Origin of the sequence: Sporosarcina sp. FSL K6-2383, assembly GCF_038618305.1 — a bacterium.
Classification (GTDB): domain Bacteria; phylum Bacillota; class Bacilli; order Bacillales_A; family Planococcaceae; genus Sporosarcina.
Genome location: NZ_CP152017.1, coordinates 3536668 through 3594338, shown reverse-complemented (window position 1 = coordinate 3594338; position 57671 = coordinate 3536668). Strand labels below are relative to the sequence as shown.

General features: G+C 42.3%; 48 protein-coding genes, 3 rRNA genes and 2 riboswitches (1 of these 53 running past the window's edge). Of the genes, 48 read left to right on the top strand and 3 right to left on the bottom strand.

What is annotated here, in order from left to right; all coding sequences use genetic code 11:
• Window positions 1–76, bottom strand: partial view of an AI-2E family transporter gene (locus tag MKZ10_RS18150; RefSeq protein ID WP_342506563.1) — the 5' portion only. The gene continues 953 nt to the left of window position 1, outside the view; only the first 76 of its 1029 coding nucleotides appear in the window; its start codon is at window positions 74–76; the stop codon falls past the left edge of the window.
• 304 nt (window positions 77–380) lie between these two features.
• Here MKZ10_RS18150 and MKZ10_RS18145 point away from each other — a divergent pair, with 304 nt between their 5' ends.
• The 12 genes from MKZ10_RS18145 (at window position 381) to rrf (ending at window position 17124) form a co-directional block, all read left to right on the top strand.
• Window positions 381–926 carry a DoxX family membrane protein gene (locus MKZ10_RS18145; protein ID WP_342506561.1) on the top strand — a complete coding sequence of 182 codons (546 nt, stop codon included), beginning with the start codon at window positions 381–383 and terminating at the stop codon, window positions 924–926.
• A 466-nt stretch (window positions 927–1392) separates the two neighbouring features.
• Window positions 1393–1683, top strand: a complete 291-nt coding sequence (locus MKZ10_RS18140; RefSeq protein ID WP_342506559.1) for a hypothetical protein — start codon at window positions 1393–1395, stop codon at window positions 1681–1683.
• A 105-nt stretch (window positions 1684–1788) separates the two neighbouring features.
• Window positions 1789–3264: a nicotinate phosphoribosyltransferase gene (locus MKZ10_RS18135; RefSeq protein WP_342506558.1), complete on the top strand. Its 1476-nt coding sequence runs from the start codon at window positions 1789–1791 to the stop codon at window positions 3262–3264.
• 51 nt (window positions 3265–3315) lie between these two features.
• Complete coding sequence (gene nadE, locus MKZ10_RS18130) at window positions 3316–4140, top strand: ammonia-dependent NAD(+) synthetase (RefSeq protein WP_342506556.1); 825 nt, start codon at window positions 3316–3318, stop codon at window positions 4138–4140.
• Window positions 4141–4470: 330 nt separating this feature from the next.
• Window positions 4471–5421 carry a MoxR family ATPase gene (locus MKZ10_RS18125; protein WP_342506554.1) on the top strand — a complete coding sequence of 317 codons (951 nt, stop codon included), beginning with the start codon at window positions 4471–4473 and terminating at the stop codon, window positions 5419–5421.
• Window positions 5418–6629: a DUF58 domain-containing protein gene (locus tag MKZ10_RS18120; protein WP_342506552.1), complete on the top strand. Its 1212-nt coding sequence runs from the start codon at window positions 5418–5420 to the stop codon at window positions 6627–6629. Before MKZ10_RS18125 ends, MKZ10_RS18120 begins: the two co-directional genes overlap by 4 nt.
• A complete protein-coding gene (locus tag MKZ10_RS18115; protein WP_342506550.1) occupies window positions 6629–8824 on the top strand; it encodes a transglutaminase domain-containing protein in 2196 nt (731 codons plus the stop codon). The genes MKZ10_RS18120 and MKZ10_RS18115 overlap by 1 nt, the downstream gene beginning before the upstream one ends.
• A 96-nt stretch (window positions 8825–8920) precedes the next feature.
• Window positions 8921–10255, top strand: coding sequence for a glutamine-hydrolyzing GMP synthase (guaA, locus tag MKZ10_RS18110; protein WP_342506548.1), 1335 nt, complete (start codon window positions 8921–8923; stop codon window positions 10253–10255).
• Window positions 10247–10348, top strand: a riboswitch (purine riboswitch). (Overlaps the previous gene by 9 nt.)
• Window positions 10349–10444: 96 nt before the next feature.
• The gene (locus MKZ10_RS18105) at window positions 10445–11779 is read left to right on the top strand and encodes an NCS2 family permease (protein ID WP_342506546.1); all 1335 of its coding nucleotides are present in this window, start codon (window positions 10445–10447) and stop codon (window positions 11777–11779) included.
• Between the two features lie 299 nt (window positions 11780–12078).
• Window positions 12079–13630, top strand: a 16S ribosomal RNA gene (locus tag MKZ10_RS18100).
• A 364-nt stretch (window positions 13631–13994) separates the two neighbouring features.
• Window positions 13995–16927, top strand: a 23S ribosomal RNA gene (locus MKZ10_RS18095).
• An 81-nt stretch (window positions 16928–17008) separates the two neighbouring features.
• Window positions 17009–17124: ribosomal RNA gene (rrf, locus tag MKZ10_RS18090) — 5S ribosomal RNA — on the top strand.
• The 16S, 23S and 5S rRNA genes sit together here, the layout of an rRNA operon.
• 786 nt (window positions 17125–17910) lie before the next feature.
• Here the strand turns inward: rrf and MKZ10_RS18085 are convergent.
• Window positions 17911–18474, bottom strand: a complete 564-nt coding sequence (locus tag MKZ10_RS18085) for a dihydrofolate reductase family protein (protein WP_342506545.1) — start codon at window positions 18472–18474, stop codon at window positions 17911–17913.
• A gap of 194 nt (window positions 18475–18668) precedes the next feature.
• On the opposite strand from MKZ10_RS18085, the gene MKZ10_RS18080 reads away from it, so the two are divergent.
• The 24 genes from MKZ10_RS18080 (at window position 18669) to MKZ10_RS17965 (ending at window position 41553) form a co-directional block, all read left to right on the top strand.
• Complete coding sequence (locus MKZ10_RS18080) at window positions 18669–19196, top strand: DUF5698 domain-containing protein (protein ID WP_342506543.1); 528 nt, start codon at window positions 18669–18671, stop codon at window positions 19194–19196.
• Window positions 19193–19384, top strand: coding sequence for an NETI motif-containing protein (locus MKZ10_RS18075; RefSeq protein WP_342506541.1), 192 nt, complete (start codon window positions 19193–19195; stop codon window positions 19382–19384). Before MKZ10_RS18080 ends, MKZ10_RS18075 begins: the two co-directional genes overlap by 4 nt.
• A gap of 86 nt (window positions 19385–19470) precedes the next feature.
• Window positions 19471–19570: riboswitch (purine riboswitch) on the top strand.
• Window positions 19571–19600: 30 nt separating this feature from the next.
• The gene (locus MKZ10_RS18070) at window positions 19601–19777 is read left to right on the top strand and encodes a hypothetical protein (protein ID WP_342506539.1); all 177 of its coding nucleotides are present in this window, start codon (window positions 19601–19603) and stop codon (window positions 19775–19777) included.
• Between the two features lie 21 nt (window positions 19778–19798).
• Window positions 19799–20287 (top strand): 5-(carboxyamino)imidazole ribonucleotide mutase, encoded by a 489-nt coding sequence (gene purE / locus MKZ10_RS18065; protein WP_342506538.1) that lies wholly within the window; start codon window positions 19799–19801, stop codon window positions 20285–20287.
• Window positions 20284–21402: a 5-(carboxyamino)imidazole ribonucleotide synthase gene (gene purK, locus MKZ10_RS18060; protein ID WP_342506536.1), complete on the top strand. Its 1119-nt coding sequence runs from the start codon at window positions 20284–20286 to the stop codon at window positions 21400–21402. Before purE ends, purK begins: the two co-directional genes overlap by 4 nt.
• A gap of 91 nt (window positions 21403–21493) precedes the next feature.
• Complete coding sequence (gene purS, locus MKZ10_RS18055; RefSeq protein ID WP_203248519.1) at window positions 21494–21748, top strand: phosphoribosylformylglycinamidine synthase subunit PurS; 255 nt, start codon at window positions 21494–21496, stop codon at window positions 21746–21748.
• A complete protein-coding gene (gene purQ, locus MKZ10_RS18050; RefSeq protein WP_342506533.1) occupies window positions 21745–22431 on the top strand; it encodes a phosphoribosylformylglycinamidine synthase subunit PurQ in 687 nt (228 codons plus the stop codon). Before purS ends, purQ begins: the two co-directional genes overlap by 4 nt.
• Window positions 22415–24643, top strand: a complete 2229-nt coding sequence (purL, locus tag MKZ10_RS18045) for a phosphoribosylformylglycinamidine synthase subunit PurL (RefSeq protein WP_342506531.1) — start codon at window positions 22415–22417, stop codon at window positions 24641–24643. The genes purQ and purL overlap by 17 nt, the downstream gene beginning before the upstream one ends.
• Window positions 24619–26043 (top strand): amidophosphoribosyltransferase, encoded by a 1425-nt coding sequence (gene purF / locus MKZ10_RS18040; protein WP_342506529.1) that lies wholly within the window; start codon window positions 24619–24621, stop codon window positions 26041–26043. Before purL ends, purF begins: the two co-directional genes overlap by 25 nt.
• A 15-nt stretch (window positions 26044–26058) precedes the next feature.
• Entirely contained in the window at window positions 26059–27114 is a 1056-nt protein-coding gene (gene purM / locus MKZ10_RS18035) for a phosphoribosylformylglycinamidine cyclo-ligase (RefSeq protein ID WP_342506527.1), read from the top strand.
• Window positions 27115–27690: a phosphoribosylglycinamide formyltransferase gene (purN, locus tag MKZ10_RS18030; protein WP_342506525.1), complete on the top strand. Its 576-nt coding sequence runs from the start codon at window positions 27115–27117 to the stop codon at window positions 27688–27690.
• Window positions 27691–27838: 148 nt separating this feature from the next.
• Window positions 27839–29374, top strand: a complete 1536-nt coding sequence (gene purH / locus MKZ10_RS18025; RefSeq protein ID WP_342506523.1) for a bifunctional phosphoribosylaminoimidazolecarboxamide formyltransferase/IMP cyclohydrolase — start codon at window positions 27839–27841, stop codon at window positions 29372–29374.
• A gap of 13 nt (window positions 29375–29387) precedes the next feature.
• Window positions 29388–30647, top strand: a complete 1260-nt coding sequence (gene purD, locus MKZ10_RS18020; RefSeq protein WP_342506521.1) for a phosphoribosylamine--glycine ligase — start codon at window positions 29388–29390, stop codon at window positions 30645–30647.
• A gap of 173 nt (window positions 30648–30820) precedes the next feature.
• A complete protein-coding gene (locus MKZ10_RS18015; RefSeq protein WP_342506519.1) occupies window positions 30821–31429 on the top strand; it encodes a hypothetical protein in 609 nt (202 codons plus the stop codon).
• 394 nt (window positions 31430–31823) lie between these two features.
• The gene (locus MKZ10_RS18010) at window positions 31824–32126 is read left to right on the top strand and encodes a hypothetical protein (RefSeq protein WP_342506517.1); all 303 of its coding nucleotides are present in this window, start codon (window positions 31824–31826) and stop codon (window positions 32124–32126) included.
• Window positions 32127–32514: 388 nt separating this feature from the next.
• Window positions 32515–33201, top strand: a complete 687-nt coding sequence (locus MKZ10_RS18005) for a response regulator transcription factor (RefSeq protein WP_342506515.1) — start codon at window positions 32515–32517, stop codon at window positions 33199–33201.
• The gene (locus MKZ10_RS18000) at window positions 33198–34982 is read left to right on the top strand and encodes a HAMP domain-containing sensor histidine kinase (RefSeq protein ID WP_342506513.1); all 1785 of its coding nucleotides are present in this window, start codon (window positions 33198–33200) and stop codon (window positions 34980–34982) included. The genes MKZ10_RS18005 and MKZ10_RS18000 overlap by 4 nt, the downstream gene beginning before the upstream one ends.
• Before the next feature lie 201 nt (window positions 34983–35183).
• A complete protein-coding gene (locus MKZ10_RS17995) occupies window positions 35184–35843 on the top strand; it encodes a GDSL-type esterase/lipase family protein (protein WP_342506511.1) in 660 nt (219 codons plus the stop codon).
• 2 nt (window positions 35844–35845) lie between these two features.
• A complete protein-coding gene (locus tag MKZ10_RS17990; RefSeq protein WP_342506509.1) occupies window positions 35846–37003 on the top strand; it encodes an acyltransferase in 1158 nt (385 codons plus the stop codon).
• 218 nt (window positions 37004–37221) lie between these two features.
• Complete coding sequence (locus tag MKZ10_RS17985; RefSeq protein ID WP_342506507.1) at window positions 37222–37845, top strand: N-acetylmuramoyl-L-alanine amidase; 624 nt, start codon at window positions 37222–37224, stop codon at window positions 37843–37845.
• A gap of 74 nt (window positions 37846–37919) precedes the next feature.
• The gene (locus tag MKZ10_RS17980) at window positions 37920–38216 is read left to right on the top strand and encodes a hypothetical protein (protein WP_342506505.1); all 297 of its coding nucleotides are present in this window, start codon (window positions 37920–37922) and stop codon (window positions 38214–38216) included.
• Between the two features lie 614 nt (window positions 38217–38830).
• Complete coding sequence (locus MKZ10_RS17975; RefSeq protein WP_342506504.1) at window positions 38831–39880, top strand: LytTR family transcriptional regulator DNA-binding domain-containing protein; 1050 nt, start codon at window positions 38831–38833, stop codon at window positions 39878–39880.
• Between the two features lie 120 nt (window positions 39881–40000).
• Entirely contained in the window at window positions 40001–40849 is an 849-nt protein-coding gene (locus MKZ10_RS17970; RefSeq protein WP_342506502.1) for an ABC transporter ATP-binding protein, read from the top strand.
• Window positions 40846–41553, top strand: coding sequence for an ABC transporter permease (locus tag MKZ10_RS17965; RefSeq protein WP_342506500.1), 708 nt, complete (start codon window positions 40846–40848; stop codon window positions 41551–41553). Before MKZ10_RS17970 ends, MKZ10_RS17965 begins: the two co-directional genes overlap by 4 nt.
• A gap of 54 nt (window positions 41554–41607) precedes the next feature.
• On the opposite strand, the gene MKZ10_RS17960 is transcribed toward MKZ10_RS17965, so the two are convergent.
• The gene (locus MKZ10_RS17960; RefSeq protein WP_342506498.1) at window positions 41608–42300 is read right to left on the bottom strand and encodes a class I SAM-dependent methyltransferase; all 693 of its coding nucleotides are present in this window, start codon (window positions 42298–42300) and stop codon (window positions 41608–41610) included.
• A gap of 152 nt (window positions 42301–42452) precedes the next feature.
• Between MKZ10_RS17960 and MKZ10_RS17955 the strand changes: the two genes are divergently transcribed.
• From MKZ10_RS17955 to MKZ10_RS17900, 12 genes are all read left to right on the top strand, one after another.
• Window positions 42453–44171, top strand: a complete 1719-nt coding sequence (locus tag MKZ10_RS17955; RefSeq protein WP_342506497.1) for an adenine deaminase C-terminal domain-containing protein — start codon at window positions 42453–42455, stop codon at window positions 44169–44171.
• Window positions 44172–44180: 9 nt separating this feature from the next.
• On the top strand, window positions 44181–45236 hold the full coding sequence (locus tag MKZ10_RS17950; protein WP_342506495.1) for a DUF3048 domain-containing protein: 1056 nt from the start codon (window positions 44181–44183) through the stop codon (window positions 45234–45236).
• 27 nt (window positions 45237–45263) lie between these two features.
• Window positions 45264–45578, top strand: a complete 315-nt coding sequence (locus MKZ10_RS17945) for a YerC/YecD family TrpR-related protein (protein WP_342506493.1) — start codon at window positions 45264–45266, stop codon at window positions 45576–45578.
• A gap of 277 nt (window positions 45579–45855) precedes the next feature.
• Window positions 45856–46548 carry a heptaprenylglyceryl phosphate synthase gene (locus tag MKZ10_RS17940; protein WP_342506491.1) on the top strand — a complete coding sequence of 231 codons (693 nt, stop codon included), beginning with the start codon at window positions 45856–45858 and terminating at the stop codon, window positions 46546–46548.
• A 52-nt stretch (window positions 46549–46600) separates the two neighbouring features.
• Window positions 46601–48838 carry a DNA helicase PcrA gene (pcrA, locus tag MKZ10_RS17935; RefSeq protein WP_342506488.1) on the top strand — a complete coding sequence of 746 codons (2238 nt, stop codon included), beginning with the start codon at window positions 46601–46603 and terminating at the stop codon, window positions 48836–48838.
• A gap of 20 nt (window positions 48839–48858) precedes the next feature.
• Window positions 48859–50871 carry an NAD-dependent DNA ligase LigA gene (gene ligA, locus MKZ10_RS17930; RefSeq protein WP_342506487.1) on the top strand — a complete coding sequence of 671 codons (2013 nt, stop codon included), beginning with the start codon at window positions 48859–48861 and terminating at the stop codon, window positions 50869–50871.
• 2 nt (window positions 50872–50873) lie between these two features.
• Complete coding sequence (locus MKZ10_RS17925; protein WP_342506485.1) at window positions 50874–51998, top strand: CamS family sex pheromone protein; 1125 nt, start codon at window positions 50874–50876, stop codon at window positions 51996–51998.
• 87 nt (window positions 51999–52085) lie between these two features.
• Window positions 52086–52373, top strand: coding sequence for an Asp-tRNA(Asn)/Glu-tRNA(Gln) amidotransferase subunit GatC (gene gatC, locus MKZ10_RS17920; protein WP_342506483.1), 288 nt, complete (start codon window positions 52086–52088; stop codon window positions 52371–52373).
• A gap of 25 nt (window positions 52374–52398) precedes the next feature.
• Window positions 52399–53862, top strand: a complete 1464-nt coding sequence (gatA, locus tag MKZ10_RS17915) for an Asp-tRNA(Asn)/Glu-tRNA(Gln) amidotransferase subunit GatA (protein WP_342506481.1) — start codon at window positions 52399–52401, stop codon at window positions 53860–53862.
• Entirely contained in the window at window positions 53862–55295 is a 1434-nt protein-coding gene (gatB, locus tag MKZ10_RS17910; RefSeq protein WP_342506479.1) for an Asp-tRNA(Asn)/Glu-tRNA(Gln) amidotransferase subunit GatB, read from the top strand. The genes gatA and gatB overlap by 1 nt, the downstream gene beginning before the upstream one ends.
• A 282-nt stretch (window positions 55296–55577) precedes the next feature.
• Complete coding sequence (locus MKZ10_RS17905) at window positions 55578–56147, top strand: thioredoxin family protein (protein ID WP_342506477.1); 570 nt, start codon at window positions 55578–55580, stop codon at window positions 56145–56147.
• 302 nt (window positions 56148–56449) lie between these two features.
• Window positions 56450–57361 (top strand): diacylglycerol kinase, encoded by a 912-nt coding sequence (locus MKZ10_RS17900; RefSeq protein ID WP_342506475.1) that lies wholly within the window; start codon window positions 56450–56452, stop codon window positions 57359–57361.
• Window positions 57362–57671: the final 310 nt, after the last annotated feature.

Here is a 57671-nt window from a genome sequence, read left to right as displayed (position 1 = left end):
AAATTAAAATGATTAAAGCAAAAATAATGACCCGTTTTACTCCTTTATTCTTAAAGAAATCAGTTATCACTTCCATATTTAGATAATACCCCTCATTAATTATTTTGAGTGAAGATTATGTCGTAATACGTCTACTAACAGTATCAGCCTAAAGAGTAGATTTTACAAGTGGGAACTCCAGTCGTTATCCATCTTTTTAGAGATATTCTACCCAATTATATGTGTAAATAACGATTAGAAAAGTATTTTCCTCCATTTTGCAAAAAAAATAGAGAGACACGTATTAATTGAGATTGGTTTATGTAATAAGACATTACTGTGAACATATGGAAAACCGACTAATATTATTATATAATGTAAGCAAGAGAAGGAGTGATACTATGTTGAAGAAAAGCACAATTATCATCCCGGAAAACCCGCTGTCTAGTTTTTTATTCAGCGATACGCGTTCGGCGGTTATTTGGTTATTTATAAGACTTTATGTCGGTTATGCATGGTTGACTGCTGGCTGGGGGAAAGTGCGAAGTGATGCTTGGACGGGTGAAAATGCCGGAGCAGCGATTAATGGATTTGTTTCAGGTGCCATTGCGAAGTCTCAGGAAGGTGGAGATGTGTCCGGTTGGTTTGCGACATTTTTGGAAAATGCCGTATTACCAAATGCTAAACTATTCGGATTCGTAGTTGCATATGGTGAATTATTAGTTGGTCTAGGGCTGGTCTTTGGATTATTAACAGGAATTGCAGCGTTTTTTGGTGCATTAATGAACGTCAGTTTTTTGCTAGCTGGAACATTAAGTACGAACCCAGTTCTGTTCATCTTAGCAACTTGGTTGGTACTCGCATGGAAAGTAGCTGGCTGGTATGGTCTTGACCGTTTCGCATTACCAAAGCTAGGAACACCGTGGCAGAAGACGAATAGGGGTTAGAGAAAATTTTGCCAGGAGTAATCTCGTAATTTGAGATTACTCCTGTTTTTATGGCTAGAAAGAATTATGAAATATCGTTATATGTTATCACTCTGTTGAATAACCATTTACTTGTAATTATAATTATCAAGCAAGAACTAGAAAACTTCCTGTTTACTGGACATTTCCGGTTTACTTTCGGCAACAGATGGACGACATAATAACCGCAGGAATAGTTTTGTTAGCAATGATTTCGTCATTACCAACAAAACCGTTCTCAATCATCTTGTTGTGCATCATTGCCTGTCGTAAACCTCCAATGCTCAAGTGAAAAATGGAGGTACTTGGAAAGAAAAGAATAGATGACACTGTTAAAGAGTGTAGGTTCCCGAAGATACAATTTCGGGAACTAGTGCACATTGAAGCAAGCATTTATTTCTTGATTTTGCATAACTACTCTAAGAAAGTGATAGGATTTAAAATAGTAATGGGGAACAGTATAGAAATAGCGGCAGCCGCCAAAATTGCATCTTTGGCGGCTTTTATAGAGTTAGAATTACTCTATTCTTTTATTCCCAAGAGCATTGGTACTTTGTGGAGTATTTCCTTTGGAGAGCGACGGGTGGACGGCTATCATACGATTACCGAAGGAAAAAATTGGGGATGTGACGTAGTCACATCCCCAATTTTAAAAATAGCCGGGTTATTGTATAGTAGCCGTTCATTCCCAAAGCGTTCCAAAGGGATAAAATACACTAAGTCTTTACTATCTAATTAAGATATTTTTTCGGCAATCAATAGACGTTTCATGTTATATAACATCGAAATTGGGGTAAATGGTGTATACTATTGGTACTTAAAGTAATCGGAAGAAGGAGATAACATGAGTTCAAAATATGCAGATGATAGCTTGGCATTACATACGGATCTTTATCAAATCAATATGGCGGAATCGTATTGGGCGGATGGAATTCATAATCGAAAATCAGTGTTTGAATTATTTTTTAGAAGCTTACCATTTGGTAATGGCTATGCAATATTCGCGGGACTTGAAAGGGTGCTTGATTATTTGCGCAATCTTCAATTCAGCGAAAGTGATTTAGCTTATTTAAAGGATGACCTTGGTTATGAGGATGACTTTATTAGTTATTTGAAGGATTTGCGTTTCACTGGCGATGTTTATTCAATGGTTGAGGGAGAGTTGGTTTTTGCCAATGAACCCATTATTCGAATTGAAGCGCCACTTATCCAAGCGCAGCTTATTGAAACGGCTGTTTTGAATATCGTTAATTATCAAACGCTAATTGCAACGAAAGCAAGTCGCATCAAACAGGTTGTGAAGGATGAAGTGGTCATGGAATTTGGGACACGCCGTGCGCATGAAATGGATGCGGCAATTTGGGGTGCCCGCGCGTCCATTATTGGGGGCATTGAAGCGACGAGTAATGTACGTGCTGGGAAAAGATTTGATATACCTGTTTCAGGGACACATGCTCATTCCATGGTGCAAGCTTATAAAAGTGAATATGAGGCATTTCATTCATACGCGAAACGCCATAAGGATTGTGTTTTCCTTGTAGACACTTATAATACGCTGAAGATTGGTATTCCAACCGCGATTCAAGTGGCGAAAGAATTAGGGGACACAATCAATTTCATCGGTGTGCGTCTCGATAGCGGCGATATTTCATTTTTATCGAAAGAAGCGCGCCGTATGTTGGATGATGCAGGATTCACAGAGGCGAAGGTGGTCGTTTCAAATGATTTGGATGAGTATACAATTTTGAACTTGAAAGCGCAGGGAGCAAAGGTAGACGTCTGGGGAATCGGAACGAAACTGATTACAGCCTATGATCAGCCAGCGCTTGGAGCGGTATATAAAATTGTTTCCATTGAAAATGCAGAAGGCGAAATGACTGATACGATTAAGATTTCCTCAACAACGGAAAAAGTGACAACACCAGGACGGAAAAAATTGTATCGCATTATTGACTTGGAGAATGGCAAGGCTGAAGGGGACTACATTACGATGTACGATGAAGACCCAGAGTCTGAACAACGCCTTAAAATGTTCCATCCAGTTCATACCTTTATCTCGAAGTTTGTAACGAATTTTGAAGCGAAAAATTTGCATCAGAAGGTTGTTGAAGATGGGAATGTCATCTATGCAAATCCACCGTTGTTGCAAATGCGTGACTATGCGAAAGAAAACTTGAATTTATTATGGGATGAATATAAACGCTCATTGAATCCAGAAGAATATCCAGTCGATTTAAGTCAAAAATGCTGGGATAACAAAATGCGTAATATCCAGGAAGTTCAGGAAATGGTTGAAGACTTTAACTTCAATCAGCAGTAGTTCCTCACTTTTATAAGTGGCAGGATGAATAAGTAAGGGGTAGATGAGATCATGACGCTACAGGAGAAAATCATTGCAGAGTTCAAGGTGCAGTCGGCTATTGATCCTCAGGATGAGATTCGTAAGTCTGTTGATTTTTTAAAAGCCTATGCAAGAAAAAATCCATTTTTAAATGGCTTTGTGCTGGGGATTTCAGGTGGACAGGATTCAACGTTGGTCGGCAAGCTAGCTCAGATAGCTGTCGATGAGTTGAACGATGAGGTGGGAGCGAATCACTATAAATTCATTGCGATTCGATTACCTTATGGTGTTCAGTTTGACGAAGAGGATTGCCAAGATGCTCTTGATTTTATCGGACCAACGTTGGTGTATACGGTAAATATAAAAGAGGCTGTTGATGCGAGTGAGCGTACATTGATGGTTGCGGGTGTGAAGCTGACGGATTACTCCAAGGGCAATGAAAAAGCGCGGGAACGGATGAAGGTCCAATACTCTGTTGCTGCAATGCATAATTGTGTGGTGCTTGGAACGGATCATGCGGCGGAAGGGATTACCGGATTTTATACGAAGTTTGGGGATGGTGGTGCTGATCTGATGCCGATCGCTAGATTAAACAAGCGGCAAGGGAAGCAGCTGCTAAATAAACTCGATTGTCCAGCCCATCTCTATTCGAAAGTGCCAACTGCGGATTTGGAAGAGGATAAGCCTGCATTGCCAGACGAAGTTGCCTTAGGAATTACGTATGACCAAATTGATGATTATCTTGAGGGGAAAGAAATTCCGACAGAACCCCGTGAAAAACTAGAGAATTATTTTTTGCGCTCACAACATAAACGGCATATGCCAATTACAATTTTCGATGATTTTTGGAAATGACAGTTGAAGGACTCCTATAAAAGGGGGTCCTTTTCATTTGCTTTGGCAAATGAATCCTCCGGAGGATGTCACGGATTTTGAAGTGAGTTGATTGAGGCAGTCTAAGTACGCGACGTTCCGTCGCAACGACTGCCCAATCCAAAATCCGGACGCAATCACGCCGAGGCGCGCTTGATTTTTTGCTTTAGCAAATGAATCCTCCGGAAGCAATCGCTCCGAGGCGTAATTGATGGGCTTAAGTTGTATGGAAAAGGGTTATCCTGTATTATTAAATTATATTTTGTTAATATTTAGATAAGGTGATTATTGTATCCAATTGGGGGATTTGAGATGACGTATAAAGGAATGATTGAAAAGGTTCTCACGAATATTGAACAAGTAATGATTGGAAAACGAGATATTGCGGAGTTGAGTGTGGTTGCGCTTCTTGCAGGGGGACATGTCTTACTTGAGGATGTACCGGGTGTCGGTAAAACGATGATGGTTAAGGCGTTGGCAAGGTCAATAGGTGCTGATTTTAAAAGGATTCAGTTTACGCCTGACTTACTCCCTTCAGATGTTCTTGGTGTATCAATTTACAATCCAAAAGAGATGGAGTTTGAATTTAGGCCGGGTCCGATTATGGGGAATATTGTTCTTGCGGATGAAATTAACCGAACATCACCGAAGACGCAATCAGCACTGTTGGAAGGAATGGAAGAATCCTCAGTGACGATCGATGGTGAAACGATGAGGCTTCCGCAACCATTTTTTGTTATGGCAACACAAAATCCAATTGAGTATGAGGGAACATATCCATTGCCAGAAGCGCAATTGGACCGATTCTTATTTAAGTTGAAAATGGGCTATCCGACGAAGCGAGAGGAGTCAGAAATCCTGAGCCGAGCTGAAAAATCAGTGCCGCTAGACAAGTTAGATACAGTTATTTCGCTGTATGATTTGAAGGAGTTGCAAAGGGCAGTCACAACGGTAACGGTCGATGAAACGATTAAATCGTATATTGTGGACTGCGCTTCAGAGACGCGTAATCATCCTTACGTCTATTTGGGCGTCAGCCCGCGAGGATCGTTGGCATTGATGAAGGCGTGTCAGGCTTTTGCATTAATGAACGGTCGGACTTATGTGACACCGGATGATGTGCAATACCTTTCACCGTTTGTTTTTGGTCATCGTATGATCTTGCGTCCCGAAGCAAAATATGAAGGGATTTCCACGAAGGAAATTGTGGATCGGATATTGACTAAGGTGCGTGTGCCGGTGAATAAGGTCGGACTCAAATGATAAAAATAAAAAAGATGCTTGATATTTCTGGGCAATTCCTTTTCATATTAGCTGTCTTAGTCGTGACTTATGTTTTCGCTATGTTTCAAGGGGGCCAAGTTAGTTGGGTAATTTTTTATAGTCTACTGCCTTTTGTTCTGTATTCGGCTATGTTATTTCTCTATCCGCTTTCAGGGGTTACAGTAAAACGTTCTATTCGCGCAATGAATATTCAAAACGGCGGTAAATTTCAAGTGTCATTAACGGTGAGGCGTAACAGTCGCTTTCCGTTATTATATACAGTTGTGACAGAAAAATGGGAAGAGGATGAAACGGCTTTATTGGCAGGTGAGCAACGAAAAAAAATGTTTCTTTTTGGATTTCGTAAAGAAATGGAATGGCATTATGAAATTGAACAACTGCCTAGAGGAGAGCATGTTCTACAAGGTGTAGTCATTGAAGTGTCGGACTTTTTTGGCTGGCTTCGTAAAACGAAAATGATTGAGGCGAGGGATACTATTTTAGTGTTCCCTAAAATGATAGATTTGCATTATGTTCCGTTCGACACACAATATGACCGGGGTACACTTGCTTCGTTATTGAATATTGTCAAGGATACAACGATGGCGACGGGGGTTCGTGGCTATCAGCCTGGAGATCGAGTAACATGGATTCATTGGAAATCATTTGCAAGGACACAGACGTTGATGACGAAAGAGTTTGAGGACAGGCGCTCGCAAGAAGTGTTGTTACTTTTGGATGGTAGAGTATCTACTGTGTTTGAGGAACAAGTAGAATTTACGGCTTCTATTTTGAAGGAAGCCTCCAGTCATCAGGCGGAGCTAGCGTTGGTGACGACAGGGCTTGATTCTTCTCTATTTCCTTTTATTCATTCTGAGGAGCAGCTCCATCAAGCACTTGTTCACCTTGCAAAAATAAAACCTACTGCGGAAGACAAGACAGCACCATTAGTAGATTTCAGCACGGAATTTCAGCATGGGGGCGGCATTGTACTGATTACCGCTAAGCCCGATTGGCTCTTAATGCAGTCAGTACTACGCAATGCTAAAAATGCACGATCAATCATATGTTTTGTTGTTGTGAAAGAGAACGAGCAGATTGATCGAGCGATGGAGAATGATATTCAATTAGCAAGGTCAAAGGGAGTTCTTGTACATATACTTGGGAAAGAACGTTTTAAAGAAGCTTTTCAAGAGGTGGCAGGCTAATGAAGGGACAGCGAATGGACAGGCGGTTTTTAGTTTTCCTTTATATTCTTAGCTTCGTTCTTTTAAGGGAATGGCTCATGCCGGTCATGGAATTGACGGACACGGATTACTTGGAAATATTTTTGCTTTTTGTTGCTCTATCATTTTTATTGGCGTTAGTGCGAGTGAAGTGGTGGATTGCTGTACCCATTAAAGCAGTTTATATCGTGTGGGTCATTCACTATGTGTATTTAGATAAGGTGTTATTTTCAAAGGACACAGTGTGGTACATACTCACAGATTTATTGTCGAATGTTCCGATTATCTTCAGTGCAGATTGGGATGTGATTACGAATCCGTTCAAAACAGCCCTGTTTTTCTTCTTATTATGGATGACGACCTATCTGATTCGACACTGGATTGAAGTGAGGAAAAGTATTCTACTTTTTTACATGATGACGGTTGTTTTTATTGCATCAATTGATACGTATAGTCCTTATTCTGCGGATGGGTCGATTATTAGAATTATGGTAGTGGGTTTATTATTACTCGGTCTTCTTTATGTTTCTAAAAAACTGGAAATGTATAAGGAGCCTATTACGCCGGGGGTCTTCATTGCCTTCTCGCTTCCGCTTCTTTTTATGGTAGCGGTGAGTGGAGCTTTGGCGACTATATTACCGAAGCAGGAACCAATTTGGCCAGATCCTATCCCTTATATTAAGTCAGTTGTTCAAGGAACAGGGGTAGGAGGAGGTTCGGTAGTTTCGAAAAGTGGTTATGATACGGATGATACTACGCTCGGTGGGTCATTCATTCAAGATGATACGGTCGTTTTTGAAGTGAAAGTAGCTAGTAAACAATATTGGAAAATTGAAACGAAAAATACGTATACATCAAAAGGGTGGGAGCAATTACCTGCAAATGGTGAGATGACTGTCTATACATCAGGGATGGAATTAGGGATGCCGACGACTTACGGTGAAATGTCGGATAAGCCGGAGCGATTGGCTGAGTTTCAAGTGACAGAGCCGTTCCCGTTCATCATTTATCCTTATGGAATCAATAAGGTGTTTGCAACGGCTGATGCGCTGTTTCTTCATTCTGAAATGTCGGGGAAGTATAGTACGACACTTGGAGGAAGTGAAGGTTCGCTCGAAGTATACGAAATTGAATTTAAAGAGCCGGAGTATAGTTTAGCGGCGTTAAGGGCTGCGGAAATTACGGATTATGCTGCTGAATCTGAAGATTTCACACAATACTTGCAGCTTCCAGAGCAGCTACCACAGCGAGTAAGGGATTTGGCTGAGGAAATCACTGCACCGATTGATAGTGTCTATGAAAAGACGAGATTAATTGAAGGTTACTTTAAGAAAAATGGCTTTGTGTATACACAGCAAAATGTAGCCATACCCAAAGCAGGAGAAGATTATGTAGATCAGTTCCTCTTCGATACGAAAAGTGGCTATTGTGATAACTTTTCCACATCTATGGTTGTCATGCTACGTAGTCTCGATATCCCTGCACGTTGGGTAAAAGGCTTCGCGCCAGGAGAATCTGTACTAAATGGAGCTGGCGAACGCGTTTATCAGATTACGAATAACGAGGCGCATTCGTGGGTGGAGGCGTATATGCCAGGAGTTGGTTGGATGCCATTTGAACCGACCATTGGTTTTGCCGGCTTGGCAGATGTTAATTATGACTTAGAGTTGGATTTAGCAAATCCAGAATTCCCTGAAGCAAAAGAGCCAGAGCAACCGAAGTCGGAGCAAGCGAAAAAGCCATTGAAAGAGAATACAAATGTGGCGTTTACTAAATATGTAGAATCCATCGGTACATGGTTGAAAAATAATAAATGGCTAGTGATGGTTGTTATAGCTGTACTAGCATTGACTGCTTGGCGAATATTTGTCGCAAGAGCAAAATGGCTGCCGCATGTGCTAATTTATGCAAGTCGTTCAGGCAAAGAAGACTGGGAAACGTTCGATAAACAGTATACAAGTTTGTTGAAGCAGCTAGATCGACTGGGACTAAAACGATCGAGCGGCATGACCTTATCCGATTATGCGACGACTGTCGACGACTATTTTGGTGGAAATGCAATGAGGAAGTTGACAAGCGCTTATGAAAAAGGGTTATATGGCGGGAATACAACCGATCATGAGTGGGCGGATTTGCAGAAAATATGGACAGATTTAATCAATAGGACTTCGAGTTAATTTTTGAAGTATAACCGTAGGGATAGAGTATTGGGAATATAATCCGGTTAATGGTGAAGCGAAAAGTATTTGTTGAAACAGCCGGAAAGGTGTAGAATGATAGGATTAAGAGGAGGTTGTTTCAACTTGAAGCAGGATAATATTTTAGTATTGGATCTAGGTAGTAGTGAGAATACAACAATTGCCCGTTGGATTCGTGAACTAGGCGTGTATAGCGAGATTCATCCTCATGACATTACAGCTCAACAGATTGAACAGTTAAAAATGGTAAAAGGAATTATTTTGAATGGTGGTAAAAATAATATCATTGATGGCGAAGCAATCGATGTATTAGATGAAATTTACTCTTTAAATATTCCGGTCATTAGCGTAGAGCACCCATCAACAAAAGCTTTGAAAACGCTAGAGCAATGGCCGAGTGAAGAGGAAACGAAAGCACTGTTAAATGATTTCGTTTTCGATACATGTAAAGCAGAAGCAAACTGGAATATGAAAAACTTTGTTGATGATCAAGTCGCTTTACTCCGTAAACAGATAGGCGATAAGAAAGTATTATTAGCTCTTTCAGGCGGCGTAGATTCGTCCGTTGTTGCAGCATTATTGATTAAGGCAATCGGCAAGCAATTAGTGTGTGTGCATGTAAACCACGGTTTAATGCGTAAAAACGAGTCTGAGGGCGTTATTCAAATGTTCGAAAAAGACTTGGGAGAAAACCTGGTTTACGTGGATGCAAGCGAACGTTTCTTAGGTAAACTAAAAGGGGTAGACGAGTCAGAAGAGAAGCGTAAAATTATCGGCAATGAATTCATTCGTGTATTTGAAGAAGAAGCGCGTAAATTTGAAGGAATTGACTTCTTGGCACAAGGAACAATCTATCCGGATATCGTAGAATCCGGTACAAAAACACATAAAGTTGTGAAGTCTCACCATAACGTTGGTGGCCTTCCAGAAGACCTGCAATTTGAATTAGTGGAGCCGTTATTCCAATTATTCAAAGATGAAGTACGTGCATGTGGTGTTGAGTTAGGTCTTCCGCATGATATGGTATATCGCCAGCCATTCCCAGGACCTGGTCTAGGTGTGCGCGTTTTAGGTGAAATTGAGCTTGATCGTCTGGAAGCAGTACGCGAATCAGATGCTATTTTACACGAAGAGTTTAAACTTGCAGGATTAGACCAAAAGGTTTGGCAGTACTTTACAGTTGTGCCCAACTTCAAATCTGTCGGTGTACGCAACAATGAACGGACCTATGAATATCCAGTCATTATTCGCGCGGTCAATACAGTCGATGCTCTTACAGCTACGATAGAACCAATCGACTGGCCAATCCTTCTGAAAATCACAGATCGGATTATGAATGAAGTGAAAAATATTAACCGCGTGTGCTACGACCTGTCTCCGAAACCGGGTGGCACGATTGAGTGGGAATAAAATAAAAGTTATCGTATAAAACCGGGAATATGGCCCGGAAGTTTCTACCGAGACACCTTAAATGTTTCGACTACGATTCTAGATAGAGGGAGAAATCCATTCTATTTGGTTTTGTTATGGGAAGTATACGGTGTAACTACGTATACTTCCTATTTTTATTTTCAAAAATTGATTTGAAGGATGGGTAAAATGAAGAAATATTTTGAGTTTGATAAGTTAGGTACAAATTACCGTCGTGAAATTATCGGTGGGCTGACTACATTTTTAGCAATGGCGTATATCCTTGTTGTCAATCCTTTAATGTTGTCCCTTGATGCGATTCCGGATTTACCGGATGCTAAGCGTATGGACAAAGGGGCAGTATTTGTAGCAACGGCACTTGCAGCAGCTGTAGGATCTCTATTTATGGGACTTATTGCAAGATATCCAATTGGGTTAGCACCAGGTATGGGGTTGAATGCATTTTTCGCTTTTTCCGTTGTATTGGGAATGGGTATTCCGTGGCAAACAGCATTAACAGGTGTGTTATTTTCTGGCCTTATTTTCATTGTCTTATCACTATCAGGTTTGCGTGAGATTATTATTAATGCAATTCCAATGCAGCTTAAGTTTGCAGTGGGAGCTGGGATTGGATTATTTATCACATTCCTTGGACTTCAAAATGCAAAAATCATTGTTGCTGATCCAAATACGCTTGTAACACTTGGAGATCTTTCACGCGGTCCGACTTTACTAGCTATTTTTGGTCTTGTTATTACAGTTATTATGATGGTACGTAAAATCAATGGTGCAATTTTTTACGGTATGATCACAACTACTATTGTAGGAATGGTTGTTGGTTTGATTAATCTACCTGAAAAAGTTGTCGACAAAGTACCGAGTGTAGCTCCTACATTTGGTGTTGCATTCGATGCGTTATTCCAAGATCCAGCTTCTTTGCTTACAACACAATTTCTTGTCATTGTCATTACATTCTTATTTGTAGATTTCTTTGATACCGCGGGTACACTTGTAGCGGTTGCGAATCAGGCAGGATTGATGAAAGATGATAAGTTGCCGCGGGCTGGCAAAGCACTACTTGCAGATTCATTGGCAACTGTGACCGGTTCGGTTTTTGGAACGTCAACAACGACCTCTTACATTGAATCATCAGCGGGGGTCGCTGCGGGTGCAAGAACAGGGTTTGCTTCTATTGTAACTGGATTATTATTCTTACTTGCTTTGTTCTTTTCACCGTTACTATTCGTTATCACTTCAGAAGTGACGGCTCCGGCTTTAATTATTGTCGGAGTACTAATGGTATCTACACTTGGTAATATTGAATGGACGAAATTTGAAATTGCAGTACCTGCTTTCTTTACGATTATTGCAATGCCTCTTACTTACAGTATCGCGACAGGAATCGCGATTGGTTTCATTTTCTATCCGATTACAATGATCCTAAGTGGGCGTAAGAAAGAAATTCATCCAATTATGTATGGCTTGTGGGTTATATTTGTTTTGTATTTTATCTTTATTAAGTAATTCTCTATATTATAGAAGGAACGGTTCCCTTGAATGATAAGGGGACCGTTTTATTATAAAGGCTTTACAATTATTAATAATAACTTTACAAAACTGTTGACTTTCATTTTTGAGGGTGGTATATTAATTAAGCAGTCGACGAGAACGACAGAAAACGACAGCGAGCGACATCAAATGAACCTTGAAAACTGAACAGCAAAACGTCAACGAAATACAGCGAAGGTGCTTAACGCACCCAAGCAAAACACATGACATTATTAATTTAATGCCAGCAAGAAATGAGCTATTCATTTTCTTCTATTATGGAGAGTTTGATCCTGGCTCAGGACGAACGCTGGCGGCATGCCTAATACATGCAAGTCGAGCGAATGGATGGGAGCTTGCTCCCAGAAGTTAGCGGCGGACGGGTGAGTAACACGTGGGCAACCTGCCCTACAGATGGGGATAACTCCGGGAAACCGGGGCTAATACCGAATAATCAGTTGGTTCGCATGAACCAACTCTGAAAGACGGTTTCGGCTGTCACTGTAGGATGGGCCCGCGGCGCATTAGCTAGTTGGTGGGGTAATGGCCTACCAAGGCGACGATGCGTAGCCGACCTGAGAGGGTGATCGGCCACACTGGGACTGAGACACGGCCCAGACTCCTACGGGAGGCAGCAGTAGGGAATCTTCCACAATGGACGAAAGTCTGATGGAGCAATGCCGCGTGAGCGAAGAAGGTTTTCGGATCGTAAAGCTCTGTTGTAAGGGAAGAACACGTACGGGAGTAACTGCCCGTACCTTGACGGTACCTTATTAGAAAGCCACGGCTAACTACGTGCCAGCAGCCGCGGTAATACGTAGGTGGCAAGCGTTGTCCGGAATTATTGGGCGTAAAGCGCGCGCAGGCGGTCCTTTAAGTCTGATGTGAAAGCCCACGGCTCAACCGTGGAGGGTCATTGGAAACTGGGGGACTTGAGTACAGAAGAGGAAAGCGGAATTCCACGTGTAGCGGTGAAATGCGTAGAGATGTGGAGGAACACCAGTGGCGAAGGCGGCTTTCTGGTCTGTAACTGACGCTGAGGCGCGAAAGCGTGGGGAGCAAACAGGATTAGATACCCTGGTAGTCCACGCCGTAAACGATGAGTGCTAAGTGTTAGGGGGTTTCCGCCCCTTAGTGCTGCAGCTAACGCATTAAGCACTCCGCCTGGGGAGTACGGCCGCAAGGCTGAAACTCAAAGGAATTGACGGGGACCCGCACAAGCGGTGGAGCATGTGGTTTAATTCGAAGCAACGCGAAGAACCTTACCAGGTCTTGACATCCCACTGCCCGGTGTAGAGATACGCCTTTCCCTTCGGGGACAGTGGTGACAGGTGGTGCATGGTTGTCGTCAGCTCGTGTCGTGAGATGTTGGGTTAAGTCCCGCAACGAGCGCAACCCTTGATCTTAGTTGCCAGCATTTAGTTGGGCACTCTAAGGTGACTGCCGGTGACAAACCGGAGGAAGGTGGGGATGACGTCAAATCATCATGCCCCTTATGACCTGGGCTACACACGTGCTACAATGGATGATACAGAGGGTTGCCAACCCGCGAGGGGGAGCCAATCCCATAAAATCATTCCCAGTTCGGATTGGAGGCTGCAACTCGCCTCCATGAAGCCGGAATCGCTAGTAATCGTGGATCAGCATGCCACGGTGAATACGTTCCCGGGTCTTGTACACACCGCCCGTCACACCACGAGAGTTTGTAACACCCGAAGTCGGTGGGGTAACCCTTACGGGAGCCAGCCGCCGAAGGTGGGACAGATGATTGGGGTGAAGTCGTAACAAGGTAGCCGTATCGGAAGGTGCGGCTGGATCACCTCCTTTCTAAGGAATTATTCGGAATGTAGACCCTTGGGGTCTGCAAGTTGACGTTTTGCGTTCAGTTTTGAAGGTTTATCTTTTATAATAAGAGATGCCTTTTTTAAACTTGTTCATTGAAAACTGGATAAAACGACATTGATAGTAACAAATCAAGAATCAACCACGTAAATAACTTGTTATTTACGATTGCAATACCTTTTTACGTGCATTTGTTTTACATCGCTGTAAGCAAATACACACTAATGAGGGTTTCGAGAAGCAAGTAGTGCTAGGAAGCGATGAAGAGAAAGAAGGAGCGTACTCAGGTACGTGACTGACTGATCGACTGAAGCTGACAACGCAATACGCAGCTTATCGGAAGCCGAATGGTTAAGTTAGAAAGGGCGCATGGCGGATGCCTTGGCACTAGGAGCCTAAGAAGGACGGCACTAACACCGATATGCTCCGGGGAGCTGTAAGTAAGCTTTGATCCGGAGATTTCCGAATGGGGAAACCCACTGCCCATAATGGGGCAGTACGTTTACGTGAATACATAGCGTAAACGAGGCAGACCCGGAGAACTGAAACATCTAAGTATCCGGAGGAAGAGAAAGAAACATCGATTCCCTGAGTAGCGGCGAGCGAAACGGGAAAAGCCCAAACCAGGAAGCTTGCTTCCTGGGGTTGTAGGACACTCTATACGGAGTTACAAAGGAATGGATTAGGCGAAGCGACCTGGAAAGGTCCGCCGTAGCGGGTAAAAGCCCCGTAGTCGAAAGTCCATTCTCTCCAGAGTGTATCCTGAGTACGGCGGAACACGTGAAATTCCGTCGGAATCCGGGAGGACCATCTCCCAAGGCTAAATACTCCCTAGTGACCGATAGTGAACCAGTACCGTGAGGGAAAGGTGAAAAGCACCCCGGAAGGGGAGTGAAATAGATCCTGAAACCATGTGCCTACAAGTTGTCAGAGCCCGTTAATGGGTGATGGCGTGCCTTTTGTAGAATGAACCGGCGAGTTACGATTCCATGCAAGGTTAAGCAGTGAATGCGGAGCCGCAGCGAAAGCGAGTCTGAATAGGGCGAATGAGTATGGGGTCGTAGACCCGAAACCAGGTGATCTACCCATGTCCAGGGTGAAGGTAAGGTAACACTTACTGGAGGCCCGAACCCACGTATGTTGAAAAATGCGGGGATGAGGTGTGGGTAGCGGTGAAATTCCAATCGAACCTGGAGATAGCTGGTTCTCTCCGAAATAGCTTTAGGGCTAGCCTCAAACTTAAGAATCTCGGAGGTAGAGCACTGTTTGGACTAGGGGCCCATCCCGGGTTACCGAATTCAGACAAACTCCGAATGCCGATGATTTATGTTTGGGAGTCAGACTGCGGGTGATAAGATCCGTAGTCGAGAGGGAAACAGCCCAGACCACCAGTTAAGGTCCCCAAGTATTCGTTAAGTGGAAAAGGATGTGGCGTTGCCCAGACAACCAGGATGTTGGCTCAGAAGCAGCCATCATTTAAAGAGTGCGTAATAGCTCACTGGTCGAGTGGCGCTGCGCCGAAAATGTACCGGGGCTAAACGAATCACCGAAACTGTGGATTGATACCTTTGGTATCAGTGGTAGGAGAGCGTTCCAAGGGCGTTGAAGCTAGACCGTAAGGACTGGTGGAGCGCTTGGAAGTGAGAATGCCGGTATGAGTAGCGAAAGAAGGGTGAGAATCCCTTCCACCGAATGCCCAAGGTTTCCTGAGGAAGGCTCGTCCGCTCAGGGTTAGTCGGGACCTAAGTCGAGGCCGAAAGGCGTAGACGATGGATAACAGGTTGATATTCCTGTACCACCTCCCCGCCGTTTGAGTAATGGGGGGACGCAGTAGGATAGGGTGAGCGCACTGTTGGTTATGTGCGTCTAAGCAGTAAGGTGTGGAATGAGGCAAATCCCGTTCCTATAACATTGAGCTGTGATGGCGAGGAGATTAATCTCCGGAGTCCCTGATTTCACGCTGCCAAGAAAAGCCTCTAGCGAGGCGGGAGGTGCCCGTACCGCAAACCGACACAGGTAGGCGAGGAGAGAATCCTAAGGTGATCGAGAGAACTCTCGTTAAGGAACTCGGCAAAATGACCCCGTAACTTCGGGAGAAGGGGTGCTCTGTTAGGGTGTTAAAGCCCGAGAGAGCCGCAGTGAATAGGCCCAGGCGACTGTTTAGCAAAAACACAGGTCTCTGCAAAACCGTAAGGTGAAGTATAGGGGCTGACGCCTGCCCGGTGCTGGAAGGTTAAGAGGAGAGGTCAGCGCAAGCGAAGCTTTGAATTGAAGCCCCAGTAAACGGCGGCCGTAACTATAACGGTCCTAAGGTAGCGAAATTCCTTGTCGGGTAAGTTCCGACCCGCACGAAAGGCGTAACGATCTGGGCACTGTCTCAACGAGAGACTCGGTGAAATTATAATACCTGTGAAGATGCAGGTTACCCGCGACAGGACGGAAAGACCCCGTGGAGCTTTACTGTAGCCTGATATTGAATTCCGGTGCAGCCTGTACAGGATAGGTAGGAGCCTAAGATTCCGGAGCGCCAGCTTCGGAGGAGGCGTTGGTGGGATACTACCCTGGCTGTATTGGACTTCTAACCCATGCCCCTTATCGGGGCAGGAGACAGTGTCAGGTGGACAGTTTGACTGGGGCGGTCGCCTCCTAAAGAGTAACGGAGGCGCCCAAAGGTTCCCTCAGAATGGTTGGACATCATTCGTAGAGTGCAAAGGCATAAGGGAGCTTGACTGCGAGACCTACAAGTCGAGCAGGGTCGAAAGACGGGCTTAGTGATCCGGTGGTTCCGCATGGAAGGGCCATCGCTCAACGGATAAAAGCTACCCCGGGGATAACAGGCTTATCTCCCCCAAGAGTCCACATCGACGGGGAGGTTTGGCACCTCGATGTCGGCTCATCGCATCCTGGGGCTGTAGTCGGTCCCAAGGGTTGGGCTGTTCGCCCATTAAAGCGGTACGCGAGCTGGGTTCAGAACGTCGTGAGACAGTTCGGTCCCTATCCGTCGCGGGCGCAGGAAATTTGAGAGGAGCTGTCCTTAGTACGAGAGGACCGGGATGGACACACCGCTGGTGTACCAGTTGTCTTGCCAAAGGCATCGCTGGGTAGCTATGTGTGGACGGGATAAATGCTGAAAGCATCTAAGCATGAAGCCCCCCTCGAGATGAGATTTCCCATTACGCAAGTAAGTAAGTTCCCTCAAAGAAGATGAGGTTGATAGGTCTGGGGTGGAAGCGCGGCGACGTGTGGAGCTGACAGATACTAATCGAACGAGGACTTAACCTTCTAGTAAAAAGGGCAGGTTGGCCCTGATTTGTGAAACACACTGTCGTATTATTCAGTTTTGAGTGAACAAGCTCAACATAGTCTGGTGACGAAGGCGAAGAGGTCACACCCGTTCCCATCCCGAACACGGAAGTTAAGCTCTTCAGCGCCGATGGTAGTTGGGGGTTTCCCCCTGCAAGAGTAGGACGTCGCCGGGCGCAAGGTCATTGCCAATAGGTAGTGGCTTTTTTTGTTGTTTAAAATAAAAACCAAAGGTTTATCATTTGGACTTATTCAGTGGAATTATGGGCTATTTAAATAACCAGAGTATATTCTTTATATAGAAGTTAAGCTCTTCAGCGTGGATGGTAGTTGGGGGTTTCCCGCTGCAAAACGAAAGGGAACCTTTCGTTTCTGCGTGATTTACGCGTTTTTTTGCGTAAATCAAAGCAAGGGTTTTCAGGACGTCGCCGGGCGCAAGGTCATTGCCAATAGGTAGTGGCTTTTTTTGTGTTTGAAAATAAAAATTTGTTAAAATTTAACTTCATTCAGCAAATGATTTTGTACTGAAAGCGAAGCGTCAGCTACAGAAATCTCCCACTTCTGTAAGTGGCGAGATGAATGCGAACTAGATTTGTAATTCAGTAGGGGATTCAACCCCCGGCTGAATAGGGGAACGCAGGCTAAGTTCACCACGTCCTAAAAAAGTGCCTTAATTTCTGCAAAGAACACAGAAATTATGGCAAATCGAACCCTTTGCTGTTCGACTGGCAACGCCTGCATGACCAACATCTTGTTGGCCCAAGCCTCCGGCGGATGTCACGGTTTTGAAGGGAGTTAGAAGGCAACAACAAAAGAGCGCCGCGTCCTGCGGCAATGGTTGCATACCTGCATCCTGCAGGCACAAGCTCAATTCAAAATCCAGACGCAATCACGCCTCGCCGTGATTGATTATTGGTAGTTCTGTGATGAAAATGGGGAACTCATTATAAAGATTCCCCATTCTATTCACAATGATGAATGAGTTGCACAACGCCAGAAGAGAATGTTTTAGTGTGAACCAATTTTAAATTCAATCTCTGTTTTATATCAATAAACATAGGTTTTCCTTCTCCTAAAATAACAGGGTGAATAGATAATCTAAATTCATCAACCAGTCCTAAATTGATAAAGGTTGTAATGAGACTAGCTCCACCATATAGCCAGATGTCTTTTCCAGGCTTATTCTTCAATTTATTGACTTCCTCATGAATATTTTTATTTATAAATATTGCTTGGTTATCAGTTTCTAATCGTGTTTTGGAAAACACATATTTCTTTTTATTATGGACCAGTTTCCAAATCTCTTTTTCGGTATCGGAGTCTTGAGTTTCTGGAATATATTGTCCCCATAAATCGTAGCTTTTTCTCCCATATAGAATAGTATCAATTTGGTTTAAGAAATTAGTGAAACCCATATCTGGATCCATAATACACCAATCAACTTCTCCGTTTTTTCCTTCAATAAAACCATCTAAAGTTACAGCTAAATCTAAAATTACTCTTCTTCGTTTTATATTAATTGTCATAAAACTACCTCCATTTTTCATTTGAAAACAAGCTACTACGCACTTGCATACCTTTGTATCATTACGAATATTTGTTCTTATTTTGATTGTAACAAGTATTCGGTAAGTTATCAAATATCAACATTGCTGATTAACGTTCCTTGAATTTGTTTTCTATCAGCGATACGATAAATAGTATGAAAGGGGTTATAGATATGCAAATGGTGCTTATTATATTTACAATCAATATTGTCTATGTAACCTTCTTTACAGTGCGCATGATTTTGACGCTGAAGGGGTATAGGTATATTGCAGCTGCTGTCAGCATGGTAGAGGTTGTTATTTATGTAGTTGGTCTTGGTTTAGTACTTGATAACCTTAATCAAATTCAAAACCTAGTTGCCTATGCTGTGGGGTATGGATGTGGTGTTATTATAGGAACAAAGATTGAAGAAAAAATGGCACTTGGTTATATTACGGTAAATGTGATTACTGCAGAGGAAAATTTGAAACTACCGATTATACTAAGGGAAAAAGGTTATGGGGTAACAGATTGGTCGGCCAATGGTTTAGATGGTGACCGATCGGCAATGCAGATTTTAACACCACGTAAATATGAGCTAAAACTTTATACGATCATTAAGGAAATTGATCCAAGAGCATTTATTATTGCATATGAAGCAAAAACAATACATGGTGGATTCTGGGTGAAGACAGTGCGGAAAGGAAAGTTGTTTAAATGAGTCAAAAGAAGACGGTATGGTTTGAAGTGGGAGAGGAAGAAAGTATCGATGATTGCTTGAAGAGAATGGCGGCCGGTGGATACATGGTTGCTGGGAGAAAAGAAGAACCGCTATTTATGGAAGTGAAAGGGGAGTATGTCCCGGTACGACAGCTTATCAAATTCAAAGGAATACTACCTGAAGCGTGAAATGACAAAAAGGCGAACGTTGGAAATTTAAAATATAAAAATGTTCGTCTTTTACCGTTGACGAATGGTCTTAGTCTTGATAAAATGTGTAGAGTAAATAGAATCCCCATATATACTAAGGAATTGGCCTTAGTGTTTCTACCAGGGCACCGTAATGTCCGGACTATGCGGGAAAGCAATTTTTCAGGAATCGTAGCGAAGGGTGTGTGGGTGCCAATGGGTACAATCATCTTAACGCATTTTTTAACGTCCTTGAATAATCTGCTTTTCACGTATAGTGAAGAGCGGTTTATTCAAGGACGTTTTTACTTTTTTAAAGGGAAGTTCAAAGATTTCGGGTTTACATGGGGAATACTGAATTTAGTTCTTCTTGTCCTTATCAATGAACTGTGATTATGAAGGAGCGGATGATAAGTGGAACCGAAAATCGGTGTAATTATGGGAAGCAAGAGTGACTGGGAAACGATGAAACATACGTGTGACATTTTGGACGAGCTTGCCGTTCCGTACGAGAAGAAAGTCGTCTCAGCGCATCGTACGCCTGATTTTATGTTTGAATACGCAGAGCAAGCCCAAGGACGTGGCCTACATGTAATTATCGCAGGTGCAGGTGGGGCAGCCCATTTGCCGGGGATGGTTGCGGCGAAAACATTACTTCCTGTCATTGGCGTGCCAGTTCAGTCAAAAGCGTTGAATGGCATGGATTCCTTATTGTCGATTGTTCAAATGCCAGGTGGCGTGCCGGTTGCTACGGTGTCAATTGGTAAAGCAGGTGCCACCAATGCAGGTCTACTTGCCGCACAATTCTTAGGCGTTAATGATCCAGTGTTAATGAAGCGTCTGGAAGAACGTCGTCAACAAATGCGTGATATAGCTTTGGAAAGCAGCGGTGATTTAGTATGAAAACCATTTTACCAGGACAGACAATCGGAATTATTGGTGGAGGTCAGCTGGGTCGAATGATGGGACTTGCTGCCAAAGAGGCTGGATTCAAAATTGCTGTGCTGGATCCTGTTATGGACTCTCCCTGTGGCCAGATTGCCGATATCCGAATTGTTGCTCCTTATAACGATGAAGCCGCACTTGAGGAACTGGGTGAGGTCAGTGACGTTATCACATATGAATTTGAAAATATCGATTATGAAGGCTTAAAAAGGCTTACTCAAATCGCACATGTACCACAAGGTGCTGAGCTTGTTCGGATTACACAGAACCGAATCAATGAAAAAGCTGAAATTACTGCATCAGGTGCTCCTGTTGCTAACTATGTGACAGCACAGACATTTGAAGAACTGATAACGAAAATTGCAGATGTAGGCTTCCCATGTATCGTCAAAACAGCATTTGGTGGCTATGACGGAAAAGGGCAAGTGAAAATTAATTGTCAAGAAGATTTGCATGAAGCAGAGTCACTTTTTGCCCATTCTGCATGTATCGCAGAAGCGTTCGTACCGTTTACAAAAGAAATATCAGTGATTATACAGCGTAACGCTGCAGGCCAATCTTATTGCCTACCTATTGCTGAAAATATTCATAAAAACCATATCTTACATGAATCTATCGTGCCTGCGCGAGTAGGTCAGAACGTCATTGCACAAGCTGAAGAGGCAGCGACGAAAATTGCTGATTATCTTAACCTTGTTGGGACATTGGCAGTTGAAATGTTCGTGCTTGAAAATGATGCAATCGTCATTAATGAATTAGCACCACGTCCTCATAATTCGGGTCATTATTCGATTGAGGCTTGTAATGTTTCACAGTTCCATCAGCATGTTCGTGCTGTTTGCGGCTGGCCGCTTCGTGAGCCAAAGCTATGGGCACCATCTATTATGGTGAATGTACTTGGTCAACATGTGGCTCCACTTAAGAAGGTCGTGACGAATTATCCTGATTGGTCGATCCATTTATACGGTAAAGCAGAAGCGAAAGACAATCGTAAAATGGGACATGTAACCATCATGACGGATGACATTGAAAAGCTGTTGGAAGAGATTGACTCCACAGGTATTTGGGCTTAAGAGGAGATACTTATGAGTAGGTATCACACTTTGCAGGTGATAAATCCGATTTTAAAAAACTAATCTAATTCCATTTGGGAGGAAAAAAGACATGACGAAAGTAAACGTATACGTAACACTCCGTGAAAGTGTTGTTGATCCACAAGGAATTGCAGCGAAAGAAGCGCTTCAAACGATGGGTTATCAGGAAGTCGAAAACGTCCGCATTGGTAAATTGATTGAACTGGAACTAGCGGGTTCAGTTACAGAAATCGATGCACGTGTCAAAGAAATGTGCGACAAGCTGTTGGTCAATAAAGTTATCGAAGATTACCGATACGAAATCGGGGAGGTCGCGGGCAAATGAAGTTCGCTATTCTAGTTTTCCCAGGATCGGGCTGTGACATCGATATGTATCATGCGGTAAATGAAGTGCTGGGTAAAGACGCACAATATGTGTGGCATACAGAAGCGAATCTCGAAAACTTTGACGCGGTACTTATTCCAAGTGGCGCATCATATGGCGATTATCTTCGTCCAGGTGCACTGGCACAAAGCTCACCAGCTATTGACAGCCTAAAAGCATTTGCAGCGTCAGGCAAACCAGTACTGGGTGTAGGTAACGGCTTCCAAATTCTTGCGGAAGCAGGTCTGCTACCAGGTGCTTTCTTACGCAACAAAGGATTGAAATTCAGATCAGGTAAGGCGAAATTGACAGTCCGCAACACAGACTCGAAATTTACGGCTGATTATGATAAAGGTCAAAAAATTGCCATCCCGTTTGCGCATGAACATGGTAACTACTATGTGGATGAACAAACGGTAGCAGAACTAAAAAATAATAATCGTATCGTCTTTACATATGCGGACGGCAATGTGGACGGCAGTACTGAAGCCATTGCCGGCGTGTTGAATGAACAAGGAAATGTACTTGGCATGATGCCACTTCCTGAACGTGCAGTTGAGGAAATTATCGGAGGTACAGACGGATTGCCTCTATTCAATTCAATCTTAAAAAGGTGGAGTGAAAATAATGTCAGCCAAGCATGAACCGAGCACACAACAAGTTAAAGAGGAAAAGTTATACCTACAAATGGGAATGACCGACGAAGAATTCGAATTGGCAACCAAAATGTTAGGTCGCCTTCCAAACTACACGGAAACAGGTCTGTTCTCGGCATTATGGTCTGAGCACTGTTCATATAAAAGTTCGAAACCCGTTTTGCGTAAATTCCCAACTGAAGGAACACGTGTCCTTCAAGGCCCAGGTGAGGGTGCTGGGATTGTAGATATCGGCGATAACCAAGCAGTTGTTTTCAAAATGGAATCACATAACTCACCGTCTGCTATCGAACCATTTATCGGTGCGGCAACAGGTGCGGGTGGCGTTTTACGCGATGTTTTCTCTATGGGATCACGTCCAGTAGCACTTGTTAACTCATTGCGTTTTGGGGATTTAACAGATGCGCGGGACCGTTTTTTATTCGAAGAGGCGGTAGCAGGGATTGCTAGTTACGGAAATATCATTGGTATTCCAACGATTGCGGGCGAAGTGCAGTTCGATAACTGTTATTCAAAACGTCCACTTGTTAATGCGATGGCTGTTGGTTTATTAAACCATGAAGATATCCAAAAGGGTGTTGCTTCTGGTGTAGGGAATACGGTGATGTATGCGGGCGCTACAACAGGTCGCGATGGTATTCACGGTGCAACGATGTCATCATCTGAAGTTGCTGTGGGTGAAGATACAGCGCCACCGGTTATGCAAGCTGGAGATCCATACCTTGAGAAGCTTGTCATGGAGGCTTGTCTTGAGCTTGTTAAATCAGATGCATTAATCGGAATTCAAGATATGGGTGCGGCGGGACTTACTTCGTCAGCAGCTGAAATGGCGTCAAAAGCAGGTTATGGTGTTGAGTTGAATCTTGACTTAGTGCCACAACGTGAAGAAGGCATGACGGCGTATGAAATGATGCTGTCAGAATCACAAGAGCGTATGCTTATCGTTGTTAAAAAAGGTCGCGAACAAGAAGTAACGGACCTATTTGCGAAATATAGCGTAGAAGCGGTGTCTATTGGTACAGTGACGGATGATAAAATGCTGCGTTTGCTTCATAAAGGCGAAGTAGTTGCGGAAGTATCAGCAGATGCACTTGCTGAAGACGCACCGGTTTACCATAAAAAATCTGAAGAGCCTGCTTACTTCAGAGAGTTCCAAGCGCAAGAAATGACAGAACCTGTCGTTAAGGATTTGCAGGCAACATTGAAAGACTTATTGCAACGTCCAACGATTGCTTCTAAAGAATGGGTTTACAATCAATTCGATACACAAGCACGCTCAAATACAATTGTTGCACCAGGTTCATCCGCAGGGGTTATTCGTGTAAATGGAACGAGTAAAGGGCTTGCGATGACATCTGACTGTAACTCACGTTTTGTTTATCTTGATCCAGAAACAGGCGGGAAAATTGCAGTTGCGGAAGCGGCGCGTAATCTTGTTTGTTCAGGTGCAGAACCGATTGCGATTACGGATTGCTTAAACTTTGGTAGTGCGGATAAGCCTGAAGTGTTTTGGCAGCTTGAGAAATCAGCTGACGGTATTTCTGAAGCGTGTATCAAGTTGAATGCACCTGTTATTAGTGGGAACGTTTCTTTATCCAATGAAGTGAATGGTGTTCCAATCTATCCAACGCCAACGATTGGTATGGTTGGGCTTGTCCACGACTTATCACAAGTAACAACAACTGCATTCAAGCAAGCTGGCGACGCAATCTATGTGATTGGTGAAGCGGGACTTGATTTTGGTGGCAGTGAGCTTCAACAGATGATAGACAGTAAAATTTCTGGTCAAGCACCGGCGATCGATCTTGACGTTGAAGCGGCTCGTCAAAAGGCAGTTTTAACAGCGATTCAGGATGGACTTGTTCAATCTGCAACAGATTTGTCTGAAGGTGGCTTTGCCATTGCACTTTGCGAAAAGGCATTCGATGCAGAAGGTCTTGGCGCAGAAGTAACGATCGCAGGATCTGCTGTTACGGCATTGTTCAGTGAAACGCAATCACGTTTCCTTGTGACTGTTAAAGAAGAAAATACAGCAGCATTTGAAGCGACTGTAGCAGATGCGATTAAAATCGGTGCGGTAACGGCTAGTGATCGAGTTGTTATCAACGGTGAAAATGGTGTGTTAATTGACGGGGCGGTTGAAGAATTCCGTTCTGCTTGGAAAGGGGCTATCCAATGCTTGCTGAACTCAGAGGCTTAAACGAAGAGTGCGGTGTATTTGGCATTTGGGGTCATGTAGATGCGGCGCAGATCAGTTATTACGGTCTGCACGCCTTGCAACACCGGGGACAAGAAGGCGCCGGCATTGTAACAAAAGATGGTAATAAGTTACATGTCATTAAAGGTGAAGGCCTTGTCAACGATGTGTTTTCAGGTAATGAAATTGAAAATCTTAAAGGCAGTGCTGCCATTGGGCAAGTACGTTATTCGACGGAAAATGGTAGAGGCATTGAAAATGTTCAGCCACTTGTTTTCCGTTCAACGACGGGAAGTCTATCCGTTGCTCTCAATGGTAATATTGTCAATGCAGTCGAATTACGTGAGCATCTGGAACGTCAAGGCAGTATTTTTCAAACGAATTCAGATACGGAAGTACTTGCACATTTAATCAAAAAAAGTAGTGGTTCTTTAAACCAGCGTGATCGTGTGAAAAAAGCATTGGCGATGTTAAAAGGTGCTTTTGCCTTTGTTATCTTAACTGATGATGGGCTGATGGTAGCTCAGGATCCGAATGGTTTACGCCCACTGTCTCTTGGGAAAATGGGCAATGCGTGGGTTGTGGCGTCGGAAACATGTGCGTTTGATATTATTGGTGCAGAATGGGTTCGTTCGGTTGAACCCGGTGAACTCATCATTATTAATGATAAAGGGCTTCACTCTGAGCGCTTTGCACCAGCAGCTGATTCAGCGATGTGCTCAATGGAATATGTCTATTTTGCACGTCCCGATTCGGATATTGATGGCATAAATGTTCACATGGCACGCAAGCGTTGTGGTAAACAGCTGGCACGAGAAATGGCGCATATTGAAGCGGATGTTGTCACAGGTGTACCCGATTCGAGTATTTCGGCAGCTATTGGATTTTCTGAGGAAAGTGGCATACCTTACGAGCTAGGACTTATTAAAAGCCGTTATGTAGGTCGTACGTTCATCCAACCTTCACAGGAATTGCGTGAACAAGGCGTTAAAATGAAACTTTCTCCTGTGCGTCAAGTTGTCAATGGTAAACGGGTTATCGTGGTGGATGATTCGATTGTTCGTGGGACAACGTCTAAACGTATTGTGAGGATGCTAAAAGAGGCAGGGGCAACAGAAGTTCATGTTGTCAGTGCTTCACCTCCACTCGTCAATCCATGTTTCTACGGCGTGGATATTAGCACGGATTCAGAATTGATCTCAACCAATCGTACGATTGAGGAAGTTCGCGAGCTCATTGAAGCTGACTCATTAACATTTTTGTCACCAGAAGGTATGCTGAACGCGATTGGCCGTTCAGATAGCATGAAAAATTGTGGGCAATGTTTGGCTTGTTTCACGGGAGAATATCCAACAGAAATCTATTCAGATACAGTTTTACCACATAAAAAAGAAATCGTTTGATAGGGAGGCTTTTGCATGTCGAAGGCGTATGAAAGTGCAGGGGTAAATATTGAAGCTGGCTATGAGTCAGTTGAACGGATGAAGTCGCATGTTGCACGTACTGCTCGTAAAGGTGTTGCAGGAACGTTTGGCGGTTTTGGCGGGATGTTCGATCTTTCAGCGCTCGATTATAAAGAGCCAGTTCTTATTTCAGGTACAGATGGTGTCGGAACAAAGTTGAAGCTGGCATTTATGGCAGATAAGCACGACACAATCGGTATTGACTGTGTGGCTATGTGTGTCAATGACATTGTTGCACAAGGTGCAGAGCCACTTTACTTCCTTGATTATATTGCGCTGGGCAAAGCTGTACCTGCAAAGGTGGAAGCGATTGTTAAAGGAATTGCGGATGGCTGTGTCCAATCTGGTGCAGCGTTAATCGGCGGAGAAACGGCAGAAATGCCAGGTCTTTATGAAGTCGATGAATATGATTTGGCTGGTTTTGCAGTCGGTGCCTGTGAAAAGAGCAAAATCGTCACGGGTGAAAAAGTTGCTGCTGGCGATGTGATTGTTGGGATTGCTTCAAGTGGTATTCATTCCAACGGTTATTCACTCGTCCGTAAAATTGTTCTTGAAGATAATGGCTATGCAATTGATGGTGTCATTGATGGCTACGAGGATCTTGGAACGGTTGGCGATGCACTTCTTGTGCCGACTAAAATCTATGCGAAGCCTGTTCTACAAATGCACCAGGAATTAGACGTCCATTCCATGGGCCATATTACAGGCGGAGGATTCTTTGAAAACTTGCCACGTATGTTTGCAGATGGATTTGGAACAGAAATCGACCTTGGTTCATGGCCGGTGCTTCCAGTGTTTAATATGCTGAAAGAAAAAGGTCAGCTGTTGGATAAAGATCTGTATAGCGTCTTCAATATGGGTGTTGGTTTTGCCGTTGCGCTTCCGGCTGATCAAGCAGATCATGCGATTGCGATTGCAGAACAACATGGTGAAAAAGCTTATAAAATCGGGCGTGTCGTAACAGGTGAAGGTGTGACGTTCATAGGCGACCATGATGGGAGTCTTTCTTAAATGACTGCGCTTAAAATGAAAATTGCCGTTTTCGCTTCTGGAAGCGGCAGTAATTTTGCAGCCATTGCTGAGGCTTGTCGACTTGGTGAGCTGAACGCTGAAATTGTCTTGGTGATAACAAATAAGCCAGACGCGTATGTGGTGGAACGGGCGAGGCAAGCTAACATTCGTGTCGTGGCGTTTCAATCTGCGGCATACAAAACGAAAGATACATATGAAGAAGCAATTCTTGCAATGCTTCATGAGGCGGGGGCTGAATGGCTCGTCTTGGCTGGCTATATGCGTCTTGTTGGAGAGCCACTTCTGTCAGCCTATCCGTCACGTATTGTTAATATTCATCCTTCCTTACTGCCATCGTTTCCTGGGATAGATGCCATTGGACAAGCCGTCGCGCATGGCGTAAAGGTAACGGGTGTCACAGTTCACCTTGTCGATGAAGGAATGGACACCGGGATGATTTTGGCGCAACGTGCCGTCAATGTAGTTGATGGCGACGTAGACAAAACGGCTGAAGCGATTCATGCTGTGGAACATGATTTATATAAAGAAACATTAAATAGCCTTTTTAGCCGGTAACTTTTTTACCGGCTTTACTTATAGGGTTGAAAAGGTTGAAGACGGTCACAATGGTGTCTATGGCGGTCATAACACAGTCTCTAGCGGTCATAACTAGTGTGTAGTGAACTGGTATCGAATCTTTAATTCAAAAATGGAGGGTTTATTCGTGAAAAAACGTGCATTGCTTAGCGTGTCGGACAAAAGTGGTATTTTAGAATTTGCGAAAGTGTTGGAAGGTCTCGGTTACGAACTATTATCTACGGGCGGGACAATGAAACATCTAGCGGACAATAGCGTGGCTGTCACAGCTGTTGACGCAGTGACTGGCTTCCCTGAAATTATGGAAGGCCGTGTGAAAACACTCAATCCGATGATTCACGGCGGACTGCTTGCGAAACAAGATGACCCATCACACATTGCACAAATGGAAGAGCACGGCATTCAGCCAATCGATATCGTTTGTGTCAACCTATACCCGTTCAAAGAAACGATTTCAAAACCAGATGTATCAACGGATGATGCCATCGAAAACATTGATATCGGTGGACCAGCCATGCTACGTGCGTCTGCGAAAAACCATGCATATGTAACGGTAATCGTCGATGCAACAGATTATGACCAAGTCATTGCCGAATTAACAGCAGATGGTCAAACAACACTTGCAACACGCAGACGTCTTGCGGCAAAAGTATTCCGTCATACAGCGGCATACGATGCATTGATTTCAGGCTATTTAACTGACCTTTCAGGCGAGGAATTCCCAGAACAGGTCACGTACACATATGAGCTTAAACAACCGCTCCGTTACGGGGAAAACCCACACCAAAAAGCGGCATTTTACAGTCGTCCACTTGGTTCTGATTTCTCGATTGCTTCTGCACAACAGCTGCATGGTAAAGAATTATCGTATAATAATATCCAAGACGCGAACGCAGCGATTCAAATCGTCAAAGAATTTGAAGGACCTGCTGCAGTTGCCGTGAAACATATGAATCCTTGTGGTGTGGGAACTGGAGAAACGATTTTCGATGCATTTAATAAAGCCTATGAGGCAGACTCGACATCTATCTTCGGCGGTATCATTGCCTTAAACCGTGAAGTAGATGCGGCAACTGCGGAAAAACTATCGGGCATCTTCCTTGAAATTATCATTGCACCTGCTTTCACAGAAGAGGCAATAGACATCTTGACGAAAAAGAAAAACATTCGCTTGATGACAATTTCATTTGATCAAAACAAAAAAGACCAATGGAATACAGTTTCTGTTGAAGGTGGATTGCTCATGCAAGAGCCAGATGCTTATGGTTTTGCAGATGCAGACATCAAAGTAGCAACAGACCGCGAGCCAACAGAAGCAGAATGGCAAGCGATGAAATTGGGCTGGGCAGTTGTCAAGCACGTTAAATCAAATGCAATTGTTGTAACAGACGATCATATGACACTTGGTGTTGGCGCTGGGCAAATGAACCGTGTAGGCGCAGCAAATATCGCATTGACGCAGGCTGGTGAACGCGCGAAAGGTGCAGCATTGGCATCGGATGCATTTTTCCCAATGGACGATACGGTCGAAGCAGCAGCGAAAGCGGGTATTACGGCGATTATCCAACCTGGTGGATCAGTGAAAGACGAAGATTCTATCAAAAAAGCCAATGAATATGGCATTACGATGGTATTTACAGGCGTTCGTCACTTTAAACATTGAGGAGGAATTTGAATTGAATATACTCGTTATCGGGAGCGGCGGCCGTGAGCACGCGATTGCTAGACAGTTCAATGTCTCTCCTTCCGTTCAAAAAGTATTTGTAGCACCTGGCAATGATGGGATGACAAGCGATGCGCAATGTGTAGACATTGATGCGTTGGATTTCGTAGCACTTGTAGCATTTGCGAAGGAAAATCAAGTAGATCTCACGTTTGTTGGTCCTGAACAACCGCTTGGGGAAGGAATCGTTGATTATTTCGCGGAACATGGCTTGAAAGCGTTTGGCCCAACGAAAGCTGCGGCGCTGATCGAAGGCAGTAAGTCATTCGCAAAAGAGTTAATGGCAAAGTATGACATTCCAACAGCTGGCTACGGAACGTTTACGGATGCAGAAGAAGCGAAGGCTTTTATTCGTGAAAATGGTGCACCAATTGTCGTCAAGGCGGATGGGCTTGCGGCAGGAAAAGGTGTTATCGTGGCGATGACATTGGACGAAGCGCTCGAAGCAGTGGACGATATGATTGGCAATCAAAAATTCGGTGAATCATCGTCACGTGTCGTTATCGAGGAATTCCTAGATGGGGAAGAATTCTCTTATATGTCATTTGTCCATGATGGACAGATTTACCCAATGGTTATTGCACAAGACCATAAGCGCGCCTATGACGGCGATAAAGGACCCAATACAGGCGGAATGGGTGCCTATTCACCCGTTCCACAAATTTCGGACGCAGTTGTGCAAGAAGCGTATGACAAAGTGGTTGTTCCGACGGTTGAAGCAATGGCGGCAGAAGGCACTCCATTTACTGGGATTTTATATGCGGGGTTAATCCTGACAGATAAAGGACCGAAAGTTATTGAATTCAACGCACGCTTTGGTGATCCTGAAACACAAGTCGTCCTACCGCGCATGGCATCTGACTTCGGTGAATTCATGGCGGCACTAATGGACAGCAAACCGTATGATCTTCAGTGGCATGATGAAGCGATGTTAGGCGTTGTCATTGCGGCTGACAATTACCCAGGAGATGTTGTCAAAGGTGCAGCATTGCCTACTCTTGATGGTTTGACAGCACAAGGCTTAGATGTTTTCCATGCAGGTACAAAAGCGAGTGGCACTGGTTTTGTCGGTAATGGAGGTCGCGTACTTCTAGTAACAGCGAAGGCAGATTCATTGAAAGAAGCACAAGACAAAGTGTACAAAGGTTTGTCCGGGCTTGAATGGAATGGTTTCTTCTATCGAACAGATATTGGCTGGCGTACGTTTGAATAACAATAGCACTCAAATCATCGGCTGATGGTTTGGGTGCTATTTTATATATCCATTTTACTTTTCATATGCGATACATATCGTATTTAAGATGAAATAGTTGGAAAATGTAACTTTTCTTATGCCCACTACGTATAAGAAGTAGAGGCAAAAAAGTTAAAAAAGGGGGAAATGTTATGGACCGTAAATCACTAAGGAATACTATTTCAATCATTAAAAATAAGAACATGAAATTAAAAACCGGAGTCTCCCTATATATTGTTCTTATTTGTCTTATAGTTACAGGATGCTCCCAAGTTGAACCACAGGATAAAAATAAAGAACTCATTCAAGACTTCCTAGAGTATGAGTTGAATGCACCTAATAAAGAAGCAACACATGCAATTAACGCTCTGGATAAATGGGTGGAAGAACAGAAGGAGGGTGGACAATACCCGTTAGATGGAGAGTATAACATTTATTTAAAGGATACCTATGAACCTTATTTCACGGATAGCGGCTACAATAAATTTGTTATGACAGGCCAAGCATCACTATTTCATGAAGCAGCCAACAAATACGACTATCAAACAACCGTAACTAAAATTGAAGTGGAGCAAAATAAAGTCACTCCAACGAATTATAACTTTACAGCTTATATTGATTATGAAAAAAAAGGCAATGAAAAAATTAATGTCGAAATCACGGGTGTAGCTATCATGCGTGATGATGGTATAGAGCAACTAACGTATCTTGGTGACAAGGAGATGTTGATAACACTAACGAGGGGGGAGGCAAATGAGTGACCGATTTGAACTAAGTATTAAAAATAAGGTAGTTAGAATGTGGTTGATGATTATGATACCAGCTTTGATAATAGAACTATTACTCATACAATTCACCAGAATTCTAGTATTCAGCTTAATACCTTGGGGAATCTTTTTTATTTGGCATTATTTTTATAAGAGGAAGCAGACGAAAGAGCACTCCGTTACCTAGTAGTTTTATTCTAAAAAGATTAGTTAGTGAAGTTTAAACTTCTATTTTTACTGGGACTCAGATCGCTCAAGTTACGAGGAGGAATTTAATGAATAAAAGCAAAGTATTGTATTGGCTATTTTTTTAATCCTATCATTTATAAGTTTTATGATTTATTTCACTATTTTTGATCAATGGATACTATGGAATACATCTATTTCTATGAATACAGCAGTAGGTTTATTTGTTGTAGCAGTGATTCCATTAATGGCATATATAGCAGAAAGATTAGTGAAATTTTCCGTTAGTAAAGGATTGGAGAAAAATAAAATTTTTAGCTCCTTTATTGCGGTAGTGGTGATTGTACCAATTACTCTACTTACTTTTTTTATAGTCAATGATTATCGTGAGAAGGGTTTAACCGATGTGATTCGTGTGAATGCTTCACATGTTACTACACTCGAACTTGATGGTGGTTCTACTGATGGTTGGAGAACAGATGAAAAAGAGAAAGTAGAACAGTAAAGTTTCAAAAGAAAAGGGCTTTACGCTGACGATCAACGTAAAAAATAAACCACTAATAGCCTCTATTTATGAAAATCGTATATCCTTTTTAAATAACGGCAATTATTACAATGTCTTAAATGGGCCGATTGATATGGACTGGGTTCAGCAGTTTGCAAGCACTAAATCTAAATAGCACCTGTCGTACGTTTGAATAAACAACAAAACCATTTTCTTGGCAATGAGAGAATGGTTTTTCTGTTTTTATAGAAAAGATAGTTGCGGGATTGATCCAGTTATTTATACTTAGGGTTTATTAAGAATAATATCAACTTATCTTTATCTCATCTTTACATTGCTATGGTATTCTTTCAAAGTACGAACCTTTTTGACACTGTGAGGGAGATATATGCAAAAAACAGTATTAATTGTAGAAGATGAAGATATTTTACGCGAAATAGTGAAAGATTATTTATTGAGTGAAGGATATGAAGTACTAGAGGCAGTAGATGGAAATGAAGCTTTGGACATTTTTGAAGAACATGAAGTGCATTTAATTATTTTAGATATTATGTTGCCTGAGTTAGATGGATGGTCTGTTTGTAGACGAATTCGCAAATCATCTAATGTGCCTATTATTATGTTGACAGCTCGTGTAGATGAAGATGATACGTTACTTGGTTTTGAATTGGGGGCTGATGATTATGTTACAAAACCATACAGTCCGCCAATTTTATTGGCGAGGGTAAAACGATTAATTGATAGTCGATATTCTTCCGCGGGTAAGGCATCTAATGAAGATAGCTTAATGAGTGTTGGTATCCATGTCCATTTCCCTTCACGAACAGTGACAGTTGATGGAGAAAGTATAAGTTTGACACATACGGAATTTGAAATATTAACCTATTTGATGCGGAATTCTGGGATTATTATTACGAGAGAGCAATTAATCATTAAAATTTGGGGTTATGAATTTGCCGGTGATGATCGCACAATCAATAGTCATATCCGTAATTTACGTCATAAATTAGGTAATAAAGCAAGTAGTATTGTAACTGTTATTCGAGCTGGTTATAAATTTGAGGGAATAGCATGAAAATAGGAATTGTATCAAAATTATTTATGCTAACAACATTATTAGGTATGCTCATTTTAGCAACTATTTTTATTGGACAAACTATATTTTTCAAGCAATATTATGCAAATCAAAAAGTAAATGATATTAAAACGAGTATCCAATCCTTTGAAAAAGAGTATGTAAAGGCTGAAGAAGATGGACCAACCATTCAGAAGCTAGAGCAGGATTTTTACCGAGAAAATACAACGTGGATTACAACATTGGATAGTGTAGGAAATATTAAGTATGCGAATGATTTTTCTATAGAGGTTCATTTAGTCCCTTCAGGAAATGAGGACTTCTCTAATCGTGTCATTAACATCCCATTGTATAGCCTGATTGGTTTAGAAGATATTGAAAGGCTAAAGTTTAATCTGGAACAGGGGTCTTTAATTACGATTGATGGAATAGAGAAGGATGATAAAGTTATTCCTGTTATTTTAACAAGAGTAAATGGACAATTTACATTAGAAAATAAACTGATATCAAATAAGCTATATGGCCAGAAAGCCACAATAGAACCTTCACTAAAAAATCGTTTACAAATTTATTTTAAAGGGTCTATTAAGAATCTACAATTACCTGTAGGATCCGTAAGTTCAAATATATATTCAAATCGTATTCTTATAGAAAGAATAAAACAATTTCAAGTAAATCTAGTGTTAAATGAGAATTATACAAGTGAGTCTGAAATGATGGACTATAAGGAAAATGATATTAATTATAAAATATTTATTAAACCAATAAAAGATACGTATGGCGAAACAACATATATTTTTGCTATGACATCGCTACAACCAGTTGATGAAGCTGTGCAAATGTTAAAAGGTTATTATGTATATTTAATACTATTTGTCTTGTTACTTGTTGTACTGGCATCCTTTTATTATTCAAAAAAGATTGCTAAACCATTGTTACAAATAAACGATACGACAAGCAAGATTGCAAACTTGGATTTTTCAGAGACAATACCTATTACATCAAAAGATGAGATCGGTACGCTATCACATAATATCAATAGACTCTCTGCTACTTTGCATCAGCATATCGATCAATTGCAACAAGATATAGAAAAAGAAAAGCGATTAGAACATACACGTAAAGAGTTTATTTCCGGAGTTTCACATGAATTAAAGACACCTTTAACTATTATGAAGAGTTGCATCTCCATTTTGGAAGACGGTGTTGCCAGTCATAAAAAGGATTATTATTTTAAAGCAATGGCAAACGAAGTAGATAAAATGGACATGCTAATTATTGATATGCTGGAATTGGCCAAATTTGAATCTGGCACGTATAAAATGAAATTTGATGTCTTCTATATTGACCAGCTCATTGAATACTTATGTGAGCATTTAGCTATAAACATAACGAGCAAGCAATTACATGTCCATAAACAACTTTCTGCTGTGAGGGTCGTTGCAAATCAACATCGGATTGAGCAAGTTATGACGAATTTTATTACCAATGCGATTCGTTATACACCAGAAAATGAACGTATTATCATTTCCACAATAGAAGAAAATGAGCGTATAAAAGTATGTGTAGAAAATAAAGGGGCTCATATCAAGCAGGAGCATTTGGGTAAATTATGGGATCGTTTTTATCGTGGAGATATGTCTCGTCAACGTTCACAAGGCGGAACAGGATTAGGGTTAGCTATTTCAAAGAATATTTTAGAGCTACATGGTGTGCAGTATGGTGTTTTGAATACTGAGGATGGAGTAATGTTTTTCTTCTATCTAAATAAAGAGCGGTAGGTATCCTATTAAGAAGCATTTTCACTACCTAATCCTACTAGCTAAATTACAGCTGTTCGTTCAAGGACCTTTACTAAAAGGTATTGAACGGACAGTTTTTTATTTCTTTAAATGATATCGATGTCGTCTTCATCTCATCTTTATCTCTCTCCATTAATCTATTCAAAGTAATAGAAAATTTATTGATGGGGGTATATTATTATGACAAAAAAACTATTCTTTGGTGTGTTTATTGGCGTCATTGTACTATTTGCTTCAGCTTGCGGAGGTGGAAGTAAACAGAGTGGTAGCGAAACAGGTTCTGTTGATGCGGAGGATCCGAATAAATCTTTTTATCATAACAGCGTTTTTTTAGGAGATTCACTTTTATTAGGTTTATCTGATGTGTTAGGGGACTCCAATGTTATTGCTAATGCAGGTGCCACAGCCCTATTCGCTATTGAAAAAGTAGACAAAATTGCGGATAAAAAACCTAAACATATATATATCATGTTGGGGTCAGATGACTTATTGATGCCTGTAGATAACCCAAAGAAAGATTACCTGGAAAACTACGCCAAATTGATAAAAAAGATCAAGGGGAAAATACCGAATGTACAGATCCATGTCATATCGGTACCACCAGTGACTACAGAAGCAATGGAGAGAGAACCACGGTATAAAAACATCTCCGATTATAACGAGGGACTTGAAAAATTGGCAGTAACAGAGAAGATTGATTACATCGATTTGTCCTCTATATTTGAAGAACAACAGAATCTGTATGGTAAGGACGGGATCCATTTTGAGGAAAGCTTTTATCCTCTTTTCCTGGACCACATTAAAGAGCATATTGACTTCTCAGACGGAGTGCTTGAGTAAAAATGAAAGCGATCATCAATGAAACCAAGAAAAACCGTTATATGCCTGGGTTAGATGGGATTAGAGCGTTCGCTGTATTTGCAGTGATCGCCTACCATCTCAATTTTGAATGGGCTTCTGGAGGATTTTTAGGGGTAACCATATTTTTTGTCTTATCTGGATATCTAATTACAAATCTACTTATTAGGGAATGGGGGAATACTGGACAGATTAATTTGCGTAATTTTTGGATCAAGCGCGCAAGACGTTTGCTGCCAGGACAAATCCTTGTATTAATTGTGGTAGTCTGCTGGATGGCTCTCTTTAATATTCCCCAATTGGCTGATCTATGGGGTGATTTGCTAGCTTCGCTTTTTTACGTTACGAATTGGTGGTTCATTTTTAACGATGTTGGCTATTTTTCCAATTTTGGACAACCTACACCTCTATTACATTACTGGTCTTTGGCTGTCGAGGAGCAGTTTTATCTGGTTTGGCCAGTTCTGCTCTTGCTGGGACTCCGTTTCGTTCGCAAACGCAGGCTTCTTATTGGGTTCATCCTCATTGGTGCATTAGTTTCTGCACTTGCAATGGCATTTCTCTATCAACTGGGGTTAATGGACACAAGCAGGGTTTATTTTGGGACAGATACCCGTGCGTTTGCCTTGTTGATAGGCGCAATACTTGCGGTATATTTACCTAGCCAAATGTTTGAGGGGAAGATTGCTGACAACAAATGTCTGCGTATTTCATTGGATATCATCGGGACAATTGGTTTTGCCATTCTATTTTGGATGATATGGCAGACCAATCAGTATGCAGCTTTTCTCTACCGCGGTGGAATGGTCCTTCAATGTATTGTTGCAGCTACAATAATAGCCGCAGCGATTCACCCATCCACCTGGATTAGTAAAATTTTAGGCGGCAAGCTACTGCGATGGTTTGGTGTTCGCTCATATGCAATTTATCTATGGCATTACCCTATTTTAGTCTTGTTCTTCCCTTGGACGGGAGGGGAAAATTCCATCGTTCACATTCTCATACAGATTGGTATGACTCTCCTGTTCGCTTCGATTTCATGGCGATTTATCGAGCAACCAATCCGTTATGGAACGGCAAGAAGTATGTGGAGCAAGATCTGCCCTACCAAGAATGCAACAAGTTCTACCGTTAACAAATAATAATAAGATGCTTGTTATCTGAAATCCGTTCGTCCAATGGCCGTCATACCACGGTATTGGGTGACGGATTATTAATTGTGGTGGAAAAACTTCGCACTATAGAGGGGAGACCCTATTTTATTATTCTTTAAATGATATCGATCTCATTTTCATCTCATCTTTATCTCTCTCCATTAACCTTTAAACAGTACAAAAGTGCTGTGAAAGAAGGGAGAAACATGAAAAAAACTATACTGTCAATTACATTACTTTTATTCTCTATTATAACATTATCCGCATGTGACGGGAATTTAGGGGATGAAAATAAAAACGTAAATTATGAAAATGATAAAGATAAAGATAAAGATAGTAATACAGCTTTTAAGGTCGTCATTGATCCGGGACATGGTGGTGAGGATGTCGGGGCGACAGGTGCTAGTGGCCAATATGAAAAGGATTTTACTTTTGCTGTGTCAAAAAAGGTAGAAAAACTTTTGGAACAGGAACCTGGAATACAAGTATTTATGACTAGAACGGATGATAGTTTTATTTCTCAAGAAAGCAGATACAGACCTAAATATGCCAATGAACTAAATGCAGATGTATTTGTATCTATTCACGGTAATACCTTTACCGATTCGAATGTGACAGGTACGGAAACATATTATTATCATAAGAATAGCCAGACTCTTGCTAAAATCATACAGAAACATGTGGTTGAGGCAACCGGATTTAGAGATAGGGGAGTCATGGAACAAGGTCTGTTTGTCGTAAAGGATACAAAAATGCCGGCTGTATTGATAGAAGTAGGTTATCTGACGAATGCTCATGATGAGTTCCAAATGTGGACCGATGATTTTTAAGATAATCTTGCTACCTCGATTGTAGAGGGGATTAAGGTGTACAAAAATGATTTGAAAAAACGAGGTATTTTTGAATGAATCTTTTAAGGTATGCTCAAAAATTATTTATTTTACTTGCCTGTTTGATTATTTCTTCTGGCTGTCAAAGTGATCTTGTCCATGATAAAGTGGCGGCAAAGCCGAGGGCCCCATTTGTAACTAGTCATAATCCAGAGTCTAATAATAAAACATCTCAGGTTCAAAAAAGTGAATCTGGGAATCCAAGTATGGATAAAGAGCTAGTTTTTTCAAATATTGAAAAGAGTGTCTACTTAACCTTTGATGATGGCCCTACTTCAGCAACATCAGATATTTTAGATACTTTCTTATGATTCAAAAAGCAACAGCTAAACAGTAAGTGACAGGAAATGCAAAACTAGATTGCAGAGAATACATCCACCTTGTTCATTTTTAAAGTTAAATGCTCTATTATGAAATTGATTCAAATAAAGGTGATTATTAAAATGTTCTAAATAGCCCTCAAAATCATCAGAAGATGGTTTGAGGGCTATTTTTCACTTTTTGATGTACTTGTCCAAGTTCTTTTACCGCGTTTTCTTTTTAAGTTGACCTTATCTCCGATGTGAAGATTTCTATCGAAGAAAACTAGGAGAGTTAATGAGGGAGATGCAGCATAATTCCTTACTGAGAACATTCATTTTCTAGAAGACTCATTGAAAGTAGTTTGGGGGTTAATTGGATTGCTCATTAATCGGCTCGTATTGTGGGTCGGGGTAATCATAGCACTATTTATCTTCAACGTGAAGTTGAGGAATAACGTGAAAAAGTCAACTATCTCTTTTCTGGATAGCTTACTTTTTATCACTCGAATTTAGGCGTGTTATACTTTTTGATATATGAAAGTATTGGGATTCATAAAAAGGAATCTTCCACATACCTCGAACACTAATTAAAAATGATATGTGAATGGAAAGGTGAAGAGATAATGAGTTTGCAATTTACGAACGTAGAAAAAAGATTGAACGACACGCTCATTTTCCCTGCATTCAATTTACGTGTAGATAGTAGTCAAACGACGGCAATCTACTCCAGCTTGAATGTGAGATATACACTATTACAGATGTTAACAAGGGAAATACCTATTTTAAATGGCGAAATATCCATAGGCAATACCGAAATTTCGAAAAAACATCTTTCAGATATCGGCTTTTCATTCCTAAACGAAGGACTATATGAGAGATTAACGGTTGCGGAACAGATTAACCTTTATCGAAAACTTTATCAAACAGATGAAACTGCTTCAGAAATTTTACGAAAGGTTCATCTGGAAGAAAAAAGGAATGTAAGGACCAAGAAGCTATCTTACTCAGAGCAACGCCGCCTCCAATTTGCAAAGCTTTGGATTCATAATCCTGACCTGCTCATTTTGGAAGAACCCGACCAAAACATCGATATTGAAACACAACGGGTATTGATTATTATGCTGGAAGAGATGCGCGCTAACGGTAAAAATATTCTCATTCTTACAGGCAATATGGAGAGCGCAGTTACTTTGGCAGACAAAGTTTACAAATTGAACGATAGAGGTTTACACAAAATCCAAATGGCAGTGGAATCTGACGAGGAAGCAAAAGAAGAACAATCCTCCATTTTGGAAGCAGACGTAGAAATCGACAAACCAGAAATCCAACCGGTTCGTTTTGAGAAAATCCCGACGAAGGTCAATGAGAAAATCGTGCTCTTTGATCCGCCGGAAATTGATTATATTGAAAGCAATGATGGGCAGTCATATTTACATATTAAGGGTGAAGGGTTTCCAACGATGTTTACGATGAACGAGCTTGAAGAGCGCCTCCAGCATTTCGGTTTTTTCCGTTGTCATCGTTCCTATATCGTCAATCTTCAAAAAGTACGTGAAGTCATTACATGGACACGGAACAGTTATAGTCTTATTTTGGATGATGAAAAAAAGTCGAACATTCCATTGTCAAAAACAAAAATGGCTGAATTAAAAGTGATGTTGGGCCTGAAATAAGCTCCATTCACCCTTAAAAAGGCTCTTTTCACGGGAAATATGCTGTCTTTGCACTGAAAACGACGTAATCTAAAGGTGCAGCAACAAACAGAGACTTGCACATTTTAAGGGGGAAGAACAATGGAAAACATCATCGAAGTTCAATCATTGGAGAAAGTTTTCGCGAATCAGACGGCACTTGAAGACGTCAATTTCCAAGTTAAAAAGGGAGAGATTTTTGGATTTCTTGGTCCAAGCGGTTCGGGAAAAACGACTACGATTAAAATGTTAACGGGTCAATTAAACCAGACGAGTGGAAAAGCGACCGTCTTCGGAGAACCGGTTTCGGGGATGAAAAAGGGGAATTCACGAAAAAAAATTGGGGTATTGACGGACAATAGTGGTTTGTATGGCAGGTTATCCATTTATGATAATTTGAAGCTCTATTGTGTGCTGTACGAAGTACCGGAACAACGAATTGCTGAAGTGCTAGCACTTGTGAATCTAACAGAAGAAAAGAAAAAGATTGTTTCGAAGTTGTCAAAAGGAATGCTTCAGCGTGTGACGCTTGCTCGGACGCTTTTACATGAACCGGAGCTGCTATTTCTTGATGAGCCCACGTCTGCACTTGATCCGGTTAATTCGCAGCATATTCATGCAGGACTTCGTGAATTGCAAGCCCGTGGCACGACAATATTCCTGACGACACATGATATGAATGAAGCAGAATTGCTTTGTGATCGGGTCGCATTTTTAAACAAAGGTCAAATCAGACTGATGGATGAGCCAGGAGCATTAAGAAAACGTTACTCAGATGCTTCGATGACGGTCGAGTTGAAAAACAATGAAAAAGTTGTGTTGAAGAGCACCGCGGAAGATGCTCAGCAACTATTCAACTATATGTCATCCAATCAAGTGGTTTCCATTCATTCAAACGAACCAACATTAGGCGATATTTTTGTCGACGTGACAGGGAGGAAATTATCATGACTTTTTCAATGAAACGTGTAAATGCTATTTTACAGAAAGACTTTAAGGATATTTCAAGAAACTCAGCGGTTTCGATTACAGCGCTTATGCCACTTATTCTTGCATTTTTTTTCGGCAAGATGGGTGATGTATCGCTTGAAGTGCATTATATGGTCATCAATTTTTCTATGATTACTGTTGGGTCATTTGTTCAATGTAGTTTAATAGCTGAAGAGAAAGAGAAGAATACGCTTCGTGGCTTGATGCTATCGCCTGCTTCGACATTGGAAATACTCGGTGGAAAAAGTTTATTAAGTTTGATAGCGACAATGATTATTGTTGTAATTGGAGCTTTTTTTACAGGCTATCAACCAGAGCATATGGTTGTGATGGCCATCGCCATTCTTTTCAGCTCTTTCTTTTTCATCGGTTTGGGGACGCTACTTGGCTTGCTTGCTAAATCTGTTATGGAAGCTTCCGTAATCATTTTGCCATTTATGTTTATATTCGGCTTCGGATCGATGTTTATGATGTTTGCAGAAAAATATCCGATTTTGAAAGTGATTGACTATACGCCAAACATGCAGCTAATGGACATCGCAGTCAAGATGGAAAGTGGAGTCGGACTTGGCGGAGTTTGGTTGAATTTCAGTATTATTGCACTTTGGATTATCGCTGTTTTTGCATTGACAGCAGTCGTTTTTAAGAAACGCAAGATGGATTAAAACCTTTGACGGTGCCACTGAGACAATTCTCAAATTATCTCAGTGGCACCGTTATTAATTCGCTTTACAAATCCAGCCACCAAACATATTTGTTGTGAAGAACTTGGCAATCCGTTCAAAGCCGGCTTCACTGAGCAAACTGACAATCTCTTCTTCAGAAATGAAGGACAGTGTGCGAACTCCTTTCTCCATGTCATCCACCTCATCCTCGGTCAATTTTGTCGCATCAAGCCAGTAGGCCTTCCAAAGCGCAAATAATTCATCGAATGCGGGATCATTTGGATTACCATACATCGTCGCCATGACGAAAGGCGCACCAGGTGCTAAATGATGGCGAATCTTCTTCAATAATCTAAGCTTCTCATCCATATCTGCAATAAAATGAAGAACAAGCAGACAGGTAGCTGCCCCGAACAACGCCTCTTCATCCAAATCGTAAATAGTTCCTTCAATAAATTCGACACGATCTGTCATGTCTAAATCTTGAGCTTTCATCCGAGCGAAATCGAGCATTGGTGGTGCAGGATCTACTGCAGTAAATGTCCAGTCGGGATTTGTAGGCCCTAATGTCGCGAGTTCAGTACCACCACCAGCCCCGATGATTAAGACATTTTCTTGCTGTGTTGTGTTCGCCCGTAAATAAGTCTGCACCAGCTTGAACATGGAATCATAGGTAGGCAATGTTCGACGAACTCCTTTGTCATACTCCGTTGCCATTTCTTTATCGAACACCATCTTGTCAGTCATTTCATCAAATCCAATCGATTGTAGTATTGTCTTATTTCGTCATGAAATAGCAGAACCCTTTTCTGAATAAGCGCATAACCGTCACTATTTATTTTCTCAATGCTATGCTAGGATAAATACTAGGAATACTTCACATCAAAGGGGGAGCTTGCATGTGGGAACAACATACTGTAAAAGATCAACTCCAGATCATTAACGGCAAAAAAGCGCCGGATCTTATTATTATTAATGCGGAATACTTACATTCTATTTATAAAAAATGGGTAACGGGCAACATCTGGGTCGCCGGTGATCGAATTGTCTATGCGGGTGAGGAAATGCCAGCGATGACAGAAGGTGCTGAGATTGTCGATGCTTCGGGGAAGAAAATTGTATCCGGTTACATAGAACCTCATGTCCATCCGTTTCAATTGTATAATCCGCGAACGTTTGCAGATTATGCGGCACGGTTGGGAACAACGACCTTTATTTCGGACAACATGGTCTTATTTATGTCACTCGACAATGAAACTTCCTTTTCAATTCTGGATCAATTCAATAAATTACCCTTTGCTTTTTATTGGTGGGCACGCTTTGATTCGCAGACGGTTTTACAGAATGAAGCGCAGTTGTATAATCCCGCGTCCATTAAACAATGGATTGATCGTCCAGAAGTACTGTTGGGCGGCGAACTGACGGGCTGGCCGCGACTAATGGCTGGCGATCCGAACATGTTTGCTTCCGTCCAAGCAACAAAAGCGGCGGGCAAGAAAGTTGAAGGTCATTTCCCGGGGGCATCTGAACGCACGTTAACACGGATGAAGCTTCTTGGGGTAGATGGTGATCATGAGGCAATGACTGTGGAAGAAGTAGAAGCACGGTTGTTACATGGGTATGCCGTGACGCTTCGCCACTCGTCTATTCGCCCGGATCTTCCGCATTTATTGCAGGGCATTGTTGACAAAGAGTTAAACGTATTCGATCATTTGATGATGACAACGGATGGTTCGACACCGTCATTCCATCTTGATGGTGTGGTGGACAAGTGTATTCGTGTTGCGCTGGAAGCAGGTGTTCCACCGATTGATGCTTATCTGATGGGGTCTTATAATGTGGCGCGTTATTATGATATGACTGATTTACACGGTATCATCGCGACAGGTCGTTATGCAACTCTTAACTTTTTGGAGGATGAAACCAATCCTGTGCCAACAGATGTGTTATCTAAAGGACATTGGCTAAAGCGTGAAGGGCAAGCGACTGAACCTTTCCAAGCAATTGACTGGTCGTTTGTGGACAAATTTGCACCAGATTTCAACTTAGATGACAAAGATTTTACCTTCGACCATCCACTCGGCATTGAAATGGTCAATGATGTCATTACGAAACCGTATACTGTCACCATCGATACGACAGTAGAAAAATTGGCAGATGATCATGACGAGAGCTTTTTGATGTTAGTCGACCGCAATGGAAAATGGCGTGTCAATACGCTTATTAAAGGCTTTGCGACAACTATTCAAGGCTTCGCTTCGTCCTATTCTAATACAGGTGACATCATCTTGATTGGGAAAGATAAGAAGGAAATGCTTAATGCGTTCAATGAAATGAAAAGAATTGGCGGCGGTATGGTACTCTATGAAAATGGAGATATTGTGGCAACGCTTCCGCTAGCAATAGGCGGTGGATTGTCGGTAGAGCCTGTGGAGACATTAATTACACAAGAGTTAGCGCTGAAGAAGGCACTGACAGAGCGTGGACATAAGCACGGGGATGCGGTGTATACATTCCTATTCCTGCAATCAACCCACTTACCTTATATCCGTATTACACAGATGGGACTATTTGATGTGTTGAAAAATGAAGTATTGATTCCGGTCACGGAAAGATAGGGGGAAGCAATGACAAAGAAAATGAGTGGATTGCTAGTTTTTTTAGCGATCATTATGTTGCTAATAGCAGCGTGTTCAAAAGAAGAGCCGGCAAAGGAGCCTGTTCCTGAGCCAGAAGATATCGTTGAAGAAGAACCAGTAGAGGATGTGTCCGTCGAATTATTTCCTTCACTCTTCACAGGAGTTATGAAGGAAGAAGAAAATACCCGTCGTCCAGTACTTGCGACGATTAATAATCATCCACTTGCTAGACCGCAATCAGGTATTAGTGAAGCAGATATGATTTATGAGCTTGCTGCAGAGGGCAGTGTGACTAGACTTTTGGCTTTATTCCAAAGTGAGCTGCCGGCAGAAATTGGACCGATTCGAAGTGCGAGGGATTATTTTGTTCATATTGCGAAAGGGCTCGATGCATTTTATGTGGCACATGGTTACAGCCCTGATGCTAAACAATTATTAGAACAACGTGTCGTGGATAATATTAATGGCATGCAGTATGATGGTACGCTGTTCTGGCGTTCCAAGGATCGGAAGGCACCACATAATTCTTATATTTCTGGTGATAACATTCTTGCCGCAGAGGACAAGACGAATTCTTCGATGGAAATATCCGTCATACCGCCATTTGCTTTCCATGAATCTGCTGAAGATGCTAAAATGGGAGATAATGTGTCTTCGATAACGGTCAAATACAGTTCAGATCCGAATTTTACAAGTATTTATGCGTATGATGTAGAAAAAGGAACGTATACACGGACAGTAAATGGTTACGTGACCGTCGATAAAGCAAATGACGAACAGCTCGAGTTGTCGAATATTCTCGTATTTGAAGCGAGCCACCGTACGATTGATAGCGTTGGAAGACAAGCCGTTGATATTGAATCGGGTGGCAAGGCGATGCTGTTTCAAGCAGGGATTGCTAAAGAAATTGAATGGCAAAATCGTGATGGAATTCTCGTGCCGATAGAAAACGGTCTATCGGCGAAGCTGGTTCCAGGACAGACCTGGATTCACGTTGTGCCGACTAAGCCAGGTCTAGTAACATCCGTCACATATGCGCCTTAAAGAATTCATTCGGAGAGAGGGAACGATATGCAAATCGATAAAATCCGCGGTCATCAAACGGATCAGTTGTTTAAAGCTATGCTCGAATTGAAGGACCTCGATGAATGCTATGAATTTTTTGATGATCTTTGTACAATTAGTGAATTGCAGTCGCTTGCACAGCGGCTAGAAGTGGCACAAATGCTGAAATTGAAAAAGACGTATGATACGATTCAGAGCGAAACAGGGGCCAGTACAGCAACGATTTCACGTATTCGACGCTGTGTAGATTACGGTTCCGGCGGCTACAGCAAAGTGTTAGATCGTTTATATCCAGAGACAGAACAGGACAAGCCACTATAATTGGACGAACAACCGGACAGGAAAGAATCTGTCCGGTTTTTTTGGTATACTAAAGGAACGTACATTATCTTCGTTCAGCAAATACATTTACTGAACGAAGATAATACCTCTGGTGGATGTCACGGATTTTTAGGGGATTAAGAGGGAACCTAAGTTCGGCGCGTCCTGCGGGTGCCTTAATTTCTGCAAAGTACGCAGAAATTAAGGCAAATCGAGCCCTTCGCTGTTCGATTCGCAATTACGCCAAGGTGAAATTGATTAGATTGGGTGGTTGACTATGGACTTTACGACATGGCGTCATGCCTTTAAATTAGATCCAGCTAAAACGCTGACAGATGAACAGCTTGAATTGCTTGCGGAATCAGGAACAGATGGCATCATTGTGGGGGGAACGGATGGTGTCACGCTCGATAATGTGCTCGATTTGCTCGTTCGAATTAGAAGATTTTCCGTTCCGGTTGTACTAGAAATCTCAACAGTAGAATCTGTGACACCGGGTTTCGATTATTACTTCATTCCCACGGTGCTTAACTCGACAAAAGTCGAATGGATCAACGGCATTCATCATGCGGCGATGCGTGAATACGGTCATATGATGGATTGGGACGAGATTGTGACAGAAGGCTATTGCATTGTAAATCCTGCATGTAAGGCGGCAAAATTGACGGGTGTGACGACAGTACCGGACGAGGAAGACGTTATTGCCTATGCTCGAATGGCTGAAAATCTTTTTAAGTTACCCGTATTTTATATAGAGTATAGCGGCATTTATGGTGACCCTACAGTTGTCGAAGCCGCAGCACGTGTACTCGACAAGACGCGACTTTTTTACGGTGGGGGCATAAGAAATGGGGATGATGCCCAAGCAATGGCAGCCATTGCGGATACAATTGTCGTTGGCAATATTATTTACGATGATTTGACAGCTGCACTTTCCACGGTCGATGCGGTAAAATCAGTTACCAATTAAGAGCCATTCAGTGTATAATGAGAGAACGAATGTTCTGGAAGGGCGGAAATATATGAATAAAATAGCAGCAGACTTACTAACAGGCATGAATCCTGAACAAGCACGTGCAGTGAAGAAAACAGAAGGGGCACTCCTTATAATGGCTGGGGCGGGATCGGGGAAAACCCGTGTCTTAACGCACAGGATTGCCTATCTAGTTGTTGAGAAAAATGTGTATCCTTCCAATATCCTTGCCATCACTTTTACAAACAAGGCGGCGCGTGAAATGCGTGACCGTATCGATGGATTACTCGGTGCAGGCACAGGCGAAAGCATGTGGGTATCGACGTTCCACTCCATGTGTGTACGAATTTTACGCCGAAATAGCGACCGAATCGGTATTTCGAAATCATTTTCCATTTTAGATTCGGCTGACCAATTATCGGTTATTAAAAGTGTTTTGAAGACGTTGAACCTAGATGCTAAGCAATATGACCCGCGCACCATGCTGAACACCATTAGCTCTGCAAAAAATGAATGCATAGATGCAGAAACGTTCCGGGGGCAAATCAATCCACATAATCCGTATGAAAAAACGATTGCAGATGTTTACGATGGCTATGCAAAGCGATTACGCCAAAACCAATCAATGGATTTTGACGATCTCATCATGATGACGCTTGTCCTATTTGAGCGTGTTCCGGATGTCCTCGAATTTTATCAAAATAAATTCCAATACATTCATGTCGATGAGTACCAAGATACGAATAATGCTCAGTATCGTCTCGTCAATATGCTAGCGAAAAAGTTCAAAAACTTATGCGTAGTTGGAGACTCTGACCAGTCTATTTATAGATGGCGCGGGGCAGATATTAGTAATATTTTATCCTTCGAAAAAGATTATAAAAATGCTGAAATGATCATGCTAGAACAAAACTATCGTTCGACAAAACGCATCCTGCAGGCGGCGAATGACGTCATTAAGAATAACCAAAGCCGTTACGATAAAAAACTGCGAACAGATAACGATGAAGGCGAGTCTATCTCCGTTTATAAAGCGAACGATGAAAAAGATGAATCACAATTTGTCGTTGGTAAAATTCTAGAGCTAAAGGAAGAAGAAAACTTGAAGCTCGATCAGTTTGCTGTTTTATACCGTACCAATGCGCAGTCACGTGTCATTGAGGAATATCTCGTGAAATCGAATCTTGACTACACAATTGTCGGCGGTACAAAGTTCTATGACCGCAAAGAGATTAAAGACTTACTCGCTTATTTACGTTTGATTGCCAACAACGAAGATGATCTGGCTCTTGCGCGTATTATCAATGAACCAAAACGCAGTATTGGCGCAACTTCATTCGATAAAATGGCGCGCTTTGCCATGGAGCATGATCGCTCTATTTTCGATGCGTTACAGGAAATCGATTTCATGGGCATTACGCCAAGAGCGGCCAATGAAGTTGCCAAGTTCCATGAACTAATTGCTGGATTTACAAAAATGCAGGAGTTTTTATCGGTCACTGAACTGGTGGAACAGGTGCTTGAGAAGACGGGTTATCGCGATATGCTACAGCGCGAAAAAACGATTGAATCGGAAAGTCGTCTGGAAAACATTGACGAGTTCCTATCTGTTACAGAGGCATTTGAAAAGCGGGCGGAGGAAGATACAGGCGATCGTTCCCTAGTCGCTTTTCTAACAGATCTAGCATTGATCGCAGATATCGATTCACTTGATAAAGAAGAGAACCAGAACAAGGAAAAAATCGTACTGATGACAATGCACGCAGCAAAAGGGCTCGAATTTCCTGTCGTATTCATTATCGGAATGGAGGAAAACGTCTTCCCGCATTCCCGTTCATTAGCGGATGATGAAGAGATGGAGGAAGAACGCCGTCTTGCCTACGTTGGCATAACGCGTGCAGAAGAAAGGCTATACTTAACCTCGGCGTCATATCGGACACTTTACGGTAGAGCGAGCTATAATAGTCCATCTAGATTTATTGGCGAAATATCTGAAGACATTTTAGAAATTCAATCTAGAAATTCAGGATTCTCGTCTGGCAATACGATTTCAGGACAAAGTGTTGCACCTGTGCGTCCAGCCGTTAAAAAACCCGTTTACAAAACGAGTGGTGGGGACAAAATGGGATGGAGCGTCGGCGACAAGGCGGTCCACAAAAAGTGGGGGACCGGTATGGTTGTCAGTGTGAAGGGGATAGGCGAAGAAGTTGAATTGGACATCGCATTCCCAACTCCGGTGGGCATTAAACGTTTACTGGCGAAATTCGCACCGATTGAAAAAGTATAATCAATGAAGGAGCGAAGAAGATGGATCGAGTTGAACTCGAAAAACGAGTGGAACAATTGAATGAGCTACTGCATGACTATGGACATGCCTATTATGTGCTCGACACACCACTTGTTTCTGATGCAGTCTATGACGACTATATGCAGGAGTTATTGGCGATTGAAGCGGCGAACCCGGATCTCGTTTACCCAGATTCGCCATCGCAACGTGTCGGTGGTGAAGTGTTAGCAGGATTCGGGAAAGTGACGCATGTATTTCCGATGCTTAGTCTGTCAAACGCCTTCAATGAAGGGGATTTACGCGAATTTGACAGGCGAGCGCAAGAAGCTGTCGGGCATACGGTTTCTTATATTTGTGAACTGAAAATTGATGGTCTGGCAGTGTCGTTACGCTATGAGGATGGCAAGTTTGTCCAAGGCTCTACGCGTGGTGACGGCTCAGTCGGTGAGGACATTACGGCCAGCTTGAAAACCATCCGAACGATTCCATTGCGTTTGAAGCAAGGCGTTTCTATAGAAGTACGCGGTGAAGCATATATGCCGAAAAAGTCGTTTGTCCAGTTGAATGCGACACGTGATGAAGCCGGCGAAGAACCGTTTGCAAATCCACGTAATGCAGCTGCTGGTTCACTTAGACAGCTTGACCCAAAAATAGCTGCCAGTCGCAATTTAGCTGTTTTTATTTATAGTATTGCAGGTGATGGCAGTGCTTATGGGCAAGATAGCCATTCAGAGTCGCTGAACAACTTAGATTCACTTGGCTTTGAGACGAATAAGGAACGACAGCATTGTGCAACGATTGAAGAGGTGCTTGAATTTATCGAGAAGTGGACAGCTATTCGCTTGGATCTTAATTACGAAATTGACGGGATTGTTGTGAAGGTCGATAATTTTGAGGACCAGGAACAGCTAGGCTTTACAGCGAGAAGTCCGAAATGGGCCATTGCCTATAAGTTTCCGGCTGAAGAAGTTGTAACAACCTTACTCGATATTGAGCTTAGTGTTGGCAGGACAGGAGTTGTCACACCGACAGCTATTTTGGAGCCAGTGTTGGTTGCAGGCTCGACGGTTGGACGTGCCTCCTTGCATAATGAAGATCTGATCAAAGAGAAGGATATTAGAATCGGAGACACCGTTATTATTCGTAAAGCTGGCGATATTATTCCAGAAGTCGTTGCGCCTATTATTGAACAGCGCACAGGTGAGGAAGTCCCTTACGAAATGCCTGGACATTGTCCTGTCTGTGATTCAGAGCTCATTCGCATTGAAGGGGAAGTTGCGCTACGTTGCGTCAATCCACAGTGTCCGGCTCAGATGAAGGAAGCGATTATTCACTTCGTATCTCGCAATGCCATGAACATTGAAGGGATTGGCGAGCGAGTTGTGAATCAATTATACGAGGCGGACCTTGTTCATGATGTATCCGACCTTTATACACTGACACGAGAACAGCTGATTGAACTAGAGCGGATGGGTGAAAAATCCGTTTCCAATTTACTCGCAGCGATAGAGGCCTCCAAAACGAATTCATTGGAGAAAATGCTTTTTGGATTTGGTATCCGTCATGTCGGTGAAAAAGCAGCGACGATTTTGGCAGAGGAATTCGGCACATTGACAGCTTTAATGGAGGCGGATGTGGAACGCTTACTCACGATCCATGAAATTGGCGACAAAGTAGCAGATTCCTTACAAACCTATTTCGGTAATGAGGATGTATTGGCCATGCTAAAAAACTTGGAAGCTTATGGCGTGAATATGACTTATAAGGGACGTAATCGACAAGATATGCCGATAGATGGACCCTTTGCTGGGAAAACAGTCGTACTCACGGGGAAATTGGAAATTTTAACTCGAGGCGAAGCGAAAGAAAAAATTGAAGCACTTGGCGGTAAAGTCAGTGGTAGTGTTAGTAAAAAAACTGATCTCGTCATCGCAGGGGAAGATGCTGGCTCAAAATTGGCGAAGGCTGAAGAGCTCGACATCACTGTGTGGGATGAGGCAACATTAGTTGAAGTGCTTGGTGAGGAGTCATGAAGATGAAAAGATTAACGAAACTGCTAGGACTAGTAGCTGTACTGTTTCTTGGAGGGTGTCTGCCGTCCATTGGTACCGAAAAAGATCAAGTGGTCCAGGAGAATGTAGATAGTCTTGAGGAGACAGTAATTATTCCAGACGTCAATTTGAAGGGTGAATTTTACCAGACTCCTGTGCCATTTAAGAAAAGTGCAAGTCGTGGTTTAATTGTCAATAATCTTAATACAAAATACGATATTAAAGAAGCGGAAGAAGGGCTATTACGTATTTCAACCCGTACCTTTGATACAAAAACACATTATTTTCAAGAAGGGCAATACATCGATAAAGACACGACACTCTCTTGGCTAGCAAGAAGTTCGACTAATCCAGCAGGGTTAAATCCGGCAGTAGAAAAAGGCTTGAGTGATGATCAGCTCGCGGAAGAAGCACCGAATTATTTGGCCCATATCGTTGAGCAAAATTATCTCGTCATGACAGAAGGAAAGAAACTACAGCTGGCGGGCGTTTCTGTGGGCCTTGCGCTCAATACAATAAGCTATTCAAGAAGCGGAACAGAGACGAGGATTCCTGATAAGGAAATTGAAAAAGAAGGAATGAAGATAGCAGAAGAGGTGATTCGTCGTCTTCGTTCGCAGGAAGGACTGGCGGAAGTCCCGATTGCAGTTGGTTTATTTAAACAAGAGAGTCGAAATTCGATTGTTCCAGGCACATACTTTGCAACAACCGTGGCAGAAAAAGGGCAGTCGGCACCGAACGGTTGGAAAGTGGTTGATGAGAAATACGTCGTGTTCCCGGCGTCCTCAGATACTGATAACTACCGTGGGATGAATACGATATTTAATAACTTCAAGCATGATATAGATAGTTATTTTCCGAGTTTTGTTAATGTGATTGGAATAGGATTCTATAAGGATGGTAATCTGCAATCAGTGAGCATTGAAGTGCCTATTCAGTTTTTTGGTACAAGTGAAACGATTGGTTTTACACAGTATTTAACGGGCCTCACTGACAAGTATTTTCCGAATGTCCATACCGAAGTGAGTATCACGTCCATTAATGGTCCGGAAGCATTAATTGTTAAGGAAGCTGACAAGGAGCCGTTTGTTCATATATATGGCTATTAAAAGTGTATACCTAACACATCATAACTTTTCTTCATTATTGTTAGGTGTTATGATTAATCGTACAATTCAAGGATGAGGAGTGAGAACATGACACAGTTAACAAAAGAACAAGTGAAACATCATGCAACGCTTGCGTGGCTTGCAGTGACGGATGATGAAGCAGAATCATACGTCACGCAGCTGAGTGGCATCGTCGATTTCGTGAAAGAATTACAAGAAGCAGATACAGATGGGGTTGAGCCAATGACACATCCGTTACAGGTGTTCAATGTCCTACGAAAAGATGTACCAACAGATATTCTAGATCGCGAAGAAATGCTGAAAAGCGTGAAGGAACACGAAGATGGGCAAATCAAAGTGCCAACAATTCTGTGATGAATGGACGTAAGGAGGAAAACAGATGACGTTATTAACTAAAACGGCAGCGGAGCTTCAGTCGTTGTTACATAATCGAGAAGTGTCTGTCAAAGAACTGACAGAAGAATCACTAGCTCGTATTGCGAAAATAGATGGAGATGTACACGCTTTTTTATCGACAAATGAAGACCAAGCACTTGCCAAAGCACAAGAGTTAGACAACCAACCACTTGAAGGTCGGGGACCGCTTTTTGGTTTGCCAATTGGGATAAAAGACAATATCGTTACAAAAGGAATTGTCACGACATGTGCCAGTAAAATGCTTGAAAACTTCGTTCCTGTCTATGATGCAACTGTCGTTGAGAAAATCAATGCGGCAGGTATGGTATCAATGGGGAAACTTAATATGGACGAGTTTGCAATGGGATCGACAACGGAAAGATCAGCGTTCCAAACGACGCATAATCCATGGAATCTTGACCACGTACCAGGCGGCTCATCAGGTGGTTCAGCAGCAGCAGTAGCAGCAGGCGAAGTAGCATTTGCACTTGGTTCTGATACAGGCGGGTCTGTTCGTCAACCAGCTGCATTTTGTGGTGTGGTAGGGATGAAGCCAACTTATGGCCGTGTATCACGTTCAGGTCTTGTTGCATTTGCATCGTCATTGGACCAAGTGGGCCCGATTACACGTACAGTTGAAGACAACGCGCTTCTACTAAATGCGATTGCAGGTTTGGATCATAGAGATTCATCCACATCTCCACAAGCTGTTCCAGATTTCAGAGCAGCATTGACAGGCGATATTAAAGGCTTGAAAATCGGTGTTCCAGCAGAATATTTGGGTGCAGGCGTATCTGAAGAAGCGAAAAACTCCGTCCTGGAAGCATTGAAAGTACTTGAATCACTTGGTGCTGAATGGGAAGAAGTTTCTCTTCCGAATTCTAAATATGCATCTCAAGCTTATTACGTCATTTCATCATCTGAAGCATCGTCAAACCTGGCTCGCTTCGATGGTATTCGTTATGGCTACAGTGCTGAAGGCGCGAAGAGCTTAGAGGAATTGTATACACGCTCTCGTTCTGAAGGCTTTGGTGAAGAAGTGAAACGTCGTATTTTACTCGGAATGTATGCACTAGGCGCAGATCATCATGAGGATTTATATATGAAATCATTAAAAGTGCGGACGCTTGTGGCACAAGACTTTGCTAACCTATTTGAAAAATATGATGTCATTATTGGACCGTCATCTGCGACACCAGCTTATAAAATTGGTGAATTGATTCACGATCCATTGACTTTGTATGCTAATGACATCCTAACAGTTCCGATTAACCTTGCAGGTATTCCAGCGATTTCAGTGCCATGCGGATTTTCGAATGGCCTTCCACTTGGACTGCAAATCATCGGGAAGCATTATGATGAAGCAACACTGTACAAAGTGGCACATGCTTACGAGCAAGCAACTGACTTCCATACACAAAAGCCAGCTCTATGGGAGGTAAAATAATGACGAACTTTGAAACGATTGTTGGGCTTGAAGTCCACGTAGAATTGAAAACAGATACGAAAATTATGTCACCAGCTCCTGCTCATTTTGGTGCAGAGCCAAATATGAATATTCACGTGACGGATTTAGCATATCCAGGTGTTCTACCAACACTGAACGAACGTGCCGTTGAATTCGGCATGAAAGCGTCAATGGCGTTGAACTGTACAGTGGCATCGGTTATGAACTTTGACCGTAAACACTATTTCTATCCAGATAATCCGAAAGCGTACCAAATTTCGCAAGATAAGCGTCCAGTTGGGGAAAACGGCTGGGTTGAAATTGAAGTAGATGGCAAAAAGAAAAAAATTCGTATTGAGCGTGTTCACCTTGAGGAAGATGCAGGGAAACTGACACATACCGACGAAGGTCACTCACTTGTTGACTTAAACAGACAAGGGACACCGTTAATCGAAATTGTTACAGAAGCTGATGTCCGTTCACCGGAAGAAGCGTATGCTTTTCTTGAGAAGCTAAAAGCGATCATTCAATATACAGGGGTTTCCGATGTGCGTATGGAGGAAGGTTCTCTTCGTTGTGACGCGAACATTTCGATTCGCCCATTTGGACAAGAGAAATTCGGTACGAAAACAGAATTGAAAAATCTAAACTCATTTAACTTTGTTCGTCGTGGAATTGCTTATGAAGTAGAGCGTCAAGAAAAAGTGTTGCTAGCTGGCGGTACGATTCAGCAAGAAACGCGCCGTTACGAAGAAGCAACAGGTGCAACTAGCTTGATGCGCATCAAAGGTAGCGCGCAAGATTACCGTTTCATCAATGATCCGGATTTACCGGAAGTCCATATCGACCAAGCATGGATGGACCGTGTTCGTGCGGAAATTCCTGAGTTGCCAGACGCGCGTAAAGAGCGTTACGTCAATGACTTCGATCTACCAGAATACGACGCGAAAGTACTGACGCTGACAAAAGTGATGGCAGACTTCTTTGAAGCAACTGTTGCAGCTGGTGCAGATGCTAAACTTGCTTCCAACTGGTTGATGGGTGAAGTATCTGCTTACCTGAATGCAGAGCAAAAAGAACTAAGTGAAACAGCGTTAACACCAGAAAACCTTGCAAGTATGGTTAAATTGATTGCAGATGGCACGATTTCATCTAAAATCGCGAAAAAAGTGTTCAAGGAATTGATTGAAAACGGTGGCAACGCTGCAGACATCGTCAAAGCAAAAGGGCTTGTCCAAATTTCTGACGAAGGCACGCTCCGCACAATTGTTATTGAAACACTGGATGCCAACGAACAATCGATTGAAGACTACAAAAACGGGAAAGACCGTGCAGTCGGCTTCCTTGTTGGTCAAATTATGAAAGCGACGAAAGGGCAAGCAAACCCACCACTCGTCAATAAAATCCTTCTTGAAGAGATTGCGAAAAGATAATATTTAAATCACCTTGTGTATGACTTTGTATGGTCACTGCGCAAGGTGTTTTTTGATAGTCCACTGAATCTGGGGATGGTGGGGCATTGTTATTCCGTTGAATGTGCTGCTCTCTGCATTTGCTGTCGCCATTCGCGGAAGGACGCGAATGGTGTCAGTTGACTGGACACTGGAGTGGGATGGGTATTTTTCCTTTCTGAACCTTGTGTGGTACGTGAATCTTGGAATTTGATTCGCGCGAAGGGACAACGTACAATTAGTGTAAAGGAGTGTTGATGCTATATGAAAACAGAAAAACAATTTTTTGATGAAGCGATTTCGCTTGAACAATATATGGACAAGATGGAGAAGCATAAGGAGCACAGCTTCCGTATTTACGAACAATTTGAAGTGCCACAGGATGATGAATTCATCACGCTACTAAAAGAAAAGAAGCCAGGTGTTCTTGTCATTACAGAAGACTGGTGTGGCGATGCGATGATGAACAATCCAGTGTTCAGAAGAATTGCTGAGGCGGCAGAACTCGACGTACGTGCGGTCTACCGTGATGTGGATACGGATTTAATCGACAGGCACTTAACGAATGGTGGTCGATCGATTCCTGTCTATCTGCTTCTTGATGAAAACGGAGAAGTTGAGGCGAAGTGGGGACCACGTGCAGCAAGTATTCAAGACTATGTGATGGAACTACGTAAGGATTTACCACCTGCTGATGCGCCGGATTATAAAGAGAAGCAACAGGCATTCATTGAGCAAATCACTGCGGAATATACATCGAAGCCTGAGCATTGGCTGACGGTATATGAAGATATTCGCAAAACATTCTTGCCTGTCTTACAGAAGCAGTCTTAATTGGGAGTAAATCAATGAGGACGTAGCAACTATCTTAGTTGATGCTTCGTCCTATTAACATGAAACAGCAGAAGTTCAAACCCCCTGCTGTTTCATGTTAAAGCCTCCGGCAGATGTCACAGATTTTGAAGGGAGTTAAAAAGATGGCAGTCTAAGTTCGCGACGTCCTGTCGCAACGACTGCATGACCTACATCCTGTAGGCCTCAGGCGCAATTCAAAATCTGGACGCAATTACGCCGAGGCGTAATTGATAAAGGACAATCATTAAAAAAATTATATGTACGAATAGAGGGAATTTCGGATGAAGCGAGCACGAATTATTTACAATCCGACGTCAGGGCGCGAGGTATTTCGTAAACATTTAGGTGAAGTACTTGAAAAGTTTGAAATGGCTGGTTATGAGACGTCTTGTCATGCGACGACCTGTGAAGGCGATGCGACGGAGGCTGCAAAACAAGCTGTGGAGCATGGATTTGACGTAGTGGTTGCAGCAGGGGGAGACGGTACGCTCAACGAGGTTGTGGCAGGTGTCAGCTCATTTGACAAACGCCCTACGATTGGACTCATTCCGACGGGGACAACGAATGACTTCGCACGTGCGTTACGTATTCCACGCGATATTGATGCTGCGGTTGACATCATCGTCCGTGGCGAAAAAATACCGGTCGATGTTGGGCTCATGAACGATCGCCATTTCATCAATATTGCAGGTGGTGGGAGAATGACGGAGTTAACATACGATGTGCCGAGTAAGCTGAAAACAGTGCTTGGTCAGCTAGCTTATTATTTAAAAGGCATTGAAATGCTGCCGTCTATTCATTCATCACATGTAAGAATTGAATATGATGATCAAGTGTTTGATGATGAAGCGATGATGTTCCTCGTTGGATTGACGAATTCCATTGGTGGATTCGAAAAGTTGGCTCCCAATTCAAGTATAAACGACGGTAAGTTTACACTACTGATTTTGAAAAAATGCAATATTGCTGAATTCATCCGCATTGTGTCACTTGCTCTACGTGGTGAGCATCTCGGTGATCCACTTGTCATTTCGAGTGCAGCGGAGAAGATTACGATAACATCATCGGAGGAAGTACTATTGAACCTTGATGGGGAATATGGTGGTGTTCTTCCAGCGACGTTCCAAAATTTATACAGACATATAGATATGTTTGCGCCGCTAGATGAATTGAGAGACGAAGATAGGATATAAGAGAGTATATATGGGGAAAGCTGTATGCATGGTCATTTAAGGACATTGCATACAGCTTTTTTTTGTTGAATAGATTCTGTTGTAGTCATAGTAGGTCAGTTTGTCGAATAGGTAGTCAAGTTCTCTAGGTAATTTCAAAAAATGTTCACTGCCAGTGGCGTTTACATACATTATTTAGCAGCATAGTGGGTATAAGAAGAAGTAGGAGAAAAATTGTTAAGATTTATTGGAAGGGTGTGCCTCGATGTATAAAAGACAAGAAAAGTGGCTGATGTGGCTTGCATTTATTATTGCGGGCATTATGACGTTG

Excerpts from the sequence above, each read along its gene's own strand:
- purL (WP_342506531.1), top strand. The coding sequence starts at position 22,415 with ATGTCAGCCAAGCATGAACCGAGCACACAACAAGTTAAAGAGGAAAAG.
- gatB (WP_342506479.1), top strand. The coding sequence starts at position 53,862 with ATGACGAACTTTGAAACGATTGTTGGGCTTGAAGTCCACGTAGAATTG.
- MKZ10_RS17995 (WP_342506511.1), top strand. The coding sequence starts at position 35,184 with ATGACAAAAAAACTATTCTTTGGTGTGTTTATTGGCGTCATTGTACTA.
- purQ (WP_342506533.1), top strand. The coding sequence starts at position 21,745 with ATGAAGTTCGCTATTCTAGTTTTCCCAGGATCGGGCTGTGACATCGAT.
- purN (WP_342506525.1), top strand. The coding sequence starts at position 27,115 with ATGACTGCGCTTAAAATGAAAATTGCCGTTTTCGCTTCTGGAAGCGGC.
- MKZ10_RS18085 (WP_342506545.1), bottom strand. The coding sequence starts at position 18,474 with ATGACAATTAATATAAAACGAAGAAGAGTAATTTTAGATTTAGCTGTA.
- MKZ10_RS18015 (WP_342506519.1), top strand. The coding sequence starts at position 30,821 with ATGGACCGTAAATCACTAAGGAATACTATTTCAATCATTAAAAATAAG.
- MKZ10_RS18000 (WP_342506513.1), top strand. The coding sequence starts at position 33,198 with ATGAAAATAGGAATTGTATCAAAATTATTTATGCTAACAACATTATTA.
- MKZ10_RS17960 (WP_342506498.1), bottom strand. The coding sequence starts at position 42,300 with ATGACTGACAAGATGGTGTTCGATAAAGAAATGGCAACGGAGTATGAC.
- MKZ10_RS17900 (WP_342506475.1), top strand. The coding sequence starts at position 56,450 with ATGAAGCGAGCACGAATTATTTACAATCCGACGTCAGGGCGCGAGGTA.
- ligA (WP_342506487.1), top strand. The coding sequence starts at position 48,859 with ATGGATCGAGTTGAACTCGAAAAACGAGTGGAACAATTGAATGAGCTA.
- gatA (WP_342506481.1), top strand. The coding sequence starts at position 52,399 with ATGACGTTATTAACTAAAACGGCAGCGGAGCTTCAGTCGTTGTTACAT.
- MKZ10_RS18080 (WP_342506543.1), top strand. The coding sequence starts at position 18,669 with ATGCAAATGGTGCTTATTATATTTACAATCAATATTGTCTATGTAACC.
- MKZ10_RS18135 (WP_342506558.1), top strand. The coding sequence starts at position 1,789 with ATGAGTTCAAAATATGCAGATGATAGCTTGGCATTACATACGGATCTT.
- MKZ10_RS18075 (WP_342506541.1), top strand. The coding sequence starts at position 19,193 with ATGAGTCAAAAGAAGACGGTATGGTTTGAAGTGGGAGAGGAAGAAAGT.
- MKZ10_RS17945 (WP_342506493.1), top strand. The coding sequence starts at position 45,264 with ATGCAAATCGATAAAATCCGCGGTCATCAAACGGATCAGTTGTTTAAA.
- gatC (WP_342506483.1), top strand. The coding sequence starts at position 52,086 with ATGACACAGTTAACAAAAGAACAAGTGAAACATCATGCAACGCTTGCG.
- guaA (WP_342506548.1), top strand. The coding sequence starts at position 8,921 with ATGATAGGATTAAGAGGAGGTTGTTTCAACTTGAAGCAGGATAATATT.
- MKZ10_RS18005 (WP_342506515.1), top strand. The coding sequence starts at position 32,515 with ATGCAAAAAACAGTATTAATTGTAGAAGATGAAGATATTTTACGCGAA.
- MKZ10_RS17985 (WP_342506507.1), top strand. The coding sequence starts at position 37,222 with ATGAAAAAAACTATACTGTCAATTACATTACTTTTATTCTCTATTATA.
- MKZ10_RS17980 (WP_342506505.1), top strand. The coding sequence starts at position 37,920 with ATGAATCTTTTAAGGTATGCTCAAAAATTATTTATTTTACTTGCCTGT.
- MKZ10_RS17940 (WP_342506491.1), top strand. The coding sequence starts at position 45,856 with ATGGACTTTACGACATGGCGTCATGCCTTTAAATTAGATCCAGCTAAA.
- MKZ10_RS18120 (WP_342506552.1), top strand. The coding sequence starts at position 5,418 with ATGATAAAAATAAAAAAGATGCTTGATATTTCTGGGCAATTCCTTTTC.
- purF (WP_342506529.1), top strand. The coding sequence starts at position 24,619 with ATGCTTGCTGAACTCAGAGGCTTAAACGAAGAGTGCGGTGTATTTGGC.
- MKZ10_RS17990 (WP_342506509.1), top strand. The coding sequence starts at position 35,846 with ATGAAAGCGATCATCAATGAAACCAAGAAAAACCGTTATATGCCTGGG.
- MKZ10_RS18115 (WP_342506550.1), top strand. The coding sequence starts at position 6,629 with ATGAAGGGACAGCGAATGGACAGGCGGTTTTTAGTTTTCCTTTATATT.
- MKZ10_RS17955 (WP_342506497.1), top strand. The coding sequence starts at position 42,453 with ATGTGGGAACAACATACTGTAAAAGATCAACTCCAGATCATTAACGGC.
- MKZ10_RS18140 (WP_342506559.1), top strand. The coding sequence starts at position 1,393 with ATGGGGAACAGTATAGAAATAGCGGCAGCCGCCAAAATTGCATCTTTG.
- MKZ10_RS17905 (WP_342506477.1), top strand. The coding sequence starts at position 55,578 with ATGAAAACAGAAAAACAATTTTTTGATGAAGCGATTTCGCTTGAACAA.
- purK (WP_342506536.1), top strand. The coding sequence starts at position 20,284 with ATGAAAACCATTTTACCAGGACAGACAATCGGAATTATTGGTGGAGGT.
- MKZ10_RS18010 (WP_342506517.1), top strand. The coding sequence starts at position 31,824 with ATGAATACAGCAGTAGGTTTATTTGTTGTAGCAGTGATTCCATTAATG.
- MKZ10_RS17965 (WP_342506500.1), top strand. The coding sequence starts at position 40,846 with ATGACTTTTTCAATGAAACGTGTAAATGCTATTTTACAGAAAGACTTT.
- MKZ10_RS18105 (WP_342506546.1), top strand. The coding sequence starts at position 10,445 with ATGAAGAAATATTTTGAGTTTGATAAGTTAGGTACAAATTACCGTCGT.
- MKZ10_RS17975 (WP_342506504.1), top strand. The coding sequence starts at position 38,831 with ATGAGTTTGCAATTTACGAACGTAGAAAAAAGATTGAACGACACGCTC.
- MKZ10_RS17925 (WP_342506485.1), top strand. The coding sequence starts at position 50,874 with ATGAAAAGATTAACGAAACTGCTAGGACTAGTAGCTGTACTGTTTCTT.
- nadE (WP_342506556.1), top strand. The coding sequence starts at position 3,316 with ATGACGCTACAGGAGAAAATCATTGCAGAGTTCAAGGTGCAGTCGGCT.
- MKZ10_RS18125 (WP_342506554.1), top strand. The coding sequence starts at position 4,471 with ATGACGTATAAAGGAATGATTGAAAAGGTTCTCACGAATATTGAACAA.
- MKZ10_RS18070 (WP_342506539.1), top strand. The coding sequence starts at position 19,601 with ATGGGTACAATCATCTTAACGCATTTTTTAACGTCCTTGAATAATCTG.
- MKZ10_RS17950 (WP_342506495.1), top strand. The coding sequence starts at position 44,181 with ATGACAAAGAAAATGAGTGGATTGCTAGTTTTTTTAGCGATCATTATG.
- purS (WP_203248519.1), top strand. The coding sequence starts at position 21,494 with ATGACGAAAGTAAACGTATACGTAACACTCCGTGAAAGTGTTGTTGAT.
- pcrA (WP_342506488.1), top strand. The coding sequence starts at position 46,601 with ATGAATAAAATAGCAGCAGACTTACTAACAGGCATGAATCCTGAACAA.
- purM (WP_342506527.1), top strand. The coding sequence starts at position 26,059 with ATGTCGAAGGCGTATGAAAGTGCAGGGGTAAATATTGAAGCTGGCTAT.
- MKZ10_RS18145 (WP_342506561.1), top strand. The coding sequence starts at position 381 with ATGTTGAAGAAAAGCACAATTATCATCCCGGAAAACCCGCTGTCTAGT.
- MKZ10_RS17970 (WP_342506502.1), top strand. The coding sequence starts at position 40,001 with ATGGAAAACATCATCGAAGTTCAATCATTGGAGAAAGTTTTCGCGAAT.